The organism is Methylobacterium sp. Leaf465 (assembly GCF_001424705.1).
GTDB lineage: Bacteria > Pseudomonadota > Alphaproteobacteria > Rhizobiales > Beijerinckiaceae > Methylobacterium.
The window spans coordinates 110,453-166,463 of record NZ_LMRA01000048.1 but is presented as its reverse complement, the minus strand read 5'-3'; the positions used below and the strand labels follow the sequence as shown (position 1 = coordinate 166,463).

Annotated in this window: 55 protein-coding genes (2 of these 55 cut by a window edge); 42 read left to right on the top strand and 13 right to left on the bottom strand. The window is 71.7% G+C overall.

Annotated features, from left to right (window positions below; all coding sequences use genetic code 11):
• The 6 genes from bamA to lpxB form a co-directional block, all read left to right on the top strand.
• Positions 1–356: the final stretch of an outer membrane protein assembly factor BamA gene (gene bamA, locus ASG51_RS22685; RefSeq protein ID WP_056219042.1), read on the top strand. It extends 2,233 nt beyond the left edge of the window; the window shows 356 of its 2,589 coding nt (coding positions 2,234–2,589); the start codon falls outside the window, past its left edge; the stop codon is at positions 354–356.
• Between the two features lie 45 nt (positions 357–401).
• The gene (lpxD, locus tag ASG51_RS22680; RefSeq protein ID WP_056383189.1) at positions 402–1,460 is read left to right on the top strand and encodes a UDP-3-O-(3-hydroxymyristoyl)glucosamine N-acyltransferase; all 1,059 of its coding nucleotides are present in this window, start codon (positions 402–404) and stop codon (positions 1,458–1,460) included.
• A 172-nt stretch (positions 1,461–1,632) separates the two neighbouring features.
• The gene (gene fabZ, locus ASG51_RS22675; RefSeq protein ID WP_056219047.1) at positions 1,633–2,097 is read left to right on the top strand and encodes a 3-hydroxyacyl-ACP dehydratase FabZ; all 465 of its coding nucleotides are present in this window, start codon (positions 1,633–1,635) and stop codon (positions 2,095–2,097) included.
• Entirely contained in the window at positions 2,094–2,906 is an 813-nt protein-coding gene (gene lpxA / locus ASG51_RS22670) for an acyl-ACP--UDP-N-acetylglucosamine O-acyltransferase (RefSeq protein WP_056353316.1), read from the top strand. Before fabZ ends, lpxA begins: the two co-directional genes overlap by 4 nt.
• Positions 2,903–3,817, top strand: coding sequence for a UDP-2,3-diacylglucosamine diphosphatase LpxI (gene lpxI / locus ASG51_RS22665; protein ID WP_082514212.1), 915 nt, complete (start codon positions 2,903–2,905; stop codon positions 3,815–3,817). The genes lpxA and lpxI overlap by 4 nt, the downstream gene beginning before the upstream one ends.
• Positions 3,814–4,986: a lipid-A-disaccharide synthase gene (gene lpxB / locus ASG51_RS22660; RefSeq protein WP_056383186.1), complete on the top strand. Its 1,173-nt coding sequence runs from the start codon at positions 3,814–3,816 to the stop codon at positions 4,984–4,986. Before lpxI ends, lpxB begins: the two co-directional genes overlap by 4 nt.
• Before the next feature lie 5 nt (positions 4,987–4,991).
• On the opposite strand, the gene ASG51_RS22655 is transcribed toward lpxB, so the two are convergent.
• Together ASG51_RS22655 and hrpB are read right to left on the bottom strand one after the other, a co-directional pair.
• A complete protein-coding gene (locus ASG51_RS22655; RefSeq protein ID WP_056383184.1) occupies positions 4,992–5,435 on the bottom strand; it encodes a DUF805 domain-containing protein in 444 nt (147 codons plus the stop codon).
• Entirely contained in the window at positions 5,432–7,936 is a 2,505-nt protein-coding gene (gene hrpB, locus ASG51_RS22650) for an ATP-dependent helicase HrpB (protein WP_056383286.1), read from the bottom strand. The genes ASG51_RS22655 and hrpB overlap by 4 nt, the downstream gene beginning before the upstream one ends.
• Before the next feature lie 177 nt (positions 7,937–8,113).
• Between hrpB and map the strand changes: the two genes are divergently transcribed.
• Positions 8,114–8,863: a type I methionyl aminopeptidase gene (gene map / locus ASG51_RS22645; RefSeq protein WP_056383182.1), complete on the top strand. Its 750-nt coding sequence runs from the start codon at positions 8,114–8,116 to the stop codon at positions 8,861–8,863.
• Between the two features lie 112 nt (positions 8,864–8,975).
• Here map and ASG51_RS22640 read toward each other — a convergent pair whose 3' ends face one another.
• From ASG51_RS22640 to ASG51_RS22605, 8 genes are all read right to left on the bottom strand, one after another.
• Positions 8,976–10,556 carry a cytochrome c gene (locus tag ASG51_RS22640; RefSeq protein WP_056383180.1) on the bottom strand — a complete coding sequence of 527 codons (1,581 nt, stop codon included), beginning with the start codon at positions 10,554–10,556 and terminating at the stop codon, positions 8,976–8,978.
• A 35-nt stretch (positions 10,557–10,591) separates the two neighbouring features.
• A complete protein-coding gene (locus ASG51_RS22635) occupies positions 10,592–10,900 on the bottom strand; it encodes a hypothetical protein (protein ID WP_056383178.1) in 309 nt (102 codons plus the stop codon).
• Positions 10,901–10,903: 3 nt separating this feature from the next.
• Complete coding sequence (locus ASG51_RS22630) at positions 10,904–11,401, bottom strand: TspO/MBR family protein (protein ID WP_056219517.1); 498 nt, start codon at positions 11,399–11,401, stop codon at positions 10,904–10,906.
• Positions 11,402–11,409: 8 nt separating this feature from the next.
• A complete protein-coding gene (locus ASG51_RS22625; RefSeq protein ID WP_056219070.1) occupies positions 11,410–12,606 on the bottom strand; it encodes a geranylgeranyl diphosphate reductase in 1,197 nt (398 codons plus the stop codon).
• 4 nt (positions 12,607–12,610) lie between these two features.
• Positions 12,611–13,972, bottom strand: a complete 1,362-nt coding sequence (locus tag ASG51_RS22620; RefSeq protein ID WP_056383177.1) for a BCD family MFS transporter — start codon at positions 13,970–13,972, stop codon at positions 12,611–12,613.
• Entirely contained in the window at positions 13,969–14,853 is an 885-nt protein-coding gene (gene chlG, locus ASG51_RS22615) for a chlorophyll synthase ChlG (protein ID WP_056383175.1), read from the bottom strand. Before chlG ends, ASG51_RS22620 begins: the two co-directional genes overlap by 4 nt.
• A 132-nt stretch (positions 14,854–14,985) precedes the next feature.
• Complete coding sequence (ppsR, locus tag ASG51_RS22610; RefSeq protein WP_056383172.1) at positions 14,986–16,431, bottom strand: transcriptional regulator PpsR; 1,446 nt, start codon at positions 16,429–16,431, stop codon at positions 14,986–14,988.
• 71 nt (positions 16,432–16,502) lie between these two features.
• Positions 16,503–17,387 (bottom strand): cobalamin B12-binding domain-containing protein, encoded by an 885-nt coding sequence (locus tag ASG51_RS22605; protein WP_056219082.1) that lies wholly within the window; start codon positions 17,385–17,387, stop codon positions 16,503–16,505.
• 310 nt (positions 17,388–17,697) lie between these two features.
• Here ASG51_RS22605 and bchF point away from each other — a divergent pair, with 310 nt between their 5' ends.
• From bchF to ASG51_RS24455, 22 genes are all read left to right on the top strand, one after another.
• A complete protein-coding gene (gene bchF, locus ASG51_RS22600; protein WP_056273211.1) occupies positions 17,698–18,201 on the top strand; it encodes a 2-vinyl bacteriochlorophyllide hydratase in 504 nt (167 codons plus the stop codon).
• Positions 18,198–19,475, top strand: a complete 1,278-nt coding sequence (locus ASG51_RS22595) for a ferredoxin:protochlorophyllide reductase (ATP-dependent) subunit N (RefSeq protein ID WP_056219090.1) — start codon at positions 18,198–18,200, stop codon at positions 19,473–19,475. Before bchF ends, ASG51_RS22595 begins: the two co-directional genes overlap by 4 nt.
• 4 nt (positions 19,476–19,479) lie before the next feature.
• Positions 19,480–21,021: a ferredoxin:protochlorophyllide reductase (ATP-dependent) subunit B gene (gene bchB / locus ASG51_RS22590; RefSeq protein WP_056383170.1), complete on the top strand. Its 1,542-nt coding sequence runs from the start codon at positions 19,480–19,482 to the stop codon at positions 21,019–21,021.
• The gene (locus ASG51_RS22585; RefSeq protein ID WP_056383168.1) at positions 20,996–24,706 is read left to right on the top strand and encodes a magnesium chelatase subunit H; all 3,711 of its coding nucleotides are present in this window, start codon (positions 20,996–20,998) and stop codon (positions 24,704–24,706) included. The genes bchB and ASG51_RS22585 overlap by 26 nt, the downstream gene beginning before the upstream one ends.
• A complete protein-coding gene (gene bchL / locus ASG51_RS22580) occupies positions 24,703–25,596 on the top strand; it encodes a ferredoxin:protochlorophyllide reductase (ATP-dependent) iron-sulfur ATP-binding protein (protein WP_056219099.1) in 894 nt (297 codons plus the stop codon). The genes ASG51_RS22585 and bchL overlap by 4 nt, the downstream gene beginning before the upstream one ends.
• 14 nt (positions 25,597–25,610) lie before the next feature.
• Positions 25,611–26,312, top strand: coding sequence for a magnesium protoporphyrin IX methyltransferase (gene bchM, locus ASG51_RS22575; protein ID WP_056383166.1), 702 nt, complete (start codon positions 25,611–25,613; stop codon positions 26,310–26,312).
• Positions 26,309–27,727 (top strand): MFS transporter, encoded by a 1,419-nt coding sequence (locus ASG51_RS22570; RefSeq protein ID WP_056273192.1) that lies wholly within the window; start codon positions 26,309–26,311, stop codon positions 27,725–27,727. The genes bchM and ASG51_RS22570 overlap by 4 nt, the downstream gene beginning before the upstream one ends.
• Before the next feature lie 12 nt (positions 27,728–27,739).
• Entirely contained in the window at positions 27,740–28,516 is a 777-nt protein-coding gene (puhA, locus tag ASG51_RS22565; RefSeq protein WP_056383165.1) for a photosynthetic reaction center subunit H, read from the top strand.
• Complete coding sequence (gene puhB, locus ASG51_RS22560; RefSeq protein WP_056383163.1) at positions 28,513–29,199, top strand: photosynthetic complex putative assembly protein PuhB; 687 nt, start codon at positions 28,513–28,515, stop codon at positions 29,197–29,199. Before puhA ends, puhB begins: the two co-directional genes overlap by 4 nt.
• 4 nt (positions 29,200–29,203) lie before the next feature.
• Positions 29,204–29,680: a photosynthetic complex assembly protein PuhC gene (gene puhC, locus ASG51_RS22555; protein WP_082487672.1), complete on the top strand. Its 477-nt coding sequence runs from the start codon at positions 29,204–29,206 to the stop codon at positions 29,678–29,680.
• Positions 29,680–29,979, top strand: a complete 300-nt coding sequence (locus ASG51_RS22550; RefSeq protein WP_056219521.1) for a hypothetical protein — start codon at positions 29,680–29,682, stop codon at positions 29,977–29,979. Before puhC ends, ASG51_RS22550 begins: the two co-directional genes overlap by 1 nt.
• Before the next feature lie 44 nt (positions 29,980–30,023).
• Entirely contained in the window at positions 30,024–31,067 is a 1,044-nt protein-coding gene (acsF, locus tag ASG51_RS22545; protein WP_200917666.1) for a magnesium-protoporphyrin IX monomethyl ester (oxidative) cyclase, read from the top strand.
• 1 nt (position 31,068) lies between these two features.
• Positions 31,069–31,920 (top strand): putative photosynthetic complex assembly protein PuhE, encoded by an 852-nt coding sequence (gene puhE / locus ASG51_RS22540; RefSeq protein ID WP_082514210.1) that lies wholly within the window; start codon positions 31,069–31,071, stop codon positions 31,918–31,920.
• 107 nt (positions 31,921–32,027) lie between these two features.
• Positions 32,028–33,245 (top strand): 5-aminolevulinate synthase, encoded by a 1,218-nt coding sequence (gene hemA / locus ASG51_RS22535; RefSeq protein WP_056383161.1) that lies wholly within the window; start codon positions 32,028–32,030, stop codon positions 33,243–33,245.
• A 102-nt stretch (positions 33,246–33,347) separates the two neighbouring features.
• On the top strand, positions 33,348–34,463 hold the full coding sequence (gene bchI, locus ASG51_RS22530; RefSeq protein ID WP_082514223.1) for a magnesium chelatase ATPase subunit I: 1,116 nt from the start codon (positions 33,348–33,350) through the stop codon (positions 34,461–34,463).
• On the top strand, positions 34,460–36,157 hold the full coding sequence (locus ASG51_RS22525; protein ID WP_056383159.1) for a magnesium chelatase subunit D: 1,698 nt from the start codon (positions 34,460–34,462) through the stop codon (positions 36,155–36,157). The genes bchI and ASG51_RS22525 overlap by 4 nt, the downstream gene beginning before the upstream one ends.
• A 10-nt stretch (positions 36,158–36,167) precedes the next feature.
• The gene (bchO, locus tag ASG51_RS22520) at positions 36,168–37,076 is read left to right on the top strand and encodes an alpha/beta fold hydrolase BchO (protein ID WP_056383157.1); all 909 of its coding nucleotides are present in this window, start codon (positions 36,168–36,170) and stop codon (positions 37,074–37,076) included.
• A gap of 114 nt (positions 37,077–37,190) precedes the next feature.
• On the top strand, positions 37,191–37,781 hold the full coding sequence (locus tag ASG51_RS22515; protein ID WP_056353376.1) for a GNAT family protein: 591 nt from the start codon (positions 37,191–37,193) through the stop codon (positions 37,779–37,781).
• A 303-nt stretch (positions 37,782–38,084) separates the two neighbouring features.
• Positions 38,085–38,717, top strand: coding sequence for a LysE family translocator (locus tag ASG51_RS22510; RefSeq protein ID WP_056383155.1), 633 nt, complete (start codon positions 38,085–38,087; stop codon positions 38,715–38,717).
• 108 nt (positions 38,718–38,825) lie between these two features.
• On the top strand, positions 38,826–40,352 hold the full coding sequence (locus tag ASG51_RS22505) for a phytoene desaturase (RefSeq protein ID WP_056383153.1): 1,527 nt from the start codon (positions 38,826–38,828) through the stop codon (positions 40,350–40,352).
• Positions 40,333–41,469: a phytoene/squalene synthase family protein gene (locus ASG51_RS22500; RefSeq protein ID WP_056383151.1), complete on the top strand. Its 1,137-nt coding sequence runs from the start codon at positions 40,333–40,335 to the stop codon at positions 41,467–41,469. The genes ASG51_RS22505 and ASG51_RS22500 overlap by 20 nt, the downstream gene beginning before the upstream one ends.
• On the top strand, positions 41,466–41,627 hold the full coding sequence (locus ASG51_RS24455) for a hypothetical protein (protein ID WP_156389829.1): 162 nt from the start codon (positions 41,466–41,468) through the stop codon (positions 41,625–41,627). Before ASG51_RS22500 ends, ASG51_RS24455 begins: the two co-directional genes overlap by 4 nt.
• 6 nt (positions 41,628–41,633) lie before the next feature.
• Here ASG51_RS24455 and ASG51_RS22495 read toward each other — a convergent pair whose 3' ends face one another.
• Complete coding sequence (locus ASG51_RS22495) at positions 41,634–42,533, bottom strand: carotenoid 1,2-hydratase (protein ID WP_200941372.1); 900 nt, start codon at positions 42,531–42,533, stop codon at positions 41,634–41,636.
• Complete coding sequence (gene crtD, locus ASG51_RS22490) at positions 42,491–44,014, bottom strand: 1-hydroxycarotenoid 3,4-desaturase CrtD (RefSeq protein ID WP_244480239.1); 1,524 nt, start codon at positions 44,012–44,014, stop codon at positions 42,491–42,493. Before crtD ends, ASG51_RS22495 begins: the two co-directional genes overlap by 43 nt.
• Before the next feature lie 96 nt (positions 44,015–44,110).
• On the opposite strand from crtD, the gene ASG51_RS22485 reads away from it, so the two are divergent.
• The 12 genes from ASG51_RS22485 (at position 44,111) to pufC (ending at position 55,272) form a co-directional block, all read left to right on the top strand.
• Entirely contained in the window at positions 44,111–44,980 is an 870-nt protein-coding gene (locus ASG51_RS22485; RefSeq protein WP_056219143.1) for a polyprenyl synthetase family protein, read from the top strand.
• A 1-nt stretch (position 44,981) separates the two neighbouring features.
• Positions 44,982–46,133 (top strand): methyltransferase, encoded by a 1,152-nt coding sequence (locus ASG51_RS22480; RefSeq protein WP_056383149.1) that lies wholly within the window; start codon positions 44,982–44,984, stop codon positions 46,131–46,133.
• A gap of 109 nt (positions 46,134–46,242) precedes the next feature.
• Positions 46,243–47,178, top strand: coding sequence for a chlorophyll synthesis pathway protein BchC (bchC, locus tag ASG51_RS22475; protein WP_056383147.1), 936 nt, complete (start codon positions 46,243–46,245; stop codon positions 47,176–47,178).
• Positions 47,175–48,191: a chlorophyllide a reductase iron protein subunit X gene (locus ASG51_RS22470; protein WP_056383145.1), complete on the top strand. Its 1,017-nt coding sequence runs from the start codon at positions 47,175–47,177 to the stop codon at positions 48,189–48,191. Before bchC ends, ASG51_RS22470 begins: the two co-directional genes overlap by 4 nt.
• A gap of 6 nt (positions 48,192–48,197) precedes the next feature.
• A complete protein-coding gene (gene bchY, locus ASG51_RS22465; RefSeq protein WP_056383143.1) occupies positions 48,198–49,808 on the top strand; it encodes a chlorophyllide a reductase subunit Y in 1,611 nt (536 codons plus the stop codon).
• Positions 49,808–51,274, top strand: coding sequence for a chlorophyllide a reductase subunit Z (gene bchZ / locus ASG51_RS22460; RefSeq protein ID WP_056383141.1), 1,467 nt, complete (start codon positions 49,808–49,810; stop codon positions 51,272–51,274). The genes bchY and bchZ overlap by 1 nt, the downstream gene beginning before the upstream one ends.
• Positions 51,275–51,408: 134 nt before the next feature.
• A complete protein-coding gene (locus ASG51_RS22455) occupies positions 51,409–51,624 on the top strand; it encodes a hypothetical protein (protein WP_055956535.1) in 216 nt (71 codons plus the stop codon).
• A gap of 152 nt (positions 51,625–51,776) precedes the next feature.
• Positions 51,777–51,998 (top strand): light-harvesting antenna LH1, beta subunit, encoded by a 222-nt coding sequence (gene pufB / locus ASG51_RS22450; RefSeq protein WP_056273133.1) that lies wholly within the window; start codon positions 51,777–51,779, stop codon positions 51,996–51,998.
• 14 nt (positions 51,999–52,012) lie between these two features.
• Positions 52,013–52,201 (top strand): light-harvesting antenna LH1, alpha subunit, encoded by a 189-nt coding sequence (pufA, locus tag ASG51_RS22445; protein WP_018043293.1) that lies wholly within the window; start codon positions 52,013–52,015, stop codon positions 52,199–52,201.
• A 108-nt stretch (positions 52,202–52,309) separates the two neighbouring features.
• Positions 52,310–53,134 carry a photosynthetic reaction center subunit L gene (gene pufL / locus ASG51_RS22440; protein ID WP_056383139.1) on the top strand — a complete coding sequence of 275 codons (825 nt, stop codon included), beginning with the start codon at positions 52,310–52,312 and terminating at the stop codon, positions 53,132–53,134.
• 27 nt (positions 53,135–53,161) lie between these two features.
• Complete coding sequence (gene pufM / locus ASG51_RS22435) at positions 53,162–54,154, top strand: photosynthetic reaction center subunit M (protein WP_056383138.1); 993 nt, start codon at positions 53,162–53,164, stop codon at positions 54,152–54,154.
• Positions 54,151–55,272: a photosynthetic reaction center cytochrome PufC gene (gene pufC / locus ASG51_RS22430; protein ID WP_056383135.1), complete on the top strand. Its 1,122-nt coding sequence runs from the start codon at positions 54,151–54,153 to the stop codon at positions 55,270–55,272. Before pufM ends, pufC begins: the two co-directional genes overlap by 4 nt.
• A 106-nt stretch (positions 55,273–55,378) precedes the next feature.
• Here the strand turns inward: pufC and ASG51_RS22425 are convergent, their stop codons facing one another.
• Complete coding sequence (locus ASG51_RS22425; RefSeq protein ID WP_056219179.1) at positions 55,379–55,738, bottom strand: cytochrome c family protein; 360 nt, start codon at positions 55,736–55,738, stop codon at positions 55,379–55,381.
• A 192-nt stretch (positions 55,739–55,930) separates the two neighbouring features.
• Here ASG51_RS22425 and ASG51_RS22420 point away from each other — a divergent pair, with 192 nt between their 5' ends.
• Positions 55,931–56,011 carry the start of a helix-turn-helix transcriptional regulator gene (locus tag ASG51_RS22420; RefSeq protein WP_056383132.1) on the top strand. The gene runs 156 nt beyond the window's last position, so only the first 81 of its 237 coding nucleotides appear in the window; the start codon lies at positions 55,931–55,933; its stop codon lies beyond the right edge, outside the window.

The window sequence follows — 56,011 nt, the reverse complement described above, 5'->3', positions numbered from 1 at the left end:
GCGCGGTGTTCGCCGATGCCGGTACGCTGTTCGGCTATAACGGCCGGACGCAGTTCAACGTGAACGGCGATGCCTTCATCAACGGTATCGCTCCGGGCGGCGCCTGTAACTTCAACCAGAACACCATCGGCGTCGAACCCGAATGCGTGAACGTGCGCGACAAGATGACGATCCGCTCCTCGGTCGGCGCATCGATCCTCTGGAACTCTCCGCTGGGTCCGATCCGCTTCGACTACGCCTACGCCCTCTCGAAGGATGAAGGTGTTAAGGCCTACGATGCGACCGGCAACTACCTCGGCCGCGTCGGCAAGGATCAGCTCCAGGCCTTCCGGTTCTCCGGCGGCTCGCGGTTCTGACCCGGAGCGCTGCCTCCTTTCGGGGAGGCAGCACGTTGTGACGGCATGTCAGATCCGATCTTCTTCTCCGCGACCACCACCCTCAGCCTCGGCGCCATCGCCGAGGCTGCTGGCGTTTCGCTTCCCGAGGGGGCGAACCCCGACGGCGTGATCACCGGCGCCGCGCCGCTGGAATCCGCCACGCCGACCGACGTCGCCTACATGGACAACGCCCGCTACGGCGACGCCCTCGCGGCGACCCGGGCGGGGCTCTGCCTCGTGTCGCCCCGGTTCGCCCCGCGCGTCCCGGCCGAGACCGTGGCCCTCGTCCTGCGGGATCCCTACCGGATCTATGCCGGCCTGCTGGCCCGGCTTCATCCGGAGGCGATGCGGCCCGCCTCGCTCTTCGGCTCCACCGGCGTCGCCCCGGGCGCGCACATCCATCCCGAGGCCCGCCTCGAACCCGGCGTGCGGGTCGATCCGGGGGCCGTCGTCGGCCCCGGTGCCGAGATCGGCTCCGGCACCGTCATCGGGCCGAATGCCAGCATCGGCCCCCGCGTCCGGATCGGGCGCGACTGCGCGATCGGGGCCGGGGCCACCCTGACCCACGCCCTCCTGGGCAACCGGGTCATCATCCATCCGGGCGCCCGCCTCGGCCAGGACGGTTTCGGCTTCGCCATGGGCCCCGGCGGGCACTTGAAGGTGCCCCAGATCGGCCGGGTCATCGTTCAGGACGATGTCGAGATCGGCGCCAACACCACGATCGATCGTGGCGCCAGCCGCGACACCATCATCGGTGAGGGCTCCAAGATCGATAACCTCGTGCAGATCGCCCACAACGTCGTCGTCGGACGCCACTGCGTGATCGTTTCGGGAGTCGGGATCTCCGGCTCCACCACCCTCGAGGACTACGTCGTCCTGGGTGGTCAGGTCGGCGTCGTCGGCCACCTGCGGATCGGCATGGGCTCCCAGATCGCCGGGTCGTCGAACGTGAACCGCGACGTCCCCCCGGGCAGCCGATGGGGCGGGACTCCGGCCAAGCCCGTGAGGGCCTGGTTCCGCGAATTGACCACGCTGGCGCGCCTGGCCGAGCGGTCCACCGGCGGAGACGAGCCGAAGGCCTGAGGCGCGGCCGCGTCCATCCGGGCGCGGAGACGGCATGTTGCCGCCGCATTCGTCGCCGAGGGCTTGCATCCGCCGGGCTTCTGCCGAATGAAGGCGCATCCTCCAGGTCTGGCGACACACGGGAAAAAGGCGGGCGGCGGAGGCGCCGACGCGCAGCAGGGTATTGCAATCGATGAGCGACATGCCGCGTGAACTCGGCTCGGCTGACATCCAGACGGTTCTGGAACTCCTGCCGCACCGCTATCCCTTCCTGATGATCGACCGGATCGTCGAGATCGACGGCGACCGGAGCTGCGTCGGGATCAAGAACGTCACGATCAACGAGCCGCAATTCACCGGGCATTTCCCCGGCCTGCCGGTGTTTCCCGGCGTCCTGCTGATCGAGGGCATGGCCCAGACCGCGGGCGCCATCTGCTGCCGCCACATCATGAGCGACGAGTTGCGCACCAAGCAGGTGTTCTTCATGACCATCGACAAGTGCAAGTTCCGCAAGCCCGTCGTGCCCGGCGACACCGTCCGCTACCACATGACCAAGACGAACCACCGGCGGACCATGTGGTGGTTCCGGGGCGAGGCGCGGGTCGACGGCGTCCTCGTCGCCGAGGCCGAGATCGGCGCGATGCTGGTGACGGAGTGAGCGCCGCCGCGGAGATCCATCCGAGCGCGGTGGTCGAGGACGGCGCGACCCTGGGCGAGGGCGTCCGGATCGGTCCGTTCTGCCATGTTGGCCCGGCCGTGACCCTCGGGGCGGGCTGCGAGCTGGTCAGCCACGTCGTGGTGGCCGGCCAGACCACGATCGGCCCCCGGACCCGGCTCTATCCCTTCGCCTCCATCGGCCATCCGCCGCAGGACCTGAAGTTCAAGGGCGAGGCCTCGACCCTCACGATCGGCGCCGATTGCCTGATCCGCGAGGGCGTGACCATGAATCCCGGCACGGCCGGGGGCGGGCTCGAGACCACGGTCGGCGATCACTGCACCTTCCTCGCCAATTCGCATGTCGGGCACGATTGCCGGGTCGGCGACGGCGTCGTGTTCTCGAACAACGTCATGCTCGCCGGCCATTGCAGCGTCGGCGACTACGCCATCCTCGGCGGCGGGGCCGCCGTGATCCAGTTCGCGCGCGTCGGGGCCCATGCTTTCGTCGGCGGCCTGTCGGGACTGGAGAACGACTGCATCCCCTACGGGATGGCGCTGGGCAACCGGGCCTACCTGTCGGGCCTCAACATCATCGGCCTGCAGCGGCGTGGCTTCGCCCGGGAGGACATCCACACCCTGCGGCGGGCCTATCGGCTGCTCTTCGCCAACGAGGGCACGCTGATGGAGCGGCTCGAGGACGTCGCCGCCGAGTTCGAGACCCACCGCGCCGTGGCCGAGATCGTCGCCTTCATCCGCGCCGGCGGCAAGCGTTCGCTCTGCACCCCGCGCGAGACGCCGGGCGCCGCTTGAGCGCGAACCCGGTGCCGGCGGCGCGCATCGCTCCCGCACCGGCGGCGCTGGTCCTGGTGGCGGGCGCCGGCCGCCTGCCGGAACTCGTGGCCTCCTCCCTCGACCGGGCCGGACGGCCGTTCCGCGTCCTGGCCATCCGGGGCTTCGCCGAGCGGGCGATGCGCGCCCGTGCGGACGCCACCGTCGACCTCCTCGACATCGCCGGCATCCTGGCTATGCTCAAGGCCTGGGGGCCGGTCACCGTGGTGCCGGCCGGCGGCGTGTCCCGGCCGAACCCGGCCGCGATCCTCAACGCCGCCGCGGCCCTGCGCAACCGCGACGCCCTCAAGGCCATCTCCGGCGGGGGCGACGACCGCCTCCTGCGCGGCGCCCTGGCGCTCCTGGAAGAGCACGGCCACGGGGTGGTCGGCGTCCACGAGGTCGCCCCGGATCTTCTCACGCCCGAGGGCCTGCTCGGCCGGCACGCGCCCGATGCCGCGGCGCGGGAGTCCATCGTCACCGGCCGCGCCCTACTGGCGGCCCTGTCGGATTTCGATGTCGGCCAGGCCTCCGTCGTCGTCGGGCAGCGGGCGCTGGCCGTCGAGGGTCCGGAGGGGACCGACCGGATGCTGGCCCGTGCCCGGATGCTCGGACGCCGCCCCTTCGGCTACGGCAGCGCGCAGCCCGGCACCGTGCTGGTGAAATGCGCCAAGATCGGTCAGGACCTGCGCGTCGACCTGCCGGCGATCGGCCCCCGCACGGTGGCGAACGCGGCGGCGGCGGGCTGCGCCGGCCTCGCCATCCAGGCGGCCTTCACCCTGATCATCGACCGTCCGGCCACGATCGCGGCCGCGGACCGGGCGGGCCTCTTTCTCCTCGGCCTCGGCGCCGACGCGGGCGGCCCGGAGGCTGGAACGGGATCGGGATCATGAACGCACCGCACAGCGAGCGGACGATCTGGTTGGTGGCCGGCGAGGATTCCGGGGATCAGCTCGGGGCCAAGCTGATGCGCGGCCTGCGCGAGCTGTCCGACCGGCCGATCCGCTTCGGCGGCGTCGGCGGCGAGGCCATGGCGGCGGAAGGCTTCGCCTCGCTGTTTCCCATCGATGACGTGGCGGTGATGGGCTACCTGCCGGTGGCCGCCCGCCTGCGCACCCTGCTGCGCCGCATCCGCCAGACCGTGCGCGACGTCGTCGAGGCCCGGCCGGACGTCCTCGTCATCATCGACAGCCCCGGCTTCACCCACGCGGTCGCTTCGCGCGTACGCAAGCGGATGCCGGACCTGCCCATCGTCGACTACGTCTCTCCGAGCGTCTGGGCCTGGCGTCCGTGGCGGGCGGCAAAGATGCGCCCCTTCATCGACCACGTCCTGGCCCTCCTGCCGTTCGAGCCGGAGGCGCACCGGCGCCTTCACGGCCCCGCCTGCACTTATGTCGGCCACCCGCTGATCGAGCGGCTCGGGGAGCTGCGGCCGGACCCCCTCGAGGCCGAGGCCCGGATGGCGGGGCGACCGGTCCTGGCGATCCTGCCGGGCTCGCGGCGCTCGGAGATCGAGCGACTGATGCCGGTCTTCGGCGCCACCCTGGTGCGGCTCACGGCGCGCTTCGGCCCGATCGAGGCGGTGCTGCCGGCGGTGACCCGGCACAGGTCCCTGATCGAGCGCCTCGCGCTGTCCTGGGACAGCCCGGTCACCCTCGTGCACGGCGAGGCGGCCAAGCACGCCACCTTCCGCCGGGCCCGGGCGGCGCTGGCGGCCTCGGGCACCGTCACCCTGGAGCTGGCCTTGGCCGGCGTGCCGATGGTGGTCGCCTACAAGGTCTCGCGGATCGAGGAGGCGGTGGCCCGCCGCCTGATCCAGGTGCCCACGATCGTGCTGCCGAACCTGATCCTCGGGCGGAATGCCATGCCGGAATTCATCCAGGCCGACTGCACGGCCCCGCGCCTCGCCGAGGCGGTGGCGCCGCTCCTCGCGGGTGAGCCGGCGCGGGAGGCGCAGGTCGATGCGCTCGCCCGCATCGACAGCCTGATGCGCCTGCCCGACGACGAGCCCCCGAGCCGGAGCGCCGCCCGCATCGTCCTGGCCGCCCGGCGCGCGGCCTGACCCGCTCAAGGCGCTGCGGGGACCGGACCGTACCGATTGGTCCCGGGGCTCCCCGCCCGGAACACCGTCTCGACGAAGAACCAGACGAAGACGCCGAGCATCGCCGCCACGAGGGCGATGACGGGGAGGGGATGGGTGTCGACGGCCCGCTCCAGGGGCAGGACGCCGACGGTTTCCGCCAGGACATACAGGCCGAGCCAGCCGCCGCTGCGGTTCCGGTCGTGCAGGCGCCGGACCGTCTGGATCGCCGTCGCCCCCATCACTGGCAGGATCCCGGCGACCGCGAGGAAACCGACCCAGCGCAGGCCGAGGCTCGCGAGCCAGATGCCGAGGCAGAGCAGCCCGGAGCCGAGGAGCAGCGCGCGGATCAGCAGGTGCCGGTAGGCGGAGACCGCGAGCCGCCCGCGCGGATCGTAGAGGGCGAGGGGGGAGTGGAGGCGTTCGCTCACGTGCCCCTCGGCTTCACCCGCCGGGTCGGCGGCTCGGCAATCGGGTCCTCGGGCCAGGGATGGCGGGGATAGCGCCCGCGCATCTCCGAGCGCACGGCGCTCCACGACCCGCGCCAGAAACCCGGCAGGTCGCGGGTGATCTGGATCGGCCGCGAGGCCGGCGAGAGCAGGTGCAGCACCAGGGGGATGCGTCCCCCGGCGATGCTCGGATGGCGTTCGAGCCCGAACAGCTCCTGCACCCGGACGGCGAGCACCGGCCCGCCCTCGGCCTCGTAGTCGAGCGCGATGCGCGAGCCGGTGGGTACCTCGACGTGGGTCGGGGCTTCCGCGTCGAGCCGGGCGCGCAGGGACCAGGGCAGGAGCGCCTGGAGGGCGAGCGCCAGGTCGTCGGCACCGATCGCATCGAGGCTGGTGCGCCCGACGATCTCGGGCGCCAGCCAGGCCTCGATCGTGGACACGAGGTGGGCGTCGGACAGGTCGGGCCAAGTCTCGGGATCGGCCGTGCGCAGGAACTGCAGGCGGGCGCGCCACTGCGTCAGCGCGGGCGTCCACGGCAGGGCCTGGAGACCGATCTCGCCGACGCCCCGCGCCAGGGTCTCCGCCGAGGCGAGGTCGGCCGGGACGGGCAGGGTGCGCTCCCCCAGGGTGAGCGCTCCGAGGCGCCGCAGGGAGCGGGCCCGCAGGGCGCGGGCGCTCCGATCGAAGGCGATCTGCGTCGCCGCCTCGATCGCCGGTCCGAACAACGCCTCGATCGCCTCCAGGGTGATCGGGGCCGCCGACAGGATGCGCCCCTGGGCGGCGCTGCCGGTGAGCTCGGCGACGACGAGGAAGGGCGCGCGGGCCAGGGCGAAGGCCGCATCCACGCGCCCGGCCCGGCCATTGGCCATCACGAACTCGCCGTCACGGCCGCGGGCGCGGGCGACGCGGTCGGGATAGGCCAGGGCGAGGAGCGGTCCGGCCTCGCTCATGTCGAGGCCGGCCGGTGCGCTGATCAGTTTGCCGGCGAAGCCCTCCGCCTGCCGGGCCCAGCCCTGGGCGAGGCGGCGCATGTCGCCGGCCCGCTGGCCGCGGTCGCGGGCGAAGCGCTCGGCCCGATGGGTCACGTCGGTGTCGTCCCCGCCGAGGCCGCGCTCGACCAGCACGGCCGCGAGATCCGCCGCCGCGCGGGCCGTGCCGTATCCGGCCGCGCCGACGACCATGCGGGCGAGGCGCGGCGGCAGGGGCAGGGCACGCAGGGCCCGGCCGGTCTCGGTGAGACGCCCGTCGGCCTCGATCGCCCCGAGGTCGCGCAGCATCGCCCGCGCCTCGGTCAGGGCGGGCGCGGGCGGCGGGTCGAGGAAGGCGAGGGTCGCGGGATCGGAAACGCCCCAGGCGGCGCAGTCGAGCACCAGGCCCGAGAGGTCGGCGGCGAGGATCTCCGGGCGGGTGAAGGGCTCGAGGGCGTTGGTGGCGGCCTCCGCCCAGAGGCGGTGGCAGATGCCGGGCTCGGTGCGGCCGGCGCGACCCCGGCGCTGGTCCACGGAGGCCCGGGAGGCGCGCGCGGTGACGAGGCGGGTCAGCCCCAGGCCGGGCTGGTAGACGGGGACGCGCGACAGTCCGGAATCGACGACGATGCGCACGCCCTGGATGGTCAGCGAGGTCTCGGCGATGCTGGTCGCGAGCACCACCTTGCGCCGGCCCGGCGGCGCGGGCGCCACGGCGCGGTCCTGCTCGGCGGGCGTCAGCGCCCCGTAGAGCGGCGCGATCTCGGTGACGGCGTCGACCTTGTCGCCCAGCAAGGTCCCGACCCGGCGGATCTCGCCCTGGCCCGGCAGGAAGGCCAGGACCGAACCCGGATCGGCACGCAGGGCCCGCAGGATGGCCTCGGCCATGACCTCCTCGATCCGACGGTTCGGGTCGCGATCCCAGTACCGCGTCTCGACCGGGTGGGCGCGCCCCTCCGATACGATCACCGGCGCCGTCCCGAGTAGGCCGGCGACCCGTGCGCCGTCGAGGGTCGCCGACATGACGAGGATCCGCAGGTCCTCGCGCAGCGCTCCTTGCGTATCGAGGGCCAGGGCGAGGCCGAGATCCGCGTCGAGGGAGCGCTCGTGGAACTCGTCGAACAGGACGGCGCCGATGCCCGTGAGTTCCGGGTCGTCGAGGATCATGCGGGTGAAGACGCCCTCGGTGACGACCTCGATCCGGGTACGGCCGGAGATCTTCGAGCCGAGCCGGACCCGCAGGCCGACCGTGTCGCCGACGCGCTCGCCCAGCGTAGCGGCCATGCGCTCGGCGGCCCCGCGGGCGGCGAGGCGGCGCGGCTCCAGCAGGATGATCTTGTGGGAGGGCCGCAGCCAGGGCGCGTCGAGGAGGGCCAGCGGCACCCGGGTGGTCTTGCCCGCGCCGGGCGGTGCCACCAGCACCGCGGCCGGCCCTCCGGCGAGGGCGTCGCGCAGGGCCGGGAGGGCGTCCTCGATCGGCAGGTCCGATACGGCGGTGGCGGGAAGCGTCTGAGCCATCGCGGTGCTGGTGACGCGATCCGGCGCGATCCGCAAGCCGGGGCATCGCCCGATGAAGGCTGATGGCCGCCATGCCGAACCCCCGGTCGTCCCGGGGCCGACGATCCGCTATGGGAATGCCGCGACGAGCGGCGATGCGCGCGGCCGGCCATTCGGGCGGCCCCGAGGGACAGCGACATGACGGTATCGAGCGACGACGACTTGGCGGCGCTGAGGCGGATCGGGCGCATCGTTGCCCAGACGCTGGACGCGATGGGGAAGGCCATCGAGCCCGGGATGACGACGGCGGAGCTGGACCGGATCGGACGCCGGCTCCTGGAGGCGGCCGGCGCCCAGCCGGCGCCGGAATTGGCCTACGGCTTTCCCGGGGCCACCTGCATCAGCGTCAACGAAGAGGTCGCCCACGGCATCCCGGGGGACCGCCGGATCGCTCCGGGCGACCTCGTCAACATCGACGTCTCCGCGGCGAAGGACGGCTACTTCGCCGATACCGGCGCCTCGTTCCCCGTGCCGCCCGTGACCCGCGCGGTGGAGCGGCTGTGCAAGGATGGCCGCCGGGCGATGTGGACCGGCCTGCGCCAGGTCGGCACCGGCAAGCCGATCGCCGCCATCGGCCAGGCGGTGGGCGCCTTCGCGCGCCGGAACGGCTACACGCTGGTGCGCAACCTGGCGAGCCACGGGGTCGGCCACTCCCTCCACGAGGAGCCCACCGAGATCGCCACCTGGCCCGACGCCTCCGAGCGCCGGGTCGCGACGGAGGGCCTGGTCTTCACCGTCGAACCGTTCCTCTCCCTCGGGGCCGAATTCGCCGAGGACGGGGACGATCCCTGGACCCTCTACAGCCGGCCGCAGGCGCCCACGGTCCAGTACGAGCACACGGTCGTCGCCACCCGCAACGGCCCGCTCGTCGTCACCATGGCGAGCTAGGGAGGCGCACCACCGGCGCAGGAGCGGAGCCCGTGCCGGGCGACCCGTCGCGGCAGGATCCGCGGCGCAGGGGCCACCGTCTTCGCGACCGGCCCCGTTCAAGGCGATCCCGTCAGGGCGTGGGCGTCGAACCCATGGTCGAGGCCTTCAGCTCGGGATTCTTGAGCTGGGCATAGGTCACGCTGGCGAAGCTGCCGATCACCGCGTGCCATCCGGCCTTGTCGTAGCGCGTGTCGTTCCGTCCGGCCTTGCAGAAGGCCGTCGTCAGCCCGTTGACGATGTCGTCGCCCTTGGCGTCCGGGACGGCGGCCTTGATCTTCGGCAAAAGCGCGTTGAGGATCGGGATGAAGTTCTCGGGGTCGAGGCCCGCGAGGCTCTGGGCGGCCCCCGACTCGGCCACCGCCTTGGCGATCTCCGGCTGGGCGATCTCCGCACAGGGCGCGGTGCCGGCCAGCATCGTCTCGGTCGCCTTGCGCGCCGTGGCGACGACGCCGCGCTCGCTGATCACCGGGGCGGCATTGCCCCAGGCATTGCGGACGTAGTCGGTGACGTCGGCCACCTCCTGATCGGTCATGCCCGCGCCGATGGCGGGCATCGGCGCGTAGCCGTTCTGGGCCGAGAGGCCGCCGAGGATGACGCGGATCACCGTCTCGGGCCCTTGCGCCTGCACCGAGGTGTTGCCGGCGAGCGCCGGGATCGCCCCCTCGACGCCCTTCCCGTCCGGCTTGTGGCAGGAGGAGCAGTAGCTGAGATAGGTCGCCGCACCGGGGGCGTCGGCTTGGTTGAAGGCCTGGATGTCCTTGACCTTGTAGCTCTCCTTGGCCTTCTGCGTGCGCAGGTAGGCCACCATCGCCTTCAGGTCCGCATCGGTCATCTTCGACAGGGATTCCTGGATGGTCTGGCGCATCGGGCCCGCCGCGACGCCTGGCTGGTTCCCCGGGGCGGCGCCGGTCTTCAGGTAGGTCACGACCTGGTCGTCGCTCCAGCCACCGATGCCGGTATGGTCGTCGGGGGTGATGTTGGGGGCGTACCAGCCGTCGATGACGCCGCCGCCGAGCTTGCCGGCCAAGCCGCTGTTGCCGACGATCTTGTTGGCGTTGTGACACATGCCGCAATGCCCGAGCCCCTCGACGAGGTAGCCGCCGCGGTTGACCTCGGCGCTCGCCTGCGGGTCCGGCCGGAATTCGCCGGCCGTGAAGAAGGCGGTGCGCCAGGTGATGAGCGCCGTGCGGATGTTGAAGGGGAAGGGAATCTCGGAGGGCTTGCGCGGTTCATGCACCGCCGGCAGCGACTTCAGATAGGCGAAGATCGCATCGGAATCGGCGCGGGTGACCTTCGTGTACCAGGCGAAGGGAAAGGCCGGGTAGAGGTAGGAGCCGTCCTTGGTGATGCCCTCGTGGAAGGCGCGGTAGAAGTCGTCCGCGCTCCACCGGCCGAGGCCGGTCTCCGGGTCCGGGGTCAGGTTCGGTGTGCGGATCTTCCCGATCGGCGTGTTGAGCACGTAGTTGCCGGCGAAGGGCTTCCCGTCCGGTGCCGTGTGGCAGGCGACGCAGTCTCCGGCGGTCACCAGGTACTCGCCGCGCTTGATCAGCTCGGCATCCTGGGCCGAGGCGCCATGGATCGAGACGCCCGGGGCGGCCAATCCCACGACGAGGCCGGTCCCGAGACGGAGAGCGGTGCGGCGGTAGTCCATGGCGTCTCTCCGGAACTGTGGGGTCGGGGGGGTGGTCAGATGGGCGTGTCGTGGGGATCGCGAAGGCGGACGGGCGGGGCGAGGAGGCCGAGGCGCAGCGCCATCTCGGTGAGGTGCGCCAGCCCGGCCCCGGCGAGGCATCCGGCGATCACGGGCCAGCCGGCACCGGTCAGGGCGCCGCGCAGCGCCAGCATCAGGGCCGCGCCGGCGGTCAGATTGCACAGGAGCGCGAGCGGCCAGACGCCCTGCGCCCGACGGCTCCACAGGATCAGTCCCAACGCCTCGATGGCCACGAGGAGCAGGATGGCGTCCACGAGCTGACCGCTGGCGAGAAAGGCCTCCATCGCTCACGCGCTCCGAAACGGACCGTTGAGGCGGACGATCGCCCGGTTCAGGCAGGCGGCGATCCCGACCCAGAGGAGGTAGGGCAGCAGGAGAAGGGCAGCCATCCCGTGCACGCGCCCTGTGACGATGATCAGCACCGCGATCGACAGCCACAGGAACAGCACCTCGACGAAGGCCCAGTCCGGCCGGCGCAGGCGGAAGAACAGGCCGCTCCAGGCGATGTTCAGCACGGCGTTGACGGCGTAGGCGGCCACCAGGGCCGCCCGGGCCGCCGGGCTCGCATCGGCGTTCCAGGCGAGCACCGCCGAGATCGCCGTCAGCGTGAAGATCGTGGTCCAGACCGGGCCGAAGGCCCAGTCCGGCGGCTTCCACGCGGGGCGCCTGAGGGCCTGGTACCAGGGCCCGGTCGTGGTCAGGAGGCCACCCGCCAGCGCCACCAGGATCGCCGTGACGGCGGCGATTCCGGCCGGCGCCCAGCCGCTCGCCCCGTCGAGAGCCATGGCGGGATTCACGGCGAGACCCAGCGGAACAGGTGCGCGAGATCCTTGAAGAAGATTCGCGCATGGGCCGCGGGCTTGGCCCGGACCAGCTCCTTGTTCATGTAGGAATCCCAGGTCAGCTGCTGCACGTCGCGATCCCGGCAGATCGACACGAAGCGCTCGCGCAGGCCGTCGTTGCGATACCAGACCGCCTGCATGATCCGCAGGATCAGGAAGACGCGTCCGTGCAGCCGCATGAAGTTGCGGCGCGCGCCCGCGAGGGCCCGGGCCTGCCCCGTGGCGAGGAAGGCTTGGCCCGCCTCGGCGGCGAGGCGTCCGCCGAGCATGGCGTAGTAGATGCCCTCGCCGGAGGCCGGCGCGACGATGCCGGCGGCGTCCCCGGTGAGGAGGACGTCGCGGCCGTTGTCCCAGCGGCGCAGGGGCTTCAGGGGCAGGGGGGCGCCCTCGCGGCGGACGGTCTCGCCCGCCTCGAGGCCGGTGGAGGCGCGCAGGGCCCGGATGGCGCCCCGCAGGGAGAAGCCCTTGCGGGCACTCCCGGTGCCGATGCTCACCGTGTCGCCGTGCGGGAACACCCAGGCGTAGAAGTCCGGCGAGAGCTTGCCCTGGTAATAGACGTCGCAGCGCGTGGCCTCGACGTCGTGCGCATCCCCCTCGGGCAGGCGGACGATCTCGTGATAGGCGAAGACCTGCCGCATGGCGGCGTGGCCGGGGATCTCGGCGCGGCCCACCGCCGAACTCGCCCCGTCGGCACCGATGACGAGGCGCGCCCGGGCGGCGCGGGGAAAGCCGTCCTGGAGATAGTGCACGGCGACCCCCTCCGCGTCGCGCTCGATGTGCCGGAAGGTGGCGGGCCGGAGCACCGCGCCCGCTGCGGCGGCCCGCTCCCGCAGCCAGGGATCGAAGTCGGCCCGGTCGACCATGCCGACGAAGCCGTCGCCGATCGGCATGTCCACGCGCTTGTCCCGGGGCGAGACCATCCGGGCCGAGCGGATGCGGGCAACGAGGAGATGGTCGGGGATGGCGAAATCGCGGATCAGGCGCGGCGGAATGGCGCCGCCACAGGGCTTGATCCGTCCGGGCTTGTCGAGGAGCAGCACGCGACGCCCGCTGCGGGCCAGGTCGGTGGCCGCGGTGGCCCCCGCCGGGCCACCGCCCACAACCACCACATCGTAGGTTTCGAGGTCGGTGTCCCGGTCGGCCGCCATGATCTCACCTCGTGGATAGCGATGTCTCGAACGACGATTGAAGACGCCGGCCCCGCGGCACCTGGGTTGCTGGGGCTTGGGTCATGGGAGCATGGGCGATGCGCAGAGCCAGGGCGGCGGCGAGAACGAAGAGCAGCGCCTCGGCGGCGAACACGCTGGCATAGGCGTCGACCACGCGCGGCGTGACGAGGCGGGCCAGGTCCACCGCGACGGTGCCGAGGAATCCACCGGCTCCGAAGGCCACGCCCTGGGCCGCGCCCCAGACGCCCATCCGCGTGCCGCGCTCGGCCTCGCCGCCGGCCCCGGCCAGCGCCATCATCGAGCCGATGGCCGCCACGGCGAAGATGCCGTTGAACAGGCCGAGGGCGAAGACCGGCACCCGCAAGGGGAAGTCGGCGCCCGCCAGGCCACCCGCCGCGATGGCCAGGAGGGCGAGGGCCGAGCCGAGGCAGCCCAGCGTGGTCCAGACCTTCAGGGACCCGAGCACCGGACCGCCGAGGCCCATGGTGAGGCCCGCCACGGTCAGCATGCCGGCGAGCACGCCGCCGTGCTGCAGGCCCGCGAGCTTGGTGGTCACCCCGGGCGTCATCGCGAAGACGAGGCCGGCGAAGGGTTCGAGGATGAGTTCCTGCGCGCTGTAGGCCAGCATCGCCATGAAGATGAAGATCGTGAAGCGCCGGGATTCCGGCTCGGCCCAGACCCGCGCCAGCACCTCGCGGAACGGACGCTTCTCCGCCGCCTCGGTGCCGCCGGACGGCCCTTTTGCCGGCTCGACGCCGCGCAGCGCCAGGGCCGCCATCGCGAAGGCGAGGAGCGAGACCGTGCCGGACACGGCGATCAAGCGGTCGCCCGAGAAGGGATCGAGGAAGTGCCCGGCCAGCGGCGCCGTGATGGCGAAGCCCGCGATCATCATGACCCAGACGACGGTGGCGGCGGCCCCGCGGCGGCGGGCGTCGACGCCGGTGGCGAGGAGCACGAGGAGCGAGGTTCCGGCGGCGCCCGCGCCCATCCCGACCGTGAGGAAGGACACCACCGCCAGGGCGAGGCCCGCGGCCTGGTGCGTCTCGGCGAGGGCGGTGGCCACGGCCGCGCCGAAGCCGCCCAGCGCCAGGGCCGCCATGCCGCCGACGATCCAGGGGGTGCGCCGGCCGGTGCGATCCGAGCCGTAGCCCCAGCGCGGGCGCAGGACCTGGACGGCGTAGTGCAGGGCGATGAGGCCGCCCGGCACGATGGCCGGCAGGGCGAGTTCCACCACCATCACGCGGTTGATGGTCGAGGTCATCAGGACCACGACGGCGCCGAGGGCCGTCTGCACGAGGCCGAGCCGGACGATGGCGAGCCAGCCGAAGGTCGGGTTCGGCATCATGGACCTCCCTGGACCAGGGGCCGGAGGGCGAAGGCCGCCACCAGCATGCCGAGCACGTAGAGGGTGGTGCCGGTGCCGTTGTACCAGGCGGCCCGCTCGCGGGGTGCGGCCAGGAGGCGGCGCATCAGGATGAACTGACCGAGCAGCAGGAGGCCGATGACCGTTCCGTGCCAGGGCCGGTCCCAGGTGAACAGGCCGAGGATGACGGCCACCTGGGGGACGGCCATGACGAGGCAGGCGAGACGCGCGGCCCCGAGCGTTCCGAGCTGCACGGGCAGGGAGCGGATGCCGGTCCGGCCGTCGCCCTCCACCGACTTGAAGTCGTTGAGGGTCATGATGCCGTGGGCTCCGACCGAGTAGAGCAGGGCGACCAGCAGGACCCGGTGGTCCGGCACCGACGCGGCCATCACCGCCGCTCCGGTGAACCAAGGCAACCCTTCGTAGCAGATCGCCACCGCCGAATTGCCCCACCAGCCGTTGCGCTTCAGGCGCAGGGGCGGGGCGCTGTAGATCCAGGCCAGCACGAGGCCGAACAGGGCGGCGCCGAGAATCCAGGGACCGAGGGCGGTGGCCACGACGAGGGACAGGACGGTCCAGCCCGCGGCGACGTAGAGACCCCAGCGCCCGGGCATCCGACCCGACGGGATCGGCCGCTGCGGCTCGTTGATGGCGTCGACGTGGCGATCGTACCAGTCGTTCACCGCCTGCGAAGTGGCGCAGACGAGGGGGCCGGCCAGGATCACCCCCGCGGCGATCACCGGCCATTGCCCGGTGGGCGAAGCGCCGGAGGAGACCACTCCACAGGTGAAGGCCCACATCGGCGCGAACCATGTGATCGGCTTCAGAAGCTCGATGAGGGCGCTGGGTGCAGGCGTTGCCATACCGACGACGCTAGAGTTTTACATACCTGAGTGTCAAGTTTGATTTACAACATTGTCGTGAGGTCGGGCCCCGGCGACGCCGCATCCGGTCGCCCGGTCAGACGTTCGTGACGACCGGTTCTCCGCCGCAGGTCAGGCTTCGTCGGGGGCGTCGCGGCCTTCGAGATCGCCGATGCCGTAGCGGTGCATCTTGGCGTAGAGGCCCTGGCGGCTCAGACCCAGCATCTCGGCGGCCGAGGCCCGGTTGTCGCGGGTGATGCGCAGAGCGGCCTCGATGCACAGGCGCTCGATCAGATCGGTGGATTCGCGCACGAGGTTCTTCATCGAGACGCGCCCGACGAGCTCCGTCATCTGCTCGACGGAGCGGGGCAGCTCGCGCCCGCCGGCCACGGCCGCGGCGCGCCGGGGTGTCGCACGGAGGGTGAAGCCGATGCAGGGCTGGCTGCCGCCGGGGACCGAGACGGCGGCGATCTCGACATCCTCGACGCTGCCGTAAGCCCCGCGGACCTGCGTGGGGAAGTGGCGGACGGAGCCGTGCTGCGACAGCGTCGCGAACAGGGCGGCGGCCTCGGATTCCTCCCGCCCGATCCAGCTGTCGAGGGGCTGACCGCGAACCTGCTCCTCCGTGGCGAGCTGCACCAGGTCCAGGAAGGCGGGATTCGCGGTGAGCACCCGGCGGGCGGGGTCGGTGACCACGAAGCCTTCGGGCAGATTGCGCAGGACGTCGAGCGCGCCGGCGCCCGTACGGGCCGCGCTCGTCTCCAGGGGTTCGGGGGAGGCCAGCCGCAGCAGGATGCTGGTAGCGTTCTCCTGGCGGAACAGCGAGGCGGCGACGCGCACGGCGCCGCGTCCATGCCCGAGCCTCGCCTCCAGGTCGGCCGCCTGCCCGGTCATCCGCAGGCCGGCGAAAAGCGATTCGAGGTCGCGGACACAGGAGCCGTCGAACAGGTCGACCGCATCCTGGCCGACGATGCGCTTCTCGGCCCGCCCGATCAGCCGGGAGGCGGCGGGATTCACCTCGGTCACCCGGCGGGTCGCTGCATCGACCACGAGGACGGGCTCGGAGCCGAGCTGGAACAGCAGGCGGTACCGGGTCTCGGCGCCGCGCATGCGCAGGTAGTCGCGCTCCAGCGCCTGCTGCGTCTCGGCCAGGGTCCGCTGCAGCGAGGCCATGGCACGCAGGTTCCGCCCGAGGACGAGGATCTGGCCGTCCTTGGCCAACCGCATGGCGGCGTAGCGCACGGGCAGGTCGGTGCCGGTGGGCGAGACGTGGTTCACCTGGCGCCAGCGCGTGACGGCGCCGGGCGCGGCATCCTTGAGGAGCGCGGCGATCTTCGGGCGACTCTCCACCGTGACCGTGTCGACCCACGGCCGACCCAGCCAGGCTTCGCAGCCCTCGTCCGCGAGATCGGCGCTGCCGAACGTCGCTTCCCGGACGACGCCGTCACCGTCGATGACCAGGGACAGGTCCGTCGCGGCAGCCACCAGCAATCCCGCCGCCTGCGCGTCGAGAGGGCCGAGTGACTTTTGAAGCGCCGCGAGCGCATGGCTCGCGGCAGGAAGCGCCAGGCTGGTCACGGATCACCACGTCGGGATGTGGTCGGGCAGGTCGGATCAGGGAGGGAGGCTGTGTCGATCGAAACTGTCTTTCAGCAGGGTCTGACCGGCAGATCAAGCAAGCATTCGGCAACGGACAGGGCCGTGCGGGCGTCGCCGGCGCTCGCGTCGGCCCCGACGCGCCGGAAGCTGTCCGGATTGGCGGCGAAGGCCGGGCCCCCAACGAGGACCCGCAGCGCTTCGTTCCGAGAATTCCGGCGCAAGGCCGCCACGGTCTCGGTCATCGTCGGAAGCAGGGTCTCGGAGGCGAGGGACAGTCCCACGACGTCGAACCACTCCTCCTGGATGCAGCGGAGGCTGTCCGTCTCCGGCTGCGTGATCGTCGAGGTCACCGACCAGCCGGCTTCCCGAAAGAACTGCTCCACCAGGGTGAGGCCAAACCTGTGGGAATCTCCCGGACAGGGCAGCAGCAGGATCTTCCGGTTCACGGCGGGGGCCACGGGCTCGCTGCGAAAGCGGCTCGTGATCTCGCGCATGATTCGCTGCAGCCGCCCCATGGCGCGGGTCACCTCGACGAAGTCGCAGAGGTCCTCCTCCCACAGGGTGCCGAGGTGGCGGGCCGTCGGCGCGAGGAGGTCGAGGAGGAGGCTGTCGGTCCCAAGGCCGGTCGCCAGGAGTTCGGCGAGCCGGCCCTCCACGTCGTCGCCCGCCGGGTCGAGCATGAGGGCCGTGAAGGCCGCGATCTGCTCCTCGCTCGGCAGCACGTCCGTCGGCTCCGGGGCCGGCTCGATCCGGTGCGCCAGCATCAGGCGGGGAATGATCTCGGATTCGACGACGCGCGCCAGATCCCGTTGCAGCCGGATCGCCTGTCCGAAGACTGCGAGCTGGGCGCTGATGCGGGATTCGCACAGGTCCGCGACATCCCGGCTGGATGGTTCGTAGCGCAAGCGATCACCGAACTGACTCACATCATCCATTGGTCCCTCCCAATGTGGCTGACGGCTTTACTGTCGGTTCGATCTTGCGCGTCGAATTCCGGGACGTCTGAGCACGCGCCTCAGTACCCCGGCGCCGGGGAGGGCCAGCTTGGCCGGCCGCTGCAATGAAGTCGCACGATACGCCCGAAACTGACTTTATCAATACGCACCCTGTAACTATTTTGCATTCAATCTGTCATTTCGTTTTGACGTAAAGCTGGCTTGACACATCGGGACCGCCTTCCTAACCTCCCCTTCAACGAGGCCCGGCGACTTGGTCGCAAGGGGTCTCCACAGGGGGGCGGACAGCATGATCCGGAGTGCGGACAGGCCCAGACGACCTCTCTACGACGCCGATCAGCGCGCCCGTCGCGACGCCACCCGCTGGACCCTGGTCCAGGGGGTTCTGGCCCCCCTTCAATTCCTCGTGTTCGCCGTGAGTCTGGGCCTCGTCCTGCGCACCCTGTGGACAGGTGAAGGCGCGACCGCCGCCAACGCGTCCGTGGTGGTGAAGACCCTGGTGCTCTACGCGATCATGGTCACGGGCTCGATCTGGGAGAAGGCCGTCTTCGGCCGCTACCTCTTTGCCCCGGCCTTCTACTGGGAGGACATGGTCAGCATGCTCGTGCTGGCCCTGCACACCGCCTACCTCGTGGCGCTGGCCGCCGGCGCCCTCGACACCGCCGGCCTGATGGGCCTCGCCCTGGCCGCCTACGCCTCCTACGCCGTCAACGCTGCGCAATTCGTGCTGAAGCTGCGCGCCGCCCGGCTCCACACGCGGCCGTCCCGCCTGGTCGCGGAGGCCGCGCGATGAACGCCCATGCGCCGCTTCCCGCCCTGGAGACGGGCTGCGACATCCGCCAGGAGCGCGGCCAGCGCGCGGTGTTCTGCGGATTGACCGGCATCGTCTGGCTGCACCGCAAGATCCAGGACGCCTTCTTCCTCGTGGTCGGCTCGCGCACCTGCGCCCACCTCATCCAGTCCGCGGCCGGGGTGATGATCTTCGCCGAGCCGCGCTTCGCCACCGCGATCCTCGACGAGCGCGACCTCGCCGGCCTCGTCGACGCCAACGAGGAGCTCGACCGGGTGGTCGCCCGCCTGATCGAGCGCCGCCCCGACATCCGCCTGCTGTTCCTCGTGGGCTCGTGCCCCTCGGAGGTGATCAAGCTCGACCTGTCGCGGGCGGCCCAGCGCCTGTCCCGCAGCTTCCACCCCGACGTGCGGGTGCTGAGCTACTCGGGCAGCGGCATCGAGACCACCTTCACGCAAGGGGAGGATGCCTGCCTCGCCGCCCTCGTCCCCGAGATGCCCCGCGCCGCGGAGACCGGGGCGCCCGCGCTCCTGGTGGTCGGCGCCCTGGCCGACGTGGTCGAGGACCAGTTCGCCCGCCTCTTCGCGGATCTCGGCCTCGCCGACGTGGCCTTCCTGCCGGCGCGCCGCGCCGGGGCGCTGCCGGCGGTCGGGCCCAACACCCGCTTCCTCCTCGCCCAGCCCTTCCTGGCCGAGACCGCCCGCGCCCTCGAGGCCCGGGGTGCGAAGCGGATCTCGGCGCCGTTCCCCCTCGGGGCGGAGGGCACGACAGGCTGGCTCGCTGCCGCCGCGGAGACCTTCGACGTCCCGGCCGAGCGATTCGCCCGCGTCACCGCCCCGGGTCGAGCCCGCGCCGCCGTCGCCCTCGACCTCTACCGGGAGCGCCTCGCCGGAAAGCGGGTGTTCTTCTTTCCCGATTCGCAGCTCGAACTGCCGCTCGCCCGTTTCCTGTCGCGCGAGATGGGGGCGGAGCTGATCGAGGTCGGCACGCCCTACCTCCATCGCCAGCACCATGCGCCGGACCTGGCGCTGCTGCCGGCCGGCACGAAGGTGGTGGAGGGTCAGAGCCTCGACGCGCAGATGGATCGCTGCCGGTCGGAAAAGCCCGACCTCACGGTCTGCGGCCTCGGCCTCGCCAACCCGCTGGAGGCGGAAGGGCTGGCGACCAAGTGGTCGATCGAGCTGCTGTTCACCCCGATCCAGGGCTACGACCAGGCCGGAGACCTCGCCGAACTGTTTGCGCGCCCGCTGAAGCGCCGCGCCCGGCTGGAGGTCTGAGGCGATGCAGCTCACGCTCTGGACCTACGAGGGGCCGCCGCATATCGGCGCCATGCGGATCGCCACCGCCATGCAGGGCCTGCACTACGTGCTGCACGCGCCGCAGGGCGACACCTATGCCGACCTGCTCTTCACCATGATCGAGCGGCGCGACGCCCGCCCGCCGGTGACCTACACGACCTTCCAGGCCCGCGATCTCGGCGCTGACACCGCCGCGATCTTCCAGAACGCCGTGGGAGAGGCTTACGCGCGCTTTCAGCCGCAGGCGATGATCGTTGGGGCCTCCTGCACCGCCGAGCTGATCCAGGACGACCCGGGCGGCCTCGCCCGCGCCCTCGACCTGCCGATCCCGGTCATCCCCCTGGAGCTTCCGGCCTACCAGAAGAAGGAGAACTGGGGCGCCTCGGAGACCCTCTACCGCCTCGTCCGGGCGCTGGCCGGCGGCACGCCGAGCGCGCGCGACGGGCGCCGCCCCCTCTGCAACATCCTCGGCCCCACGGCGCTGGGCTTCCGCCACCGCGACGACCTCGTGGAGGTCACCAAGATCCTCGCCGCCCTCGGCATCGACGTGAACGTGGTGGCGCCGCTCGGCGCGACGCCCGCCGATCTCGGGCGCCTCGGGGCGGCGGAATTCAACGTCGTGCTCTATCCCGAGATCGCCCGTGCCGCCGGCCTTCACCTTCAGAAGACCTTTGGCCAGCCGATGGTCGAGATCGTCCCGATCGGCGTCCAGGCCACCATCCGCTTCGTCGAGGCGGTGGCCGCCGCCGCGGGCGTCGATCCCGCCCCCGTCCTCGCCGGTGCCCCCTCGCGCCTGCCCTGGTATTCGCGCTCGGTCGATTCGACCTACCTCACCGACAAGCGGGTCTTCATCTTCGGCGACGCCACCCACGCGCTGGCCGCCGCCCGCGTCGCCGCCACGGAACTCGGCTTCAAGGTGGTGGGCCTGGGCACCTACACCCGCGAATTGGCCCGCGAGGTCCGGGCCGAGGCGGCGTTCCATGGCATCGAGGCCACGATCACCGACGATTACCTCGACGTCGAGGCCGCGATCCAGGCCGCGGGACCGGAGCTCGTGCTCGGCACCCAGATGGAGCGGCACATCGCCAAGCGCCTCGGGTTGCCCTGCGCGGTGATCTCGGCGCCGATCCACGTCCAGGACTTCCCCGCGCGCCACTCGCCGCAGATGGGGTTCGAAGGCGCCAACGTCCTGTTCGACACCTGGGTCCACCCGCTGATGATGGGCCTGGAGGAACACCTGCTCGGCATGTTCCGCGAGGATGCCGAGTTCCACGGTGCCGCCGCGCCCTCGCACCTGCCCCGGCACGGCGTCGCTGCGCCGCAGCCGGTCGCCCCGGCACCTTCGGTGGCCGCAGAACCGATTCTCCTGACCTGGGCGACCGATGCCGAGAAGGAACTGAAGAAGATCCCGTTCTTCGTGCGGGGCAAGGCGCGCGCGAACACCGAGCGCTTCGCACGGGAACGTGCCCTGCCGCTCATCACCGTCGAGACATTGTACGATGCCAAAGCGCATTTCGGACGCTGAGCGCCCGGCGCTCCGGGTCGTCCTCGTGACGATGGACAACCACGTGGCGAGCGCGTTGGAGCGCGCCCGCCAACGGCTCGCCCGCGACCTGCCGGGCCTCACCCTGGACTTCCACGCGGCCGCCGCCTGGGACACCGACGCCACCGCCCTGGAGGCCTGCAAGGCCGACATCGCCCGCGCCGACATCGTCCTCTCCACCATGCTGTTCATGGACGAGCACGTCCGGGCGATCCTGCCGTCCCTGCTGGCCCGGCGCCCGCATTGCGACGCCATGATCGGCTGCCTGTCGGCGAGCGAGGTGGTGAAGACCACCCGCCTCAACCGCTTCGACATGGACAGCACCAAGCGCGGCGCCCTCGATTTCCTGAAGAAGCTGCGCGGCAAGCCCGGCGCCCAGGGCAACGGCGCCCGCCAGATGGCGATGATCCGCAAGCTGCCCAAGATCCTGCGGTTCATTCCCGGTTCGGCCCAGGACGTCCGGGCCTATTTCCTCACCCTGCAATACTGGCTCTCGGGCTCGGACGAGAACATCGCCAACCTCGTGCGCTTCCTGGTCGGCCGCTACGCCGCCGGCCCGCGCGAGGGCTGGCGCCGAATCGCCGCCGCGCCGGCGCCGCTCAGCTACCCCGAGACCGGGCTGTATCATCCGCGCATGGCCGGCCGGATCGGTGAGGACGGGGCGAAGGTGCCCGCACCCGCCGGCGCCTTGAAGGGCTGCGTCGGCCTCCTCGTCATGCGCTCCTACGTGCTGGCCGGAAACACGGCGCATTACGACGGCGTCATCGCCGCCCTGGAGGCGCGGGGGCTCAGCGTCGTGCCGGCCTTCGCCAGCGGTCTCGACAACCGCCCGGCCATCGATGCGTTCTTCCGGCGCGACGGGCGCCCGACCATCGACGCGCTTGTCTCGCTCACCGGCTTCTCCCTGGTGGGCGGCCCGGCCTACAACGACGCCGCCGGCGCCCAGGCGCTCCTCGCCGACCTCGACGTGCCCTACCTCGCGGCCCACGCCCTCGAGTTCCAGACCCTGGAGCAGTGGGAAGCCTCCGACCGGGGCCTGTCGCCGGTGGAAGCCACCATGATGGTGGCGATCCCCGAGCTCGACGGCGCGACCAGTCCGATGGTGTTCGGCGGACGCTCCAGCCGCTCCCTCGGCGCCAGCGCCCGCGACATGGTCGTGCATCCCGAGCGCGCCGACATGCTCGCCGCCCGCATCGAGCGCCTCGTGGTCCTGCGCCGCAAGGCGCGGGCCGAGCGCCGGGTCGCCGTGGTGCTGTTCGGCTTCCCGCCCAACGCCGGCAGCATCGGCACCGCCGCCTTCCTGTCGGTCTACCATTCCCTCCACAACACCCTCGCGGCCCTGAAGGCCGAGGGTTACGCGGTCGATCTGCCCGAGAGCGTGGAAGCTCTGCGCGGGGCGGTGCTCGACGGCAACGCCACCCGGTTCGGCACGCCCGCCAACGTCCACCACCGCATCCCGGCCGACGACCATGTCCGCCGCGAGCGCCACCTCGCCGAGATCGAGGCGCAGTGGGGGCCGGCCCCCGGCCGCCAGAACAGCAACGGCTCGCAGATCTTCGTGCTCGGCGCGCAGTTCGGCAACGTCTTCGTCGGCGTCCAGCCGGGCTTCGGCTACGAGGGCGACCCGATGCGGCTGCTGTTCGAGCGCGGCTTCGCCCCGACCCACGCCTTCTCGGCCTTCTACCGCTACCTGCGCGAGGATTTCCGCGCCGACGCGGTCCTGCATTTCGGCACCCACGGGGCGCTGGAATTCATGCCCGGCAAGCAGACCGGCCTGTCCGGCGCCTGCTGGCCCGAGCGGCTGATCGGCGCGCTGCCCCACATCTATCTCTACGCCGCCAACAACCCGTCCGAGGGCCTGCTGGCCAAGCGCCGCTCGGCCGCGACCCTGGTGAGCTACCTGACCCCGAGCCTGGCCCAGGCCGGACTCTATCGCGGCCTGATCGACCTCAAGGCCTCGATCGAACGCTGGCGCGGCCTGGAGCCGGAGGCGGTGGGCGAGCGCCGCGATCTCGCCGAGCTGATCCAGGCCCAAGGCGCCGGCCTCGACCTCGTCGCCGCCGAGCCCGCCTGGACCGCCGATCTCGCCGGCCACGTCCACGGCCTCGGCACGGCACTCCATGAACTGGAGCACACCCTGATCCCGCACGGCCTCCACGTGGTCGGGCAGGCGACGCCGCCGGAGGAGCGGACAGACATCCTCCTCGCCCTGGCGGAGGCCAGCCACGGCCTCGTGCCCACCCGTGCCGGCCTCCAGGCCCTTGTGGCCGGCGCGGCCATCGACGCCGCCCTGGCGCAGGGCGGTCTCGGCCCCTCCGATGCGAACCGCGCCGCCTTCGCGTCCCTGCGCGAGACCGATCTCCTGTTGTCACGGGATCACGAGATCCGGGGCCTCCTTGCCGCCCTCGACGGCCGCTTCATCGCCCCCGTGGCCGGCGGGGACCTCCTGCGCAACCCGGACATCCTGCCCACGGGCCGCAACCTGCACGGCTTCGACCCCTACCGCCTGCCCTCGGCCTTCGCCCTCGCGGACGGCGCGCGGCAGGCCGCGCGTCTCCTGGCCCGCTACCGCGACGAGGGCGCGGCGCTGCCCGAGAGCATCGCCCTCGTGCTCTGGGGCACCGACAACCTGAAGAGCGAGGGCGGTCCCATCGCCCAGGCCCTGGCGCTGATCGGCGCGGCGCCGCGCTTCGACGGCTACGGCCGCCTCTGCGGCGCCATTCTGATCCCCCTCGAAACCCTGGGTCGCCCGCGCATCGACGTGGTCGTGACCCTGTCGGGCATCTTCCGCGATCTGCTGCCGCTCCAGACAAAGCTCCTGGCCGAAGCCTCCTATCTCGCCGCCACCGCCGACGAGCCGTCCGACCGGAACTTCGTGCGCAAGCACGCCCTGGCGCTCCAGGCCGAGCACGGTATCGACCTCGAGACCGCGGCCCTGCGGGTGTTCTCCAACGCGGAGGGCACCTACGGCGCCAACGTCAACCAGCTCGTCGAATCCGGCCGTTGGGAAGAGGCCGACGAGATCTCCGAGACCTTCGCGCGGCGCAAATCCTTCGCCTACGGCCGCACCGGCGTGCCCACCGCCCAGCGCGCCCTGATGGGGGCCGTGCTCGCCACCGTCGATCTCGCCTACCAGAACCTCGATTCGGTCGAGGTCGGCGTCACCTCGGTGGACCACTACTTCGACGGTCTCGGCGGCATGGGCCGCGCCGTCGCCGAAGCCCGCGGCGCGGCGGTGCCGATCTTCATCAGCGACCAGACCCGCGGCGAAGGCGTGGTCCGGACCCTGACGGAGCAGGTCTCCCTGGAGACCCGCACCCGGATGCTCAACCCGAAATGGACCGAGGGCATGCTCGGCCACGGCTACGAGGGCGTGCGCCAGATCGAGGCGCACCTCACCAACACCCTGGGCTGGTCGGCCACCACCAACGGCGTCGCCCCCTGGGTCTACCAGCGCATCACCGAGACCTACGTCCTCGACCCCGCCATGCGCGCGCGCATGGCGGCCCTCAACCCGACCGCTTCGGCCAAGGTGGCTCACCGGCTGATCGAGGCGCACCAGCGTGGCTTCTGGACCCCCGACGCGGAGACGCGCGACGCGCTCGACCGCGCCGAGGAGGAACTCGAGGACCGCGTCGAAGGCATCACCGCAGGGGTCGCCGCATGAACATCGCCATCCGCAATCCCGTCACCGCGCGCCAGCCCGAGGGCAGCGTCCAGGTCGAGCTCGACCCGAACCTCAAGATCGGCACCGCCAAGGTGTTCGCGGTCTACGGCAAGGGCGGCATCGGCAAGTCGACCACTTCGTCGAACCTGTCGGTGGCGTTCTCCAAGCTCGGCAAGCGCGTGCTGCAGATCGGCTGCGACCCCAAGCACGATTCGACCTTCACGCTGACGAAGCGCCTGGCCCCGACCGTGATCGATGCCCTGGAGGCCGTGCAGTTCCACTCCGAGGAGCTGCGCATCGAGGATTTCGTGGCCGAGGGCTACAACGGCGTCATGTGCGTCGAGGCCGGCGGCCCGCCGGCGGGCACCGGCTGCGGCGGCTACGTCGTCGGCCAGACGGTGAAGCTCCTCAAGGAGCATCACCTCCTCGAGGACACCGACGTGGTGATCTTCGACGTGCTCGGCGACGTGGTCTGCGGCGGCTTTGCCTCGCCGCTCCAGCACGCCGACCAGGCCCTCATCGTCACCGCCAACGACTTCGACTCGATCTTCGCCATGAACCGGATCGTGGCCGCGATCCACGCCAAGGCGAAGAACTATCCGGTGCGCCTCGGCGGGGTCATCGCCAACCGCTCGGCCAAGACCGACGAGATCGACCGCTTCAATGCCGCCGTGGGCCTCGAGCGCATCGCGCACTTCCCCGACCTCGACGTGGTCCGGCGCTCGCGCCTCAAGAAGTCGACCCTGTTCGAGATGGAGCCGACGCCGGAACTCGAAGCCGTCACCACCGAGTACATGCGTCTCGCGGCGCATCTCTGGGCCGGCGGCAAGCCGCTCAACGCGATCCCCATGAAGGACCGCGACCTGTTCGAATTCCTTGGCTTCGATTGAGCGGGCGCCGGACCATGACCTCGCACAGCTACGCCGCCCGCCGCTCCCAGCTCACCACCTACTTCGACCGCACCGCGGTCGAGGCCTGGGCCCGGCTGACCTCGGACGCGCCGGTCTCGAAGATCCGCGCCACGGTGCGGGCCGGCCGCGACGCCATGCGGGCCAACCTCCTGTCCTGGCTGCCCGAAGACCTCACGGGCCGGCGCCTCCTCGATGCCGGCTGCGGCACCGGGGCCCTGAGCCTGGAGGCGGCGCGCCGCGGCGCCGAGGTCGTCGCCATCGACGTGTCGCCGACGCTGATCGGCCTCGCCCTGGAGCGCACCACCCTGTCGGCCCCGGGGCGGATCGACTTCCGGGTCGGCGACATGCTCGACCCCGCGCTGGGCCGATTCGACCACGTCGTGGCGATGGATTCCCTGATCCACTACGCCACGCCCGACATCGTGCAGGCGCTCGCGGCCCTGGCGGCCCGGACCGAGGCCGGCATCCTCTTCACCGTCGCGCCGCGCACGCCCCTTCTCACGCTGATGCACATGGCCGGCCGCGCCTTCCCGCGCGGCGACCGGGCGCCCGCCATCGTGCCCGTCGGCGCGGCGGACCTGCGCCGTCGCCTGGCGGCGGAGCCGGCCCTCGCCGGGGTCCGGGTCGCGCGCGCGCACCGGGTGAACAGCGGGTTCTACCTGTCCCAGGCCTTCGAGCTCCGGCGGCTGCCATGACCCGCCTCGGCGCCTCCATGGCCCGCGCCCTGCAACGCGTCGGTCCCGGCTTCCTGCCCTTCGCCGACGCGGCGACGGCGGAGCTGCCCATGGGGCGCCTGCTGCGGCTCGCCCTGTTCCAGGTCACGGTCGGCATGGCCGCGGTGCTGCTCATCGGCACCCTCAACCGGGTGATGATCGTCGAACTCGCGGTGCCGGCCTGGATCGTCGCCGTGATGCTGTCCCTGCCGCTGATCTTCGCGCCGTTCCGGGCGCTCGTCGGGTTCCGCTCGGACACCCACCGCTCGGTCCTGGGTTGGCGCCGGGTGCCCTACATCTGGTTCGGCACGCTGCTGCAGTTCGGCGGGCTGGCCATCATGCCCTTCGCCCTGCTGATCCTGTCGGGCGACACCACCGGCCCGGCCTGGCCCGGCCACGTGGCCGCCGCGCTCGCCTTCGTCATGGTCGGCGCCGGCCTCCACACCACCCAGACCGTGGGCCTGGCGCTGGCCACCGACCTCGCCCCGGCCCATGCGCGACCGCGGGTGGTGGCGCTGCTCTGCGTCATGCTGCTGGCCGGCATGGTGGTGAGCGCCATCGCCTTCGGGCTGCTGCTGGCGGATTTCTCGGCCCTGCGCCTCATTAAGGTGATCCAGGGGGCCGCGCTCCTCACCGTCGTGCTCAACGGCATCGCCCTCTGGAAGCAGGAGCCCCGGTCGCCCACCCGCACGGCGCGCGACCTGCCCCGGCCGACCTTCTCGGACTCCTGGGCCCTCTATGCCGGCAAGGGCCGGGCGCGCCGCCGCCTCGTCGCCACCGGGCTCGGCACCGCCGCCTTCTCGATGCAGGACATCCTGCTCGAGCCCTATGGTGGCCAGATCCTGCACCTGCCGGTGGCCGCCACCACGGCCCTGACCGCGCTGCTGGCCGCCGGCGGCGGCCTCGGGCTCCTGATCGCGGCGCGCTGGCTCGACCGGGGCGGCGACGCCTTCCGGGTCGCGGCCTCCGGGGCGGTCGTGGGCATCGCGGCCTTCTCCGCGGTGGTCTTCGCCGCGCCCCTGGATTCCGCCCGGCTCTTCGCCGTGGGCGTCGCCCTGATCGGCCTCGGCGGCGGCCTCTTCGCTCACGGGACACTGACGGCCTCCATGGCCAAGGCCGGCCCGGAGGATACGGGCCTCGCCCTCGGCGCCTGGGGCGCGGTCCAGGCCAGCGCGGCCGGCCTCGCCATCGCGGCGAGCGGCATCCTGCGCGATCTCGGCGCGCATCTGGCCGAGACCGGCCGGCTCGGCGAGGCGCTGAACCTGCCCTCCACCGGGTACCTCATCGTCTACCATCTGGAGATCGCGCTGCTGTTCGCGACGCTGCTGGCCATCGGCCCGCTCGTCCGGCCCGAGAGCCGCACGCCTCTTCCTCGATCCCTGCCTCGCTCAGCCTGAAGGAGACCGGCCATGCCGAGAGGTGAAATCACGGGCTACGTCGACGTTGCGCAGCTGGTCCTCTACGCGTTCTGGATCTTCTTCGCCGGCCTCGTCTTCTACCTGCGCCGCGAGGATCGCCGCGAGGGCTACCCGCTCGAATTCGAGGCCGCCCGCGGCCGAGCGATGCCCCCGGACCCGTTCCTGATCCCGTCGCCGAAGGCCTTCTTCCTCTCCAACGGCCACGTGAAGCACGCGCCCCAGACCGGCGAGCGCACCCCCTGGACCTATCGCGGCCACAAGCACGAGGTCTGGCCGGGCGCGCCGCTGGAGCCCGATACGGATGGACTGCACGACGCCATCGGTCCCGGCTCCTACGCCGACCGCGAGGACAGCCACGACGAGACCTGGGATCGCGAGAAGCGCATCGTGCCCCTGCGGGTCGCGGAGCACTTCGTGGTCCATGAACTCGGCCCGAACCCCATCGGCATGTCGGTGTTCGGCGCCGACCGGCAGGTGGCCGGCACCGTGAGCGATCTCTGGGTCGATCGCGGGGAATCCATGGTGCGCTACTACGAGGTCGAGCTCGGCGCCGGCGGCCGGCGGGTGCTGATGCCCGCCACCTTCTGCCGGACCGGCCGGTTCTCCCAGCGCGTGACCTGCGAAGCCCTGCTGGCGCACCAGTTCGCCGACGTCCCCACCACCAAGGATCCGGATTCGGTCACCCTCAACGAGGAGGAGCGGATCATGGCGTTCTACGGCGGTGGCACCCTCTACGCGACGCCCACCCGGCAGGAGGCCATCCTGTGAACCGGTCCATCAGGCGGCCCGTGCCGCACCTGCCCGCCAACGCCTTCGACGCGCCGCCCGGCCTGCCGGCGCCGCTGCCCGCCGGCGAGCACATCCTCTGGCAGGGACGCCCCTGCGGCTTCGGCATCGCCTTCCGGGCGCTGCATCTGCGCCTCGTCGGCCTCTGGTTCGTCGGGCTGGCCCTGTGGGCGGCGCTCCCGGCGGCCCTCGCCGGACAGGTTCGGGAGGCTGCGTCGCTCGCCCTGCCCACCCTGGGGATCGGCACCGGTGCGGTCCTGCTCCTGGGCCTCCTCGGCTGGCTCTCGGCCCGCACCACCACCTACACCATCACCAACCGCCGGGTGGTCCTGCGGATCGGCATCGCCCTGCCGATGACCCTGAACCTGCCCTTCGCCCTGGTGGAGGCGGCCGGCTGCCACCTCTATGGCGACGGCAGCGCCGACCTGCCCCTGCGCCTTCGCCCGGGCAACCGCGTCGCCTACCTCCACCTCTGGCCCCATGCTCGGCCCTGGCACGTGAACCGGCCCGAGCCGATGCTGCGCACGGTGGCGCAGGGCGGCGAGGTGGCCGCGATCCTGGCCCGCGCGCTGGCGGCCCATCGCGCGGCGCCGGAGGAGACGGCCGGCCCGGTCATCCTGCGGCCGCGCGTGGCGCCCGGCCCGCGCCTCGCCACTGCGAGCTGATCCGATGACCCGATCCAACCCGCATCCCCTCGCACGTACCGCCGGCCGCACCTCCCGGGGACTCGTGGCCGGCGTCGGCCTCCTCCTCGGCTTCGTCGTGGTGGCCGTGACCGTCGGCCGGGTCGAGAGCATTGGCCTGACCCGGATGGAGCCGGCGCGCCCCGTCCAGAGCCTCGCCCTCCGGGTCGACGACGCGGCGGACGGCTCGATCACCCTGCGGGATGCCGAGCACGGCGACCTCGTCGCTACGGTCCGCCCGGGCGCGGACAACTTCATCCGTGCCACCCTGCGGGGCTTCGCACAGGGGCGGCTCCGGGCCGGCCTGCCGCGCGACGTCCCCTTCCGCCTGACGCGCTTCGACGACGGCTCCCTCCGGCTCGACGACGCGCTCACCGGCCGCAGCGTCGATTTCGGCGCCTTCGGTCCCTCGAACTTCGCCGCCTTCGCCCGCCTGATGCCGAACGACGGAGCCGCACGATGATGGCCTGGCTGAACGGACGCCGCACCGTCGACGTCCCCTGCACCGTCGAGATCGAACAGACGCCCGAGAGCCTGCACGCCCACGTCGTCCTCGACGCCAGCTTCGAGATCGAGCCCGGCGACGCCGTGCAGGTGCACGACGCGCCCACCTCGGTGCCCTACGGCGAACGCCTCGTGGTGCGCCGGACCGCCACCGTGACCCGCGCCGGCCGCCTGGAGCGGCTCTGGACCAAGCTCGCGGGCCACCTCGAGCTTACCGAACTCTACGAAGTCAGCTTTTCCGAGAGGAGGCGCCTGTGACCGCAGCCATTCAGCAGTCCGTTCCCAAGGCTCCCGCGCCCAAACTGCCCCTCAACGAGGCCACCAAGGCCGCGCAGGAGACGACGTTCCTGTCGCCGCGCTTCTACACGACCAACTTCGAGGAACTCGACCGCACCGACGTCGAGCCCGTCCGGGCCGAGTGGAACAAGCTCATCGCCGAGCTGCGCGCCGATCCGAACAAGCGCCACTTCACCCGCAATTCGGAGTTCGACTGCGACATGTCCGGGCTCGACCCGGCCCTGCGCAAGGAGTTCATGGACTTCCTGGTCTCGTCGATCACCGCCGAGTTCTCGGGCTGCGTGCTCTATGCCGAGATGCGCAAGCGCGCCAAGAACCCCGACATCCGCGAGCTGTTCGGCTTCATGAGCCGGGACGAGGCGCGGCACGCCGGGTTCATCAACGACGTGCTGAAGGATTTCGGCATCGGCGTGGACCTGGGCTTCCTGACCAAGTCGAAGAAGTACACCTTCTTCCGGCCGAAGTTCATCTTCTACGCCACCTATCTCTCCGAGAAGATCGGTTACGCCCGCTACATCACCATCTTCCGCGAGCTGGAGCGCAGGCCCGAGCGCCGCTTCCACCCGATCTTCAAGTGGTTCGAGAAGTGGTGCAACGACGAGTTCCGCCACGGCGAGGCCTTCGCCCTTCTGATGCGGGCCAACCCGAAGCTGACCTCCGGCGTGAACCGCTACTGGATCAAGTTCTTCCTCCTGGCGGTCTTCGCGACCATGTATGTCCGCGACCATTGCCGGCCGGCCTTCCATGAGGCCCTCGGGGTCGATCCGACCGATTACGACTTCCAGGTCTTCCGGATCACCTCGGAGATCTCGAAGCAGACGTTCCCGCTGACGCTGGACCTCGACAACCCGCGCTTCAAGCAGGCCCTCGACCGGCTGCTCGCCTGCTCGGTGGGGATCGCCGATGCCAAGGCGCAAGGCGGCTTCCTCGGCAAGCTCAAGCAGGGCGCCTGGGTCGCCGCCTCGGCGGTGAACTTCGCCCGGCTCTACGCCCTGCCGACCCGCGACAACCCGATGCCGGCGGAGATCCGCCTCGAGCCGGTCTGGTAGGATGGCCGCCTACGCGCTTCCCGCCCTCTATGCGGTGCTGGTCTGGTGGTTCTCCACCGGCCTGATCCTGCTCCTCGACCACCGCCCGCGCGCGACGCACGGGGTCAGCATGGCGGCGGGCACGGGCGTGCTCGCCCTGGCGCTGTGGGCCATCGGCGCCTCGGCCGGCGATGCCAGCGCGGGCGGCGCATACGTCGCCTTCACGGCGGCCCTGGTGGTCTGGGGCTGGCAGGAGATGAGCTACTACATGGGTTACGTCTCCGGCCCCCGGGCGGAGGGCTGCCCGCCCGACGCACGGGGCTTCCGGCGCTTTCGCGCGGCGGCGGCCACCAGCCTGTGGCACGAGGCGGCCATCGTCGCCGGCGGCCTCGCGATCCTGGTCCTGACCTGGCGCCAGCCGAACCTCTTCGCCCTGTGGACCTACCTCGTCCTGTGGGGGATGAATCTCTCCGCCCGGCTGAACCTCTTCCTCGGGGTGCGCAACCTCAACGCCGAATTCCTGCCCGAGCACCTCGCCTATCTCGGCAGCTACCTGCGGGTGCGCGCCATGAACCCGCTGTTCCCGGTCTCGGTGACGGCGGCCGGCCTCGCCACCGCCGCCCTGGTGCTGGCGGCCCTGGCCGAGGGCATCACCGCCCACGAAGTCGCCGGCCTCAGCATCCTGGCGACCCTGATGGCGCTGGCCACCCTGGAACACGGCTTCCTCATGCTGCCGCTGCCCTCGGCCGCTCTGTGGCAGTGGAGCCTGCCGAAACCGGACCGGGGCGGCCCGGTGTCCTCGCACCTCCCGGCCGCGCGCGGGGAAAGCCCTCGCGTCGGCGAGCCCCGCCTCGCCGAGGCCGAGGGACGCTGAAACAGGTTCCCGGTCCGCCCCGGCGGACCGGCGCGATCAACGCCGCCGCGGCGGCAGGAGAGGCGAGCGGGCCAGAACCCGCCGTACAACGACGGAAGGGGACGGGCATGAACTACGAAGAGGTCTTCGGCTCCGCTTTGGCCGGCCTGCATCGCGAGGGACGCTACCGCGTCTTCACCGACCTCGAACGGCAGGCGGGCCGCTTCCCGCACGCCACTCACCACACGCCGGCCGGCACGCGGCCCGTCACCGTCTGGTGCTCCAACGACTATCTCGGCATGGGCCAGAACCCGGCCGTGCTCGACGCCATGCACGAGGCCCTGGACCGCTGCGGCGCCGGGGCCGGGGGCACCCGCAACATCTCGGGCACCAACCATTACCACGTGCTCCTCGAGCGCGAGCTCGCCGACCTCCACGCCAAGGAGGCCGCGCTGCTCTTCACCTCCGGCTACGTCTCGAACTGGGCGGCGTTGGGCACCCTCGGGAGCCAGCTCCCCGGCTGCGCGATCTTCTCGGATGCCGGCAACCACGCCTCGATGATCGAGGGGATCAAGGCGAGCCGCGCCGAGCGCCACATCTTCCGCCACAACGACCCCGAGGATCTCGACCGCAAGCTGCGCCTCGTCGATCCGGGCCGCCCGAAGATCGTGGCCTTCGAGTCCGTGTATTCCATGGACGGCGACATCGCCCCGATCGCGGAGATCTGTGACGTCGCCGAGGCGCACGGCGCGCTCACCTACCTCGACGAGGTGCACGCCGTCGGCCTCTACGGCGCGCGCGGCGGCGGCATCTCGGAGCGCGACGGCCTCGCCCACCGCCTCGACGTGATCGAGGGCACGCTCGGCAAGGCCTTCGCGGTCCATGGCGGCTACATCACGGGCTCGGGAAAACTCTGCGACTTCGTGCGCAGCTTCGCCTCCGGCTTCATCTTCACCACCTCGCTGCCGCCCGCCGTGGCGGCGGGGGCCGCGGCGAGCATCCGCCACCTCAAGGCGAGCGGAGCCGAGCGGGCCCGGCACCAGGAGCGGGTCGCCGCTGTGCGCGCCCGCCTCGACGCCGCCGGCATCCCCTATCTGCCGAACGACAGCCACATCGTGCCGGTGATGGTCTGCGATCCCGTGCTGTGCAAGGCGATCAGCGACACCCTGCTCGACGAGTTCGGCATCTACGTCCAGCCGATCAACTACCCCACCGTGCCCCGCGGCACCGAGCGCCTCCGGATCACGCCCTCGCCCCTGCATTCCGACGGCGACATCGACCACCTCGTCGGCGCGCTGAGCACGATCTGGGGCCGGATGGGCGTCCAGCGCGCGGCGGCCGAGTAGGACGCCCGCGAACCCTGCACCCCGTATGGGGGCAGGGGACCCCGCACACGGTCTCGCGCAAGGAAGATCAAGCCCATGATCGTGAATGGATCGATCCGAGCGATGTCCCTCAAACCGGTCTCCGCGACGCCTCCGAGCGAGACGCCGCCGATCCTCCGGGCCGCGGGTCCGGTCAAGGCGCCGCGGGCCCAAACGGCCTCGGCCACGCCGACCTTCCCGTTCTCGGCCATCGTCGGCCAGGACGAGATGCGTCGGGCGCTGCTCATCGCGGCCGTCGACCCGTCGGTCGGCGGCGTGCTGGTGTTCGGCGACCGCGGCACCGGCAAGTCGACGGCGATCCGGGGCCTTGCCGCCCTGCTGCCGCCGATGGCGGCGGTGGTCGGCTGCCCCTATGCCTGTGATCCCGGCCGGCCCGCCGAGCACTGCCATCGCTGCCGCGAGCAGGCGGTGCTGCGGGCCGAATCCGTTCCGGTGCCGGTGGTGGACCTGCCGCTGGGCGCCACCGAGGACCGGGTGGTCGGTGCCCTCGACCTGGAGCGCGCCCTGACCCGCGGCGAGAAGGCCTTCGAGCCGGGCCTGCTCGCCCGGGCCAATCGCGGCTTCCTCTACATCGACGAGGTCAACCTGCTTGAGGACCACCTCGTCGACCTCCTCCTCGACGTGGCGGCATCGGGCGTGAACACCGTGGAGCGCGAGGGCCTGAGCATCCGCCATCCCGCCCGCTTCGTCCTCGTCGGCAGCGGCAACCCGGAGGAGGGGGAGCTGCGGCCCCAGCTCCTCGACCGCTTCGGCCTCGCCGTCGAGGTTTCGACGCCCACGGACCTGCCGACCCGCATCGACGTTGTCCGCCGCCGCGACGCCTACGAGCGCGATCCGGCGGCCTTCTGCGCCGGCTACGCCAAGGCCGACCGCGCCATCCGCAAGGCGCTCACCGCCGCCCGCGCCCGGCTTCCCGCCCTCGCCGTGCCCGACGCCACCCTGGAGGCCGCCGCCCGCCTCTGCCTAGCGCTCGGCACCGACGGCCTGCGCGGCGAACTCACGCTGATGCGCACCGCACGGGCGCTCGCGGCCTTCGAGGGCGCCGAGACGGTGGGCCTCGACCACTTGGCCCGGATCGCCCCCTCGGCCCTGCGCCACCGCCTGCGCCGCAACCCCCTCGACGAATCGGGTTCCACCGCGCGGGTCGCCCGCGCCGTGGAGGACATCCTGGGCCAATGAGCCCCGCCTGGGCCGTCGCCCTGCGCGTGGCGCACCTCGTCGCCCGCGACCCACATGCCTGCGGCGGCGTCCTCGTCCGGGCCGGGGCCGGCCCGGTGCGGGACCTCTGGCTCGACCGTCTCGCAGGCGAACTCGCACCCGCCCGGCCCGTCCGCCGGATGCCGGCGGGCATCGCCGACGACCGCCTCCTCGGGGGACTCGACCTCGCCGCAACCCTGGCGGCGGGGCGGCCCGTCGCCCAGTCCGGCCTTCTGGCCGATGCCGATGGCGGGCTCGTGGTGGTGCCGATGGCCGAGCGCCTCTCGCCCGGCACCGCCGCTCGCCTCGCCGCCGCGCTGGATGCCGGCGAGGTGCGGGCCGAGCGCGACGGACTGGCGGCGCGGACCCGCACGCGGATCGGCCTCATCCTCCTCGACGAGGGGGAGGGCGACGACGCCGCGGTTCCCGAGGCCCTGGCCGATCGCCTGGCCTTCCGCCTCGACCTGACCGGTCTCGCCTGGGGCGACACGCAAGGGGCGGCGACCGAAGGCGAGCCGGAACCGGACGACCCGGACCTCGAACCCGACGCCGCGGTCGCGGATCTCTGCGCGGTCGCGGCCGCGCTCGGCATCGCCTCCCTTCGGGCGCCCCTGCTGGCCCTGCGGATCGCCCGCCTGCTGGCGGGGCACAAGGCGCTTCGCGCGCGAGACGTTCGCGAGGCCGCCTGCCTCGTCCTCGCCCCGCGCGCGACGCGCCTGCCGTCGAGCCCGGAGGACGCGGAGGCGGCGCCGGCGGATCGGCCCGAGTCGCCCGCATCGGACGGGACCGAGTCGTCCGATCAAGGTCTCGAACCGGGTGCCGAGAGCCTCGTCGAGGCCGCCCGCGCGGCAATTCCGCCGGATCTCCTCGCCCGCCTGGGCGCAGCCGGCGCGGCGCCGTCCTCCCCGAAGGCCGGGCGCGTCGGCGCGGTGATGCAGGCCCCGCGCAGCGGACGTCCGGCAGGCACCCGGCCCGGCTCGCCGCGCACGGGCCGCCTCTCCCTCCTGCCGACCCTGCGGGCCGCCGCGCCCTGGCAGCGCCTGCGCTCCGGTGCGGAGGGAGCCCCGCGCCTGATCCAGGTGCGCAGCGACGATTTTCGCATCACGCGGTTCCGCCAGCGCAGCGAGACCACCACCATCTTCGCCGTGGATGCCTCCGGTTCGGCCGCCCTGGAGCGCCTGGCCGAGGCGAAGGGCGCCGTCGAGCTGCTCCTGGCCGAGGCCTATGTCAGGCGCGACAAGGTCGCCCTCGTCGCGTTCCGGGGGACGGGCGCCGAGATCGTCCTGGCCCCGACCCGCGCCCTGGCGCGGGCCCGGCGCGGCCTCTCGGCCCTGCCGGGGGGCGGGGGCACCCCCCTGGCCTCGGGCCTCGACGCCGCCGGCACCCTCGCCCGCGCCGTCCGGCGCGGCGGCGGCACCCCCGTGGTGGTGGTGCTCACCGACGGGCGCGCCAACGTCGCTCGCTCCGGGGCGCCCGGCCGGGTCGCGGCCGGCGCCGAAGCCCTGAACGCCGCCGGCCTCCTGCGGGCCGACGCCATCCGGACGATCCTCATTGACACCGCGGCGCGGCCGCAGGAGACCGCGCGGCGCCTCGCCGAAGCGATGGGCGCGCGCTATGTCCCGCTTCCCTATGCCGATGCCGCGGCCATGAGCACCGCGATCCGCTCGGCCCGCTGAAGGATCTGCGATGCCTGCGCCGAGCGACCGGCCCCAGTGGGAGCGCGACGGCGCGGATTGGCCCAACCGCGCCGCGAGCCGGTTCGTCCGCGCCGGCGACCTGACTTGGCACGTGCAGGAGTTCGGGGCGCCGGAGGCCCCCGTCGTCCTGCTGCTGCACGGCACCGGCGCGGCCACCCATTCCTGGGCCGGCCTCGCGCCGCTGCTCGCCGAACACTTCTGGGTCGTGGCCCCGGACCTGCCGGGCCACGGCTTCACCGACCCGCTGCCGCCCGGGCGCCTGTCCCTGCCCGGCATGGCCGGAGCGATCCGCGACCTCCTGCGGACCCTCGACCTGTCGCCGGACCTCGTGGTCGGGCATTCCGCCGGCGCGGCGATCCTGGTGCGGCTCTGCCTCGACGGGCTCGCGCCCCGGCTACTGGTGGCCCTGAACGGCGCCCTGACGCCGTTTCCCGGCCTCGCCTCGGTGCTGTTCCCGGGGCTCGCCCGGATGCTGTTCCTGAACCCCGTCACCCCGAGGATCTTCGCCTGGACCGCCGACCGTCCGGCGGTGGAGCGCCTGATCCGCGGCACCGGCTCGCGCCTCGACGCGCGCGGCCTCGATCTCTACCGGCGCCTCTTCCGCTGCCCGGGCCACGTGGCCGGCGCCCTCGGCATGATGGCGAACTGGAACCTCGCCGCTCTCGACCGGGAGATCGGCCGGCTCGCGGTGCCGACGCTGCTGCTCGTCGGCGGCGACGACAAGGCGATCGCCCCCGAGACCGCGTTCGCCCTGAAGGACCGGCTGCCCGACGCCCGGGTCCGCCTCATCCGCAACCTCGGGCACCTCGCCCACGAGGAGGCGCCGGCGCGCGTCGCCGACGAGATCGTCGCGGCCTACCGGGAGCAGGTCGCCGTCCAACCGTCCGCCGGGACTTGACGCGGACGCGGCCCGGTCGCACCGACGGGCGCGAGGACGTCCGACTGGGGATGGTCCGATCTTGGATGTCCGACGACGGTGCCGGCCCGGCCCCCGTCCGGGAGGTTTCTGCCCATGGCCCTGACGCCCGTCACCCTCACCGGCCGGCACGTCGAACTCGTGCCGCTGGCGCACGACCACGCCGCGGCCTTGGCCGAGGCGGTGCAGGACGGCGAGCTCTGGCGCCTCTGGTACACGGCGATCCCCGCCCCGGAGACGATGGCGGCCGAGATCGAGCGCCGGCTCGGCCTGCGGGACCTTGGCACGATGCTGCCCTTCACCGTCCTCGACGGGCCCGGCGGGCGCCCCGTCGGGATGACCACCTACATGAACATCGACGCCGCCGGGCCGCGGGTGGAGATCGGCTCGACCTGGTACGCCGCGCGGGTCCAGCGCACCCATCTCAACACCGAGGCGAAGCGCCTGCTTCTGGGCCACGCCTTCGAGGCCCTCGGCTGCCTCGCCGTCGAGTTCCGCACCCATGTCCTGAACCAGGCGAGCCGGCGCGCCATCGAGCGCCTCGGGGCGCGCCTCGACGGCATCCTGCGCCACCACCAGCGCCTCGCGGACGGCTCCCTGCGGGACACCTGCGTCTACAGCATCGTCGCGCCGGACTGGCCCACCGTGCGGACCCACCTGACCTGGCAACTCGCGAAGCCGCGCTAGCGTGGCCGCCACGAGCAGCGTGACCGCGACGACGAGTTCCTCGAACATGCGGGCTTGACGGAGCCCCGGTTCGGACGAGCGCCGAGATCGAGGTGGCTTCGCGCGCCGATGGTCCGCAAGACGGGTCCGCGCCGAAAGCGTCTCCGCCCGGTCCGAGGGAAATGGCTGGGGTTGGTCGGCTGTGTCCCGTAGCCATCGCGCCCCCGATGTCCGATGACGGGGGACCGGCGCGGATCGTGCGCCGGCCGCTCCAGCCGTCCGGGCTCGCCCGCCCGCAGGCTTCTCACGGAAGGGGACCCGACGATGTCCGGAACCACGAGCCTCCTCGCGTTCGCGGCGGTCGCCCTCGGCATGGCGCTGACGCCCGGGCCGAACATGGTCTACCTGATCTCGCGCTCGATCTGTCAGGGCCCGCGGGCGGGCCTGATTTCGCTCGGCGGCGTCGCCCTCGGGTTCGTGGTCTACATGCTGTGCGCCGCCTTCGGTCTCACCGCCCTGGTCCTGGCGGTGCCGTTTGCCTACGACGCGATCCGCATCGTCGGCGGCCTCTACCTGCTCTGGCTCGCCTGGCAGGCCGTGCGGCCCGGGGGACGCTCCCCCTTCGAAGTGAAGGCCCTGTCGCAGGACGGTCCCCGGAAGCTGTTCCTGATGGGCTTCCTGACGAACCTGCTCAACCCGAAGATCGCGGTGATGTACCTGTCGCTGCTGCCGCAGTTCATCGATCCGGCCCGGGGCAGCGTCTTCGCCCAGGCCCTCGGCCTCGGGGCGATCCAGATCGTCCTCAGCGTCTTGGTCAACGCTGCGATCGCGGTCTCGGCCGGGTCGATCGCCCTGTTCCTGACGCGCCGGCCCTCGTTCGCCATGGTCCAGCGCTGGATCATGGGAACGGTCCTGGCCGGCCTCGCCGTCCGGATGATGACCGAGGCGCGGCGCTGACCCTTCGCCGGCTCCGGTGAGTTGCCGGACGGGTCGGGGCGGCGTGCCGGCGAGGCCGGCGCAGAATCGCGCTTGCGCCGGACGCCCTCCCGCGAATAGTGTCAGCCTATGTTGACACTCGCCGACTCGCCGAGCCTCGCGACGACCCGGTCTCCCCGCCCGCACGCGGTGGTGATCGGCAGCGGATTCGGGGGACTGGCGGCGGCGGTGCGTCTCGGCGCGCGCGGCTACCGGGTGACGGTGTTGGAGCGCCTGGACCAGCCCGGCGGGCGGGCCCGCGTCCACCGCCAGGACGGCTTCACCTTCGATGCCGGGCCGACCATCGTCACGGCGCCGTTCCTGTTCGAGGAACTCTGGAGCCTGTGCGGACGACGCATGGCCGACGACGTCACCCTGGCGCCGATGCTGCCCTTCTACCGCATCCGCTTCCCGGACGGCGCCACCTTCGACTACAGCGGCGACCCGGAGGCGATGCGGGCGGAGGTGGCGCGGTTCTCGCCCGAGGACGTTCCCGGCTACGAGCGCTTCATGGAGCGCAGCGCCGCGATCTGCCGGGTCGGGTTCGAGGAGCTCGGGCACGTCGCCTTCTCCTCGGTCCGCGACATGCTACGGATCACGCCGTCGCTGCTGCGGCTGGGCGGTCACCGCTCGGTCTACGACCTCGTGGCGCGCCACATCCGCGACGAGCGCCTGCGCACGATCTTCAGCTTCCATCCCCTGCTGATCGGCGGCTCGCCCTTCCGGGCCAGCGCCATCTACTGCCTGATCGCCCATCTGGAGCGCCGCTGGGGCGTGCATTTCGCCATGGGCGGCACCGGCCGCCTGGTCGACGGACTCGTCAAGCTGATCGAGGGGCAGGGCGGCACCCTGCGCTGCCGGGCCGACGTGGCCCGCATCGACGTCGCGGCCGGGGCGGCCACCGGCGTCACCCTCGCCGACGGCACCCGCATCGCCGCCGACATCGTCGTGTCGAACGCCGATTCCGCCGAGACCTACCTGTCACTGCTCGGCGAGGAGGGCCGGTCCTGGCACCGGGCGAAGCTGAAGGCCTCGTCCTCCTCCATGGGCCTCTTCGTCTGGTACTTCGGCACGAATCGGCAGTTCCCCGACCTCGCCCACCACACCATCCTGATGGGGCCGCGCTATCGCGAACTGATCGAGGACATCTTCGTCCGGAAGGTGCTGGCGCCGGATTTCAGCCTGTACCTGCACCGCCCCACCGCCACCGACCCGCTCCTGGCGCCGCCGGGCTGCGACGCGTTCTACGTGCTGGCGCCGGTGCCGAACCTCGCCGGCGGGCAGGACTGGTCGGTGCTCGCGGAGCCCTACCGCAAGGCCATCGCCGACAGCCTGGAGCGTTCGGTGATGCCGGGCCTCGCGAGTTCGATCGTGACCTCCCGCGTGACCACCCCCGCGGATTTCGCCGGCGACTTCCTGAGCTTTCGCGGCTCCGGCTTCGGCCTGGAACCCGTGCTGACGCAGTCGGCCTGGTTCCGGCCGCACAACGCCTCGTCGGCGTTCCGCAATCTCTACCTCGTCGGCGCGGGCACCCATCCGGGTGCCGGGCTTCCCGGCGTCCTGTCCTCGGCCAAGGTCCTCGACACGGTGGTGCCGGATGCGCGTCTCTTCGCCTGAAATCGTTCGGCCCGCCCGCCCGTTCTTCGACGCCGTCCGGCGCGAACCGGAGCGGCCGCCGCTCTGGGCGATACCCCATGCGGATGCCGCCGACCATGCCGCCTGCCGGGCCGCGATCCGGGACGGCTCGCGCAGCTTCTTTGCCGCCTCCGCCCTGCTGCCGGCCCGGGTCCGGCGGCCGGCCTACGGGCTCTACGCCTTCTGCCGCCTGTCCGACGACGCGGTGGACCATGCCCCGGCCCGCGACCGTCCGGCGGCCCTGGCGCGCCTCGCCACCCGCCTTGCTCGCATCTACGACGAAGCCCCTTCGGATTCCCCCGCCGACCGGGCCATGGCCGACCTCGTGGCCGGCCACACGCTGCCCCAGGCCCTGCCCGCCGCCCTCATCGAGGGGCTGGCCTGGGACGCGCAGGGGCGGCGCTACGAGACCCTGTCCGACCTCACCGCCTATGCGGCCCGGGTCGCCGGCAGCGTCGGTGCGATGATGACCGTGCTGATGGGCGTGCGCGACGCCGCCGTGCTCGCCCGGGCCTGCGACCTCGGCGTCGCCATGCAGTTCACCAACATCGCCCGCGACGTCGGCGAGGATGCCCGGGCCGGGCGCCTCTACCTGCCGCTCGCCTGGATGCGGGAGGCCGGCCTCGACCCGGACGCCTTCCTCGCCGATCCGGTCGCCGGCCCGGAACTGCGGGCGATCGTCGGTCGTCTGCTCGCCGTCGCCGATTCGCTCTACGCCCGGGCCGAGGCGGGCATCCCCGGGCTGCCCCTCGATTGCCGGCCCGCCATCCGCGCCGCCCGCCTGATCTACGCCGAGATCGGCCGCGACCTCGAGCGTGGCGGCCTCGACCCGGTCGCCACCCGCGCCCGCGTTCCCGGCCGGCGCAAGGCCGCCCTGATGGCCCGGGCCCTCCTGCCCCTGGCCGCCGCGCCGGGCCTGATCGAGCGAGACCTGGCCGAGCCGGCCCTGGCCGAGACCGCCTTCCTGGTGGAGGCCGTGGCCGCCCAGCCCGTGCCGGTGCCGACGGCCTGGTGGAACGTCCCCGCCCAGGCGGCCCGGGTCCTCGACCTCGTCGAGACCCTGCGGGCGCGCGAGGCCGCGCTGCCGGCCGGCCCGTGACCGACCCGCTCTTCGCCGCCTTCGACATCGGTCTCGTCTTCGCGCTCGCCCTCGGGCTGGCGATCTGGCAGCTCGTCGTCCTGAAGCGCGGCATCCGGCGCGACCGGGCGGCGGCCCAGCGCGCGGTGGCCGAGCGGGCGAAGGACCCGCCGGCCTGATCCGTTTCAGCGCGTCCGGCGCGGCATCCGGAACGGAAGCATCAGCCGGACCAGCGGGTGACGGAACCGCGCGAGCGACAGGCTCTCGTGAACTGGGCGCACCGCCTCGCCGCGCAGGGTCGAACGCAGGTACGAGCGCGCGTAGAACGGCGTGTCCTCGAAGGTCCGCGCGACCTCGGCACGCGCATCGTCGCTGCGTGTCTCGCGCGGCATGCGCCAGAACCGCGTCGGCGGCAGCGCGACACGCCGCGGCGGATCGATGTCCCGGGGCGTTCCGTCGGCGGCAAAGCACAGGGTGAGTTCCTGCCGGGTGCCGTCCGTCCGGTTCACGTCGTACAGGATCGCGGCCCCGTCGCGCAGGTCGGCACGGCACCAGGTCCAATCGCGGAAGGCGGCCTCGAGAGACGTGTCGCCGTGGTTGGTGTCGAAGTAGGCGGTTCCGCGCCAGGCGATCCCGGGCTCCTCCAGCGCCACCTCCACCGGCGAGGAGGGCGCCATCGGCCACCAGCGGTGCTGGCCCCGCGCGTCGAGGGTGCGGGGGCCCGGCGTGAAGCCGCCCGGGCGCAGGCGCACCGTCCCCCGGACCCGCGAGGGGATCGGCGCCGTCACCTCGTCGAGGCGGATCGTCAGGGTTGTGCCGTCCCAGGACAGGCCGCTCGGACCGATCCGGATGTGGTCCGCATCCCGGTGGAGGCTCGCACGGCCCCGCTCGGTCATGCAGAAGCGGTTGGCCCGCTCCCCGTAGAGCACGACGTTGACGGCGCAGTGATCGAAGGGGTCGCGGGCGGGGTCCCAGGCGTAATAGGGCGAGAACACGCTGCCGATGAAGGCGATGATGGTCAGGCCCTGGCGGCCGTCCTCGCTCAGGGCATCGACGTACCACCAAACGTAGCCGTCGCGATCCACCCGCGTATCGAAGCGCGGGCGCCGCTCCGGTCCCGCAGCAGGCTGTCCGCCGCGATCCGCCCGGACTGCGCCGCCATCGGCACCCCCGGTCCCGGATGGACGCTCCCCCCCGCGAGGTAGAGGCCCGGAATCAGCGTGCGGGCCCCCGGGCGCTTGAACGAGGCCATCCAGCCGTGGGACGCCCGTCCGTAGAGGGCGCCCGCCGATCCCGGGAACAGGCGCGCGAACTCCGCCGGACCCGTCGTCACCGAATCCGCCGTCTCCGAGAGGGTCAATCCGCTCGCGCTCAGGCGCCGCCGCATCGTGGTCACGCATGTCTCGATCTCCGAGGGGCTGAAGGTCCGGGCCGGGGCATTGACGAGGCAGAGCAGGCGCTCGGGCCGACCCGACGGCGCGTTCGCGTCGGTGCGATCCTGCGCGCAGACGTAGACGGTGGGATCGTCCGGCAGATGCCCGGCACGGATGCGCGCAAACTCCGCGGCGGAGTCGCCCGAGAAGAACACCGTGTGCCGCGAGAGCGGAAAGCCTTCGGCGCGGGCCTGCGCGCAGAGCGTGACCGCCGAGAGCGACCGCTCGGAGGCCGGGACGGTCTCGGCCGCCCGGGCGGCGTCGCGTCCGAGCAGGCCGTCGGCCAGGGCCGCCACATCGGCATTGCAGACGACGGCATCCGCGGTCAGCCGCTCGCCGTCGTCGAGATCGACGCCGACGACGCGGCCGCCCTGCACGGCGATGCCCCTCGCGGCCGTCCCGTAGCGGAATCCGGCGCCGCGCTCCGCCGCCAGATCGGCGACCGCGGCGGCAAGGCGGCTGAGGCCGCCGGCCACGTGCCAGACGCCCTGGCTCTCCACATGGGCCACCAGCATCAGGGTCGCGGGGGCCGCGAAGGGCGACGAGCCGCAATAGGTCGCGTAGCGGCCGAAGAGCTGGCGCAGGCGCGGGTCTTCGAAGTAGTCGCCCAGCGCGCGCCACAGGGTCGTGAAGGGCTGGATTCGCCAGAGGTCGCCCAGTCCCGAGAGGCCGGCCCGGCGGGTCAGATCGATCGGGCTCGGGCGCTCGCCACGAATGAAGGGCCCCTCCAGGGTGGCGTAGACCTCGGCCGCCCGGGCGCGGAACCGGCGGTATCCGTCGCGCTCGCGCGCCCCGGCGAAGTCCGCGATGGCCGTCTCGGAGGCGTCCGGATCGGCGTGGAGGTCGAGCTGTTCGCCCGGTCCCCAGGCGTGGCGGGCCAGGATCGCGGCCGGCTCCAGCCCGACATGGGCGGCGAGATCCGCGCCGCATTCGGCAAAGATCTCCTCGAAGACCCAGCGCATCGTGAACACGGTAGGACCGGCATCGACCGCCGCCTCGCCCACCGGCACGCGTCGCATCTTGCCGCCCGGCCGCTGCGCCCGCTCCAGCACCGTCACGTCGAGGCCCGCATGGGCGAGCCGCAGGGCCGCCACCAGGCCTCCGATCCCCGCGCCGATGATGACGATCTTCACGTGGTTCCCTCCCGTCAAGTAAATCTGACTTGACGACTGTCAACAAATACTGACACTTTCGATCTTCGAGAACAAGCGGCATGGGAGTCACGGCCAATGGACGCCAACCGTCGCATCGAGCAGGCCCTCGACGCTGCCGTTTCCCACCTGGAAGCACCCGGAGCGCCGCCACGACTCGCGGAGTCGATCCGCTACGCCGTCTTTCCCGGCGGACACCGGATCCGCCCCCGCCTGTGCCTGTCGGTGGCGCGCGCCTGCGGTGACGACGATCCGGCAGCCTCGGACGCAGCGGCGGCAGCCATCGAACTTCTGCACTGTGCCTCCCTGGTCCACGACGATCTGCCGTGCTTCGACGACGCGCCCCTTCGGCGCGGCCAGCCGTCCGTCCATGCGGCCTTCGGCGAGCCCCTGGCGGTGCTGACGGGCGACGCCCTCATCGTGTCCGCCTTCGAGACGCTGGCGCGCGGCGCGGCCCGGAATCCGAAGCGGCTCGCCGCCCTGGTCGGCCTCGTGGCCCGGGCGGCCGGTTCGCCCTCCGGGATCGCCGCCGGCCAGGCCTGGGAGTCCGAGCCGACCGTGGCGTTGACCGAGTATCAACAGGCCAAGACCGGGGCCCTGTTCGCCGCCGCGACGGTCACGGGGGCCGCCGCGGCGGGCGTACCGTCGCTCCCGTGGCGTCTCCTCGGCGAATGCCTGGGCGAGGCCTACCAGGTGGCCGACGATCTGCGCGACGTCGCCTGCCGTCAGGAAGAGGTCGGCAAGCCCGTCGGCCGCGACTCGACGCTCGGTCGCCCGAACGCCGCCGCGCTCCTCGGGATGAGCGGGGCGCTCACGCGCCTGAAGCGTCTGGTGCGCGAGGCGATCGAGGTGATTCCCGATTGCCCGGGCGCCGAGACGCTGCGCGCCGAGATCGAGGCGCAGACGCGGCTCTTCCTGCCGGCGAGCCTGGCACGGGAGTTGGCGTAAGGTGGCGCGCGGCGCCACCCTCGATCCACCGGCCCGGGCCGGCGCCGGTGGCCTTCGGGCGCGCTGGTACGCGTTACGGGCCCGCCTCGTCGCCGATCCGCGATTCCAGCGCTGGGCGGCCGGCTTTCCCCTGACGCGGCGGATCGCCCGGACGCGGACGCGCGCCCTGTTCGATCTCTGCGCGGGCTTCACCTATTCGCAGACCCTGTTCGCCTGCGTTCGGCTCGATCTCTTCGGCATGCTGTCGGAGGGTCCGGTGCCGGAAGCGGCGCTCGCCCACAGGATGGGGCTCGCGCCCGAGGCCGGGACGCGTCTCCTCAAGGCCGCGGCCTCCCTCGGGTTGATCCGCCGGCTGCCGGACGGCCACTGCCTCCTGGCCGATCTCGGCGCCGCCCTGGTGGGGAACCCCGCGATCGGCCGGATGATCGAGCACCACGCGCTGCTCTACGAGGACCTGCGCGACCCCGTGGCCCTCCTGCGGGGCGAGGCGGGACCGACCCGTCTCGCCGGGTACTGGCCCTATGCGTCCGGAGACGGGCCCGATCTGCAGGGCGACGCGGTCGCGTCCTACAGCGGGCTGATGTCGGCCTCTCAGGCGCTGATCGCGGAGGATCTCCTCGAGGCCTACCCGATGCGGCGCCACCGCTGCCTCATGGATGTCGGCGGCGGCGAGGGCGCCTTCCTGACGGCGGCCGGCCGCGTCGCGCCGGACCTTCAGCTCAGGCTCTTCGACCTGCCGGCGGTGGCCGATCGCGCCGAGGAGCGCATGATGCGCGCCGGGCTCGCGGGCCGCTTCGAGGCCTTCGGCGGCAGCTTCCGGACGGACCCGCTCCCGCCCGGCGCCGACGCGATCACCCTGGTGCGCGTGGTCCACGATCACGACGACGCGACCGTCCGCATCCTGCTCGCGGCGGTACGCGAAGCGCTTCCCCCCGGCGGGCGTCTCATCCTCGCCGAGCCCATGAGTGGCACGCCCGGCGGCGAGCCCATCACGGACGCCTATTTCGGCCTCTACCTTCTCGCGATGGGCAGCGGGCGGTGCCGCTCCGCGCAGGAACTCAGAGCGCTTCTCTCCGAAGCAGGCTTCCGGCGCACCGTCGAAGTCGCAACGCGCCGTCCTCTGCTGACGCGCCTGTTGGTGTCAACGCGATAAGCCAACTCCGCTGTAAGTTTTTCTTGACGTTCCAAAGTGTCTATCTAGGATGACATTAAGGTTCGGGGTTTAACGGACCGAGTCGTTGGATGGGGGGAGGGCAGGCGCGATGCAGACAGATGCCGTCGTCCTCCGCGATCCCGGTCGGATCAGCCTGGAATGCCTGGCTCTCGATGCTCCCACGGCGGCCGATGCCGTCGTGGCGATCCGCTGGAGCGGCATCAGCACCGGAACCGAGCGCCTGCTCTGGTCGGGCCGGATGCCGTCGTTTCCCGGCATGGGCTACCCGCTGGTGCCCGGCTACGAGTCCGTGGGCGAGGTCGTCGAGGCCGGGGTCGCGAGCGGCGTCCGGGTCGGGCAGACGGTGTTCGTTCCCGGCGCGCGATGCTTCGGTCCGGTCCGCGGATTGTTCGGCGGGGCCGCGTCCCACCTCGTCAGCGCCGGCGAGCGCCTCGTTCCCATCGACGACGCGTGGGGCGAGCGCGGAACCCTGATCGCCCTGGCCGCCACCGCGCGGCACGCCCTGGCGGGGATCGACCTGCGCCAGCCGCTCCTCGTCATCGGCCACGGTGTCCTCGGCCGCCTCGTCGCGCGGATCGCTCAGGCCCTCGGGGGGACGCCGCAGGTTTGGGAGACCAACCCGGTGCGGCGCGCGAGCGAGGGTCCCTATCCCGTCCTCGCTCCGGACGACGATGCGCGGCGCGACTACGCCACGATCCTCGAGGTCAGCGGCGATTCCACGATCCTCGATACGGGGATCGCGCGCCTCGCGCCCGGTGGCGAGGTCGTTCTCGCCGGGTTCTACGAAGACCGCCTCGGCTTCGCCTTCGCGCCCGCCTTTCTCCGGGAAGCCCGGATCCGCGTCGCCGCCCAGTGGCGGCCGGAGGATCTCGCCGCGACCCTCGCGCTCATCGCCGAGGAGCGCCTCTGCCTCGACGACCTCGTCACCCATCGGCGCCCGGCCGCGGACGCACCGGACGCCTATCGCACGGCCTTCGGCGACGCCGGATGCCTGAAGATGATCCTGGATTGGAGAGCCGCATGAACATCCAGCTGAAGGCCACGCAGCTGAACGGCGGCGCCCTGACGGCTTCCGAGACCCTTCGCGCCGAGGCCGGCATCGAGCCGGATCCCGTGCCGGTGGCGGCCTCCAAGGAGACGCAGATCATCGCGATCTACGGCAAGGGCGGCATCGGCAAGTCGTTCACCCTCGCCAATCTCAGCTACATGATGGCCCAGCAGGGCAAGAAGGTCCTGCTGATCGGCTGCGACCCGAAGAGCGACACGACCTCGCTGCTGTTCGGCGGACGCGCCTGCCCGACGATCATCGAGACGTCGACCAAAAAGAAGCTCGCCGGCGAGCAGGTCGCCATCGGCGACGTCTGCTTCAAGCGCGACGGCGTCTACGCCATGGAGCTCGGCGGTCCCGAAGTTGGACGCGGCTGCGGCGGGCGCGGCATCATCCACGGCTTCGAATTGCTGGAAAAGCTCGGCTTCCACGAATGGGGCTTCGACTACGTCCTCCTCGACTTTCTCGGAGACGTGGTCTGCGGCGGCTTCGGCCTGCCGATCGCCCGCGACATGTGCCAGAAGGTCATCGTCGTCGGCTCGAACGATCTCCAGTCGCTCTACGTCGCCAACAACGTCTGCTCGGCGGTGGAATACTTCCGCAAGCTCGGCGGCAACGTCGGTGTCGGCGGCCTCGTCATCAACAAGGACGACGGCACCGGCGAGGCGCAGGCCTTCGCGGCCGCCGTCGGCATCCCGGTCCTGGCCTCGATCCCGGCCGACGACGACATCCGCAGGAAGAGCGCGAACTACGAGATCATCGGACGGCCCGAGAGCCCCTGGGGCTCCCTGTTCGCCGATCTCGCCCGGAACGTCCACGACGCGGCGCCGAACCACCCGACGCCCCTCAGCCAGGATGGGCTCCTCGGCCTGTTCAAGGGCGAGGCCGTCGGCCGGGGCGTCACCCTGGTGCCCGCCACCTTCGCGGACATGTGCGGCACGACGCAGGTCGTGAAGCCGTCCCTCGAAGTCGTCTACGACGAGGTCTGACGCATCATGGCCGTCACCCTCGACATCGCCGACCTCCGCGCCCGCCAGACCCTTCGCGCCGGCCATGAGCGCCCGGCTTCGACCCTGGCCCCCGTCGCGGCCCCGGCCGAGGTGGTGAACCTCGCCGCCGCGAAGGCGGACGGCCTGGGCTGCCACTCCGGCAGAGCGACGATGCGGGCGGCGGCCGAGGCCGCCGGCATGTCCGAGACGCTCGAGCAGCTTCGGACGGACTACCCCGCCGGCCCGCACGACCAGCCCCAGAGCATGTGCCCCGCTTTCGGCTCGCTCCGGGTCGGCCTGCGGATGCGCCGCACGGCGACGATCCTCTCGGGCTCGGCCTGCTGCGTCTACGGCCTGACCTTCACGTCGCATTTCTACGGCGCCAGGCGGAGCGTGGGCTACGTGCCCTTCAACTCCGAGACCCTGGTCACCGGCAAGCTGTTCGAGGACATCCGCGAGGCGGTGTTCCAGGTGGCCAAACCCGCCGACTACGACGCCGTCGTCGTCATCAATCTCTGCGTTCCCACCGCCTCGGGCGTGCCCCTGCGCCTCCTGCCGAAGGCGATCGACGGGGTCCGCATCATCGGGATCGACGTGCCGGGCTTCGGGGTGCCGACCCATGCCGAGGCCAAGGACGTGCTCGCCGGGGCGATGCTGAAGGTCGCCCGCTCGGAGGCCGAGCAGGGTCCCGTCCAGGCGCCCCGCACGGGGCGGGCCGAGCGCCCGACCGTGGCCCTCCTCGGCGAGATGTTTCCGGCCGACCCGGTCGTCATCGGCGGCCTGCTGGAGCCCCTCGGCCTCAGCGTCGGACCGGTGGTGCCGACGCGGGAATGGCGCGAGCTCTACGCGGCCCTCGACTGCACGGCGGTCGCAGCGATCCACCCGTTCTACACCGCTTCCATCCGGGAATTCGCCGCCGCCGGTCGCCCCGTCGTGGGTTCGGCCCCGGTCGGCCATGACGGCACCGCCGACTGGCTCGACCGGATCGGCGAAGCCTGCGCGGTGCCCCGTGCCACCGTCGAGGCCGCCAAGAACAGGCTCCTGCCGATGATCCGGGACGCGCTCGCCGCCAACCCGATCCGGGGCCGGATCACGCTGTCGGGGTACGAGGGGTCCGAACTGCTGGTCGGGCGCCTCCTCGTCGAGAGCGGCGCGGACCTGGCCTATGTGGGCACCGCCTGTCCGGGCACGCCCTATTCGGAGGCCGACCAGGCCTGGCTCGAGGCGCGCGGCGTCACGGTGCGCTACCGCGCCTCCCTGGAGGACGACCTCGGCGCCATGCGGGACGCGCGGCCGGACCTCGCCATCGGCACCACGCCGGTGGTGCAGAAGGCCAAGGCCCTCGGCATCCCGGCCCTCTACTTCACCAACCTGATCTCGGCCCGCCCGCTGATGGGCGTCGCCGGCGCCGGGTCGCTGGCCAAGGTCATCAACGCGGCGCTCGGCAACCGCGGCCGCTTCGATGCCATGCGGGCGTTCTTCGACGGGGTCGGCGAGGGTCATGCCGCGGGCATCTGGGAGGATGTGCCCAAGCTCCGTCGGAACGTCGCCTCGGCCGTGCGGGCCAAGCCCGCGCCGGGACAGTTCGAACACGCGCCGATCGGGGAGATGGCCTGATGCTCGTCCTCGATCACGACCGGGCCGGCGGCTACTGGGGCGCCGTCTACGTCTTCACCGCCATCAAGGGTCTGCAGGTCGTCATCGACGGCCCGGTGGGCTGCGAGAACCTGCCGGTGACCTCGGTGCTGCACTACACCGACGCCCTGCCGCCGCACGAACTGCCCATCGTGGTGACGGGCCTGGCCGAGGAGGAACTCGGCCGCCACGGCACCGAGGCCGCGATGAAGCGGGCCCACGCCACCCTCGATCCCGCCCAGCCGAGCGTGGTCGTCACCGGCTCCATCGCCGAGATGATCGGCGGCGGCGTCACGCCGGAGGGCACCAACCTCCAGCGCTTCCTGCCGCGCACCATCGACGAGGATCAGTGGCAGGCCGCCGACCGGGCCATGGCCTGGCTCTGGAACGAGTACGGCGCCAAGCGCTTCGCCAAGAAGGGCATCCCGGCCCGGCCCGCCCGCAGCGAGGGCGTGAAACCGCGGGTGAACCTGATCGGGCCGGCCTACGGCACCTTCAACATGCCCTCGGACCTCGCCGAGATCCGGCGCCTCGTCGAGGGTATCGGCGCCGAGGTGAACCTCGTGTTTCCCCTCGGCTCGCACCTCGCCGACGTGCCCGCCCTGGTGAACGCGGATGCCAACATCTGCCTCTACCGCGAGTTCGGCCGCCTGCTCTGCGAGGCCCTGGAGCGCCCCTACTTCCAGGCGCCCATCGGCATCCATTCGACCACGCGGTTCCTGCGCGCGCTCGGCGAGGCCCTCGGCCTCGATCCCGAGCCCTTCATCGCGCGGGAGAAGCACACCACCATCAAGCCGATCTGGGACCTCTGGCGTTCGGTGACGCAGGATTTCTTCGGCACGGCGAGCTTCGGGATCGTGGCCTCCGAGACCTACGCGCGCGGCGTCCGGCACTTTCTCGAGGACGAGATGGGGCTGCCCTGCCACTTCGCCGTGGCTCGCAAGGCGGGTGCGAAGACCGACAACGCCGAGATCCGCGACCTCATCGCGAAGACCCCGCCTCTGGTGCTGTTCGGCTCCTTCAACGAGCGGATGTATGCGGCCGAGGCCGGTGCCCGGGCGGTGTTCGTGCCGGCCTCGTTCCCCGGCGCGATCATCCGGCGCCATACCGGCACGCCCTTCATGGGGTTCGCCGGCGCGACCTACCTCGTCCAGGAGGTCTGCAACGCCCTGTTCGACATGCTCTTCCACATCCTGCCGCTGGCCCGCGACATGGACAGGGTCGAGGCGACCCCGGCGCGGCTCCACCGGGAGCTGCCCTGGGACGAGGCGGCCCGGGCCCGTCTCGACGAACTCGTCGAGGCCCATCCCGTGCTGGTGCGGATCTCGGCGGCCAAACGCCTGCGTGATGCCGCCGAGCGCGTCGCGCGCGGCGAGGGCGGAGGCCGGGTGATCGCCGATCACGTCGAGCGCGCCCGCGCCGAGGCCAGCCTGGGAGCCGCCGCATGAGCGCGCGTCCCGGCCTCGGCGCCCATTCCCTTTCCGATTGGAACGGCGCGGCGCCGTCCAAGCGGTCGATGCCGACCCCGCGCGTCCCGACCCGGACGCGTCCCGCCGCGGAACGCCGAGAGGAGACCCATCCCATGCAACGTTCGCTCAATCCGGTGTCGCGCCTGCATCAGGACGAGGTCCAGTTCCGGATCATCCTGGCCAGCACCTATCCGTTCTTCCTCATCGCGGCGCTGGTGCAGCGCGTGATCCCGCAGGCCCGGACGGCGCTGCCGCAGCGGCGGCGCTCGGTCTTCGCCGAGGCCCGGGCGATGGCCGTCTCGGCCATTCCCTTCGTGTTCATGGGCTGACTTCGCCCTCGGGTCGAGGCGTTCCGCCCGCCCCCGATCGACCTCCCGTCCGAACAGGCGGGAAGGACCGCCGAGGCCGCTCCGCGCGGTCCGGTGACACCCACCGTACCCGGACGTGCGGGCGCGGCTAGCCAAAGCGGAGGTTTGACCCAATGGCCAATGGCATTGTCGAGAAACCGAGCAGCCTGTCCGGGCTGACGGAACCGGAAGCCAAGGAGTTCCACGCGATCTTCTTGACCAGCTTCATCATCTTCACGGCGATCGCCGTGGTCGCCCACATCCTCGTGTGGCTGTGGCGCCCCTGGCTGCCCGGACCGAAGGGCTACGCCGCCCTCGAGACGGCCGCCCAGGGCGTCGCCTCCCTGCTCTCCTGAGAAGGACCCTCATCATGCACAAGGTCTGGCTTCTCTTCGATCCGCGCCGCACCCTGGTGGCGCTCTTCACCTTCCTCTTCATTCTGGCGCTGCTGATCCACTTCATCTTGCTCAGCACCGACCGGTTCAATTGGCTGGAAGGTCCCAAGGCGCCGCGCGCCGCCAACGCGCAGACGCTGGTTCTGCCCACGATGCCCGCCTGACCGGCGCGCACCGCAAGCACGGATGATCGGCGGGCGGGCCCCAAAAGCCCCCCGTCGGCCATCGCCGACAGACGTGGTCGAGAGACGTGGTGGAGCGGGGAGGTCGCGATGGCGATGCTGAGTTTCGAGCGAAAATACCGCATCCGCGGCGGCACCCTGGTCGGCGGCGACCTGTTCGATTTCTGGGTCGGGCCGTTCTACGTCGGCTTCTTCGGCGTCACGACGCTGTTCTTCTCGGTGCTTGGAACGGCGCTGATCATCTACGGTGCGGCGCTCGGACCGACCTGGAACATCTGGCAGATCAACATCGCGCCGCCCGATCTGAAGTACGGGCTCGCCCTGGCGCCGCTCCAGGAGGGCGGCCTCTGGCAGATCATCACCTTCTGCGCCGTCGGCGCCTTCTCGTCCTGGGCCCTGCGCGAGGTCGAGATCTGCCGCAAGCTCGGCATCGGCTACCACGTGCCCTTCGCCTTCGCGGTGGCGATCTTCGCCTATGTGACCCTGGTCGTGGTCAGGCCGCTCCTGATGGGCGCCTGGGGGCACGGGTTCCCCTACGGCATCCTCAGCCACCTCGATTGGGTCTCGAACACCGGCTACCAGTACCTGCACTTCCACTACAATCCCGCGCACATGCTGGCGGTGACGTTCTTCTTCACCACGACGCTCGCGCTCTCGCTGCACGGCTCGCTGATCCTGTCCTCGACCAATCCGGGCAAGAGCGAGGTGGTGAAGACTCCCGAGCACGAGGACACGTTCTTCCGCGACACCATCGGCTACTCGATCGGCACGCTCGGCATCCACCGGCTCGGCCTGTTCCTGGCGCTGTCGGCCGGCTTCTGGAGCGCCGTCTGCATCGTCATCAGCGGCCCGTTCTGGACCCGCGGCTGGCCCGAATGGTGGGGATGGTGGCTCAATCTCCCCGTCTGGCGCTGATCTCGGAATAGGGAGGCTCGCGACACCATGGCCTACTACCAGAACATCTTCTCCGAAGTGCAGGTCCGCCCGGTCCAGCCGGACCTCGGCATCCCGGTCGACTCCAACAAGCGCTGGGGCACGCCGTTCAACTCCTACCTGTTCGGCCTCATCGGCAATGCGCAGGTCGGCCCGATCTACATCGGCTATCTCGGGGCGCTCTCCTTCGCCTGCGGGTTGATCGCCTTCGAGATCATCGGCCTCAACATGTGGGCGAGCGTGAACTGGGATCCGATCCAGTTCGTGCGGCAATTGCCCTGGCTCGCCCTCGAGCCGCCGCGACCGCAATACGGCCTGAAAGTCCTGCCGCCACTGGCCGAGGGCGGCTGGTGGCTGATCGCCGGCTTCTTCCTGACCGCCTCGATCCTGCTCTGGTGGCTGCGGCTGTTCCGGCGCGCCAAGGCGCTGGGCCTCGGCTACCACGTGCCCTGGGCCTTCGCCTCCGCGATCTGGCTGTTCCTGGTGCTGGGCTTCATCCGGCCGGTGCTGATGGGATCCTGGAGCGAGGCCGTCCCGTTCGGCATCTTCCCCCACCTCGACTGGACCGCCGCCTTCTCGCTGCGCTACGGCAACCTGTTCTACAACCCCTTTCACATGCTCTCGATCGTCTTCCTCTACGGGTCGACGCTGCTCTTCGCGATGCATGGCGGCACCATCCTGGCCGTGAGCCGCTTCGGCGGCGAGCGCGAGATCGACCAGATCGTCGACCGCGGCACCGCCACCGAGCGCGCCGCCCTGTTCTGGCGCTGGACCATGGGCTTCAACGCCACCATGGAATCGATCCACCGCTGGGCCTGGTGGTTCGCGGTCCTGACGACGCTCACCGGCGGCATCGGAATCCTGCTCACCGGGACGGTCGTCGACAACTGGTACCTCTGGGCCGTCAAGCACGGCGTCGCCCCGTCCTACCCGCAGGTCTATCCGCCGGTCGTCGATCCGCTGAGTGTGTCGCCCACAACCCTGCCAGGGGGAGCTCCATGAAGACCTTCTTCGCCGTCCTCGGAGCTTCCATCGCCTTCTTCCTCACCGTGGCAATGGTCGGTCTGACCGACTGGGACCGACCGCCGCTGGCGGTCCAACAGAATGGCTTTCGCGGGACCGCGATGGCGCAGGTCCACACCCGCGAAGCCGTCGAGGACACCCGGGACGCCAACCTGGCGCCGGCGCCCGCCGATCCCGCCGAGCCCGGCGAGGAGCTCGCCGGTACGACCTACGAGAACGTCCAGGTCCTCAAGAACGTCAGCGTCAACGAGTTCAATCGCCTGATGGCGTCGATGACCGAGTGGGTCAGCCCCGAACAAGGCTGCACCTACTGCCACAATACCGAGAACATGGCCGACGACAGCCTCTATCAGAAGAAGGTCGCCCGCCGGATGCTGCAGATGACGCAGCACATCAACAGTTCCTGGAAGGAGAACCACGTCGGCGGTGCGGGCGTCACCTGCTACACCTGCCACCGGGGACAGCCGGTGCCGGCCAATATCTGGTTCACCCAGCCGGGTCCCAATCGCCCGGGCGGCTTCATCGCCCGCAACAACGGGCAGAACATGGCCGCGCCGTCGGTCGGCCTGGCCTCGCTCCCCTACGACACCCTCACCGAATACCTCGCCGATAAGACCATCGACAACAATGCGATCCGGGTGAACGCGACGACGGCGCTGCCGACGACCAAGGGCAAACCGATCCAGGATGCGGAGAAGACCTATGGGTTGATGATCCACATGTCGGAAGGACTGGGGGTCAACTGTACCTTCTGTCACAACACCCGGGCGATCTCGAACTGGTCGCAGAGCACGCCGCAACGGACCACCGCTTGGCACGGCATCCGGATGGTGCGGGACATCAACGGCAATTACCTCGAGCCGCTGCTCTCGACGTTCCCCCCGAACCGCCTCGGCGCTCTGGGTGACGTGCCGAAGGTCAATTGCACCACCTGCCACAACGGGGTCAGCAAGCCCCTGAACGGTGCGAACGTCATCGACGCCTATCCCGAGCTCGCCAAGTCGACCGAGACGGCGAGCGCCGCCGATCCCAGTCCGCCAGTCACCCCATCGCCCGTTCCGGATCAGCCCGCGATGCCCGTTCCGACGCCGCAATAGGCCGGCCGTCTCCCGATCGGACACGAAACGCCGCTGGACAGGTCTCCAGCGGCGTTTCGACGATCGGAGACGGTCCGCGAAGAGCGACGCGACTCGACGCGCGGGACTACTTCTTGGAGGCCAGATAGGCGATCACATCGTCGATCTTCTTGTCGTCGGGATAGCCGGCGAACACCATCTTGGTTCCCGGGACCTTCGCCTTCGGGTTCTTCAGCCACTCGTGCAGGTTGGCCTCGTCCCAGGTGATCCCGGAGCCCTTGAGCGCGGCGGAATAGGTGTAGCCTTCCTCCGAGGCGGCCTTGCGGCCGACGACGCCGGTCAGGTTCGGTCCAACCCCATTCTTGCCGAAGGCGTGACAGGCCTTGCAGGGCGCGAACGCCTTCTCCCCCGCCGCGGCATCCCCCTCGGCATGCGCGGCCATCGGGAGCAGGGCGGCAAATAGAGCACCGTAGATCGTGTGTCGCATGGGGTTTCCTCGCAGAACGTTCTGGTGGTGAAACCTAGCTAAAGCGCCGCTATCAAAAGTAATGCGAACCGCAACGATTATCACGGCAACGTGATCGCCCGGGAGGGATTAAGGGCGGCGATCGTCTGGTTTGGCCAGTCGGGGGGCCTACCCTTAGGCCCCTGCGCGAAATCCATCGCCCCAGGTGGAGCCATGCCGGTCCAACCCGCCGACGTCTGCCAGTTCCTCCATCGCACCGGCTGGAGCCAGGCGCGCCTCGCCTGGGAACTCGGG

Excerpts from the sequence above, each read along its gene's own strand:
- lpxD (WP_056383189.1), top strand. The coding sequence starts at position 402 with ATGTCAGATCCGATCTTCTTCTCCGCGACCACCACCCTCAGCCTCGGC.
- fabZ (WP_056219047.1), top strand. The coding sequence starts at position 1,633 with ATGAGCGACATGCCGCGTGAACTCGGCTCGGCTGACATCCAGACGGTT.
- lpxB (WP_056383186.1), top strand. The coding sequence starts at position 3,814 with ATGAACGCACCGCACAGCGAGCGGACGATCTGGTTGGTGGCCGGCGAG.
- hrpB (WP_056383286.1), bottom strand. The coding sequence starts at position 7,936 with ATGGCTCAGACGCTTCCCGCCACCGCCGTATCGGACCTGCCGATCGAG.
- map (WP_056383182.1), top strand. The coding sequence starts at position 8,114 with ATGACGGTATCGAGCGACGACGACTTGGCGGCGCTGAGGCGGATCGGG.
- ASG51_RS22640 (WP_056383180.1), bottom strand. The coding sequence starts at position 10,556 with ATGGACTACCGCCGCACCGCTCTCCGTCTCGGGACCGGCCTCGTCGTG.
- ASG51_RS22635 (WP_056383178.1), bottom strand. The coding sequence starts at position 10,900 with ATGGAGGCCTTTCTCGCCAGCGGTCAGCTCGTGGACGCCATCCTGCTC.
- ASG51_RS22630 (WP_056219517.1), bottom strand. The coding sequence starts at position 11,401 with ATGGCTCTCGACGGGGCGAGCGGCTGGGCGCCGGCCGGAATCGCCGCC.
- ASG51_RS22625 (WP_056219070.1), bottom strand. The coding sequence starts at position 12,606 with ATGGCGGCCGACCGGGACACCGACCTCGAAACCTACGATGTGGTGGTT.
- ASG51_RS22620 (WP_056383177.1), bottom strand. The coding sequence starts at position 13,972 with ATGATGCCGAACCCGACCTTCGGCTGGCTCGCCATCGTCCGGCTCGGC.
- chlG (WP_056383175.1), bottom strand. The coding sequence starts at position 14,853 with ATGGCAACGCCTGCACCCAGCGCCCTCATCGAGCTTCTGAAGCCGATC.
- ASG51_RS22605 (WP_056219082.1), bottom strand. The coding sequence starts at position 17,387 with ATGGATGATGTGAGTCAGTTCGGTGATCGCTTGCGCTACGAACCATCC.
- bchF (WP_056273211.1), top strand. The coding sequence starts at position 17,698 with ATGATCCGGAGTGCGGACAGGCCCAGACGACCTCTCTACGACGCCGAT.
- ASG51_RS22595 (WP_056219090.1), top strand. The coding sequence starts at position 18,198 with ATGAACGCCCATGCGCCGCTTCCCGCCCTGGAGACGGGCTGCGACATC.
- bchB (WP_056383170.1), top strand. The coding sequence starts at position 19,480 with ATGCAGCTCACGCTCTGGACCTACGAGGGGCCGCCGCATATCGGCGCC.
- ASG51_RS22585 (WP_056383168.1), top strand. The coding sequence starts at position 20,996 with ATGCCAAAGCGCATTTCGGACGCTGAGCGCCCGGCGCTCCGGGTCGTC.
- bchL (WP_056219099.1), top strand. The coding sequence starts at position 24,703 with ATGAACATCGCCATCCGCAATCCCGTCACCGCGCGCCAGCCCGAGGGC.
- bchM (WP_056383166.1), top strand. The coding sequence starts at position 25,611 with ATGACCTCGCACAGCTACGCCGCCCGCCGCTCCCAGCTCACCACCTAC.
- ASG51_RS22570 (WP_056273192.1), top strand. The coding sequence starts at position 26,309 with ATGACCCGCCTCGGCGCCTCCATGGCCCGCGCCCTGCAACGCGTCGGT.
- puhA (WP_056383165.1), top strand. The coding sequence starts at position 27,740 with ATGCCGAGAGGTGAAATCACGGGCTACGTCGACGTTGCGCAGCTGGTC.
- puhC (WP_082487672.1), top strand. The coding sequence starts at position 29,204 with ATGACCCGATCCAACCCGCATCCCCTCGCACGTACCGCCGGCCGCACC.
- ASG51_RS22550 (WP_056219521.1), top strand. The coding sequence starts at position 29,680 with ATGGCCTGGCTGAACGGACGCCGCACCGTCGACGTCCCCTGCACCGTC.
- puhE (WP_082514210.1), top strand. The coding sequence starts at position 31,069 with ATGGCCGCCTACGCGCTTCCCGCCCTCTATGCGGTGCTGGTCTGGTGG.
- hemA (WP_056383161.1), top strand. The coding sequence starts at position 32,028 with ATGAACTACGAAGAGGTCTTCGGCTCCGCTTTGGCCGGCCTGCATCGC.
- bchI (WP_082514223.1), top strand. The coding sequence starts at position 33,348 with ATGTCCCTCAAACCGGTCTCCGCGACGCCTCCGAGCGAGACGCCGCCG.
- ASG51_RS22525 (WP_056383159.1), top strand. The coding sequence starts at position 34,460 with ATGAGCCCCGCCTGGGCCGTCGCCCTGCGCGTGGCGCACCTCGTCGCC.
- bchO (WP_056383157.1), top strand. The coding sequence starts at position 36,168 with ATGCCTGCGCCGAGCGACCGGCCCCAGTGGGAGCGCGACGGCGCGGAT.
- ASG51_RS22515 (WP_056353376.1), top strand. The coding sequence starts at position 37,191 with ATGGCCCTGACGCCCGTCACCCTCACCGGCCGGCACGTCGAACTCGTG.
- ASG51_RS22510 (WP_056383155.1), top strand. The coding sequence starts at position 38,085 with ATGTCCGGAACCACGAGCCTCCTCGCGTTCGCGGCGGTCGCCCTCGGC.
- ASG51_RS22505 (WP_056383153.1), top strand. The coding sequence starts at position 38,826 with ATGTTGACACTCGCCGACTCGCCGAGCCTCGCGACGACCCGGTCTCCC.
- ASG51_RS22500 (WP_056383151.1), top strand. The coding sequence starts at position 40,333 with ATGCGCGTCTCTTCGCCTGAAATCGTTCGGCCCGCCCGCCCGTTCTTC.
- ASG51_RS22485 (WP_056219143.1), top strand. The coding sequence starts at position 44,111 with ATGGACGCCAACCGTCGCATCGAGCAGGCCCTCGACGCTGCCGTTTCC.
- bchC (WP_056383147.1), top strand. The coding sequence starts at position 46,243 with ATGCAGACAGATGCCGTCGTCCTCCGCGATCCCGGTCGGATCAGCCTG.
- ASG51_RS22470 (WP_056383145.1), top strand. The coding sequence starts at position 47,175 with ATGAACATCCAGCTGAAGGCCACGCAGCTGAACGGCGGCGCCCTGACG.
- bchY (WP_056383143.1), top strand. The coding sequence starts at position 48,198 with ATGGCCGTCACCCTCGACATCGCCGACCTCCGCGCCCGCCAGACCCTT.
- bchZ (WP_056383141.1), top strand. The coding sequence starts at position 49,808 with ATGCTCGTCCTCGATCACGACCGGGCCGGCGGCTACTGGGGCGCCGTC.
- ASG51_RS22455 (WP_055956535.1), top strand. The coding sequence starts at position 51,409 with ATGCAACGTTCGCTCAATCCGGTGTCGCGCCTGCATCAGGACGAGGTC.
- pufB (WP_056273133.1), top strand. The coding sequence starts at position 51,777 with ATGGCCAATGGCATTGTCGAGAAACCGAGCAGCCTGTCCGGGCTGACG.
- pufA (WP_018043293.1), top strand. The coding sequence starts at position 52,013 with ATGCACAAGGTCTGGCTTCTCTTCGATCCGCGCCGCACCCTGGTGGCG.
- pufL (WP_056383139.1), top strand. The coding sequence starts at position 52,310 with ATGGCGATGCTGAGTTTCGAGCGAAAATACCGCATCCGCGGCGGCACC.
- pufM (WP_056383138.1), top strand. The coding sequence starts at position 53,162 with ATGGCCTACTACCAGAACATCTTCTCCGAAGTGCAGGTCCGCCCGGTC.
- pufC (WP_056383135.1), top strand. The coding sequence starts at position 54,151 with ATGAAGACCTTCTTCGCCGTCCTCGGAGCTTCCATCGCCTTCTTCCTC.
- ASG51_RS22425 (WP_056219179.1), bottom strand. The coding sequence starts at position 55,738 with ATGCGACACACGATCTACGGTGCTCTATTTGCCGCCCTGCTCCCGATG.